Consider the following 57,671-nt stretch of genomic DNA (forward strand, 5'->3'; position numbering starts at 1 on the left):
AGCCATTATGAAATAAAATTTGAAGAGATATTATCTGATAATGGAGCTGAATTTGGAATTAAAACCAGCAAGGTAAAAAATCAGCATCCTTTCGAAAGAATGCTGATGGAGCTCGGGATCGTACACAGATACACCAGACCTTACCGCCCACAGACAAACGGCAAGGTGGAGAGGTTTTGGAGAACTCTGGAAGAGGATTTATTGCGAGATACTGATTTTGATTCTCAAGAAGAGTTAAAAGAGGAATTGCTGCAATATTTATATTATTACAATCATGAAAGACCGCATCAGGGAATTGATGGAAAAAAGCCAATCGAAATGATAAATCCGTTACCGAAATAAGTAACTTTTACAGAAATGACAAAGTGTAAATAAAACAAAAAAACCGAAGCTTATGCTTCGGTTTTTTTGTTTTGAATTTGGTCCCGATAGCTATCGGGATCAAAAGTTGATAATTAATTTTTTAATCCACCCATTTATAATATCTCGCTCCAATTAAAACAGGAATTTCTTTTTCAATTCGGTCTAAAACCCATTCGTTTTTTGGAGTTCTAACACTTTGTTTTTGTTCTTTTTTATGAAGGCTTTCATAAGTGTTGAAATCAATTTCTACGCTTTCGGCTAAATTTTCAAAAAGCTTTACATTTCCTAAAGCCGATTTCCATTCTGGCTGAATAGTCCCTTCAAAAACTTTCGATTTCGATCCGCTTCCGTAAGCTAAGAAACCGAATTTAGCTCCAGCAACTTCTTTATTTGTATCGTAAAAATGGGCCAAAGTCGATAACAATCCCATGAAAATAGAACCTGTATACAGATTTCCAATTAAAGAAGAAGCCAATTCAGCTGGCTGTAATTTCTCAGTTACAAAACTTCTGTAATCATCCGATTTTGCCACTTCTTTAATTTTTGTCTGATAATCTGCAGGTGCGATATCATCAGCAATAATTTTTTCGGCACTGTCTAAAGTATAAATTTCAGAAAGCATTCGTCGCCCTTGGAAAGAATACGGTAAATGCATCACGATACTATGCCAAGTGTTGTATAAAGTTTCGGTTGCGTTTTTTAATTTTTTGAATGAAAAGTAAGCATTGCGCGTACGATCCATATAACATTGGTTTGAATACTGACCGTCAAAAACAGGCTGATCTTTATGGATTTCGATTTCAGCTTCTAAATTGTCAAACCAAGAATCGTTATTGGTGTTTTTTGTAATTTCTTCTTTAGAAATGGTTCTGTATGGTTTAAAGAAATCGAAAACACCTTTTGTACTTGTTGCCCAATTGTCGTCAAAAGCAATGATTTTTGGGTTTGCAGTAATTAACATGGCAACAGCTCCAGCACCTTGAGTATATTCTCCGCCAGAGTTTAAATCGTATTTTGCAAAATCAGAAGTGACTACAATTGCTTTTTTAGTTGGATTTAATTTAACGAAATCTAGACAGTTCTGCATCGCGTCAACTCCGCCGATACAAGCAAAAGTAAAGTCAACTACATCGCATTCTGCTAATGAATCTTCGCCAAATTTCTGCTCCATTAAACTAATTAAATAAGAAGCAATTGGTTTAGAACTGTCAACACCGCTTTCGGTACCAACATAGATTCGGCTTATTTCGTTTAGATTGATTTTATTATCAATGATAAGTTTGGTTAACGCATTAGCTCCAAAAACAACCGCGTCCTGATGAACGTCTGGAAAAGTCATTTTTAGTAATCCAAGACCTTTTTCTAATTTTTCTGGTTCAATATTTCTGGCAATTGCCAAAGTTTTTATGGGTAAATGTATGTTTGCTACATCAAACGAAATAGCATCAATTCCTGTTTTCATTATTAATTTTTTGAGGCGCTAAAGGTAAAACTATGTTGCGGAATGACAATTTTTTACTTAGACAAAATTTCAGACAAAGAACACTTTTAAAGAAAATAAATCAAAACTTTGAATAAAATAACAATATGATAATTTTTGGTAATCTACTTAGTCTGTAAATTTTTCTCCTAAGGCTTAAAAAGCAATGTTTTGAAGTTTTCTATAGTGAATTATTTTTTAGCAGCTTTGGTTTTGTACGTAAAAGTACGTAGAATTGAGCTATTTTAAAATCATTATAAATAACAGCGAAATGGTTGTAGTTCTTTTGTATTTGAATTATTTTTGTCTAATTTTTTAAAACAAACTACTTAACACTTATGGCACAATCTGCACTATTGAATGCTTCCATTTTAAAGAAAGTAGCTATGGCTCTTTCGGGAATATTCTTAATCACGTTTTTAGCGCTGCATGTTTCCTTAAATTTTATCTCTATTATTAGTGAAGACGTTTTTAACGAAGCTTCTCACTTTATGGGATACAATCCGCTGATTCAGTATGTAATGCAGCCAATTTTGGCATTTGGGGTAATTTTCCACTTTGTAATGGGATTTATTCTTACGGCTCAAAACAGCGCGGCACGACCAATCGCATACGCTAAATACAACGGAGCTGCAAACGCTTCTTGGAGTTCTAGAAATATGATTATTTCTGGATTGGTTATTTTGGCTTTCTTAGGATTGCACTTTTATGATTTCTGGTTTCCTGAAGTTACCTACAAATATATTGCAGGTACAGCGCCAGATGCTACAAGGTATTATGGTGAGTTAGTTCACAAATTTCATGACCCAATCCGTACGGCATTGTACTGTGTGTCATTTATCCTTTTAGGATTCCACTTATGGCACGGGTTTGCATCTTCTCTTCAATCAGTGGGGATGTACAACAAATACTCTAGATTTTTAGCGAAAGTAGGTTACTGGTTTGCAGTTGTAGTTCCAGCACTTTTCGTAATTATCGCTTTATTTCATCATTTCAATAATTAATATAAAATTATAATGGCATTAGATTCAAAAATTCCAAATGGTCCTATAGCGGACAAATGGACAAATTATAAAGATCATATTAATTTAGTAAACCCTGCCAACAAACGTAATCTTGATATTATCGTAGTAGGTACAGGTTTGGCTGGAGGTTCGGCTGCGGCTACTCTAGCAGAGTTAGGATATAACGTAAAAGCATTCTGCTTCCAAGATTCTCCACGTCGTGCGCACTCTATTGCTGCACAAGGAGGTATCAACGCGGCAAAAAACTATAAAGGTGACGGTGACTCAGTTTACAGATTGTTCTATGATACTGTAAAGGGAGGTGACTACCGTGCACGTGAAGCAAACGTTTATCGTTTAGCTGAAGTTTCTGCTAATATTATCGATCAATGTGTGGCTCAAGGAGTTCCATTGGCTCGTGAATATGGCGGACTTTTAGATAACCGTTCTTTTGGAGGAACTTTGGTTTCTCGTACATTTTATGCACAAGGACAAACTGGACAACAATTATTGTTAGGAGCTTATTCTGCAATGAACCGTCAGATTGGTCGTGGAAAAATTAAAATGTACAACCGTCACGAAATGCTTGATTTGGTTGTTGTTGACGGAAAAGCGAGAGGTATTATTGCTCGTAATTTAATCACTGGAGAAATAGAAAGACATTCTGCTCACGCGGTAGTAATTGGTTCAGGAGGATACGGAAACGTATTTTTCCTTTCTACAAATGCTATGGGAAGTAACGCAACAGCAGCTTGGAAAATTCATAAAAAAGGAGCGTTTTTCGCAAATCCTTGTTACACGCAAATTCACCCAACATGTATTCCGGTTTCAGGAGATCATCAGTCTAAATTGACTTTGATGTCTGAATCTTTACGTAATGATGGTCGTATTTGGGTGCCTAAAAAATTGGAAGATGCTCAGGCTATCCGTGAAGGTAGAAAAAAAGCAAATGATTTATCTGAAGACGAAAGAGATTACTTCTTAGAAAGAAGATATCCAGCTTTCGGTAACTTAGTGCCTCGTGACGTTGCGTCTCGTGCAGCTAAAGAAAGATGTGATGCTGGGTTTGGAGTTAACAAAACTGGAGAAGCAGTTTACTTAGATTTCGCAGCAGCTATCAAACGTTACGGAACTGAAGAAGCTTACGTAAAAGGTTTAGATGCTAATGATGCTGCTTTAGTTACTAAATTAGGAACTGCAATCGTAAAAAGTAAATACGGAAACTTATTCCAAATGTACTTGAAAATTGTTGATGAAGATCCTTATGTAACGCCAATGATGATCTACCCAGCGGTTCACTACACAATGGGTGGAACTTGGGTTGATTATAACTTAATGACTACAATTCCTGGATGTTTCTCAATTGGAGAATCTAACTTCTCTGACCACGGAGCAAATAGACTTGGAGCTTCTGCTTTAATGCAAGGTTTAGCTGATGGATATTTCGTATTGCCATATACTATTGGAGATTATTTAGCTCCAGATATTAAAATGGGACCAATTTCTACAGACCTGCCAGAATTCGTTGAAGCTGAAAAAGCAGTTGTAGATCAAATCAATAAATTCATCAACAATAACGGTAAACATTCTGTAGATTATTTCCACAAAAAATTAGGAAAAATTATGTGGAATAAAGTAGGTATGGCTCGTAATGCTAAAGGTTTAACTGAGGCAATCGAAGAAATTGCTGCTTTACGTGAAGAGTTTTATAGAGATGTAAAAGTTCCAGGTGGCGCTTATGAATTCAATCAGGAATTAGAAAAAGCGACTCGTGTTGCCGATTTCTTAGAATTAGGAGAATTGTTCGCGAAAGATGCTTTACACCGTAACGAATCTTGTGGAGGTCACTTCCGTGAGGAGTATCAGACAGAAGAAGGGGAAGCACTTCGTGACGACGAAAACTTTGCATACGTTGCAGCTTGGGAATACAAAGGAAAACCAAGTGATGCAGTGTTGCACAAAGAACCTCTTAATTACGAAAACATTAAATTAGTTCAAAGAAGTTATAAATAAGAATTTGGTCGAAAGCCCAAAGTCTTAAAGTCAAAAGGCAAAATGTGCCAAACGACTTTCGACTTTCGACTTATGACTTTCAAACGAAAAAGGTATGAAACTTACATTAAAAATATGGCGTCAAAAAAACGCTCAAGATAAAGGAGGGATTGTAGAATATCCTATCGATGGAATCGAACCAGACATGTCTTTCCTTGAAATGTTAGACGTTCTTAACGAAGGTTTAATCAATAAAGGAGACGAGCCTGTAGCATTTGACCACGATTGCCGCGAGGGAATCTGCGGAATGTGTTCTTTATTCATCAACGGTGAAGCACACGGACCAGATAGAGGTGTTACAACTTGCCAGTTGCACATGCGTATGTTTAAAGATGGTGATACGATTTTTATCGAACCATTTAGAGCAAAAGCTTTCCCGGTAATTAAAGATTTAGTAGTTGATAGAAGTTCTTTTGACAGAATTCAGCACGCTGGAGGATTTATTTCTGTAAACACTTCAGGAAACACAATTGATGCGAATACTATTCCAGTTCCAAAAGCAGATGCAGATAAATCATTTGATGCTGCAGCTTGTATTGGTTGTGGAGCTTGTGTTGCAACTTGTAAAAACTCTTCAGCAATGTTATTCGTTTCTGCAAAAGTTTCTCAATATGCATTATTGCCACAAGGTAAAGTTGAAGCAACAGACCGTGTGTTAAACATGGTTCACCAAATGGATTTAGAAGGTTTCGGTAACTGTACGAATACGGGAGCTTGTGAAATCGAATGTCCAAAAGGAATTTCACTTGAAAATATCGCACGTATGAACCGTGAGTATTTAGCAGCAAGCTTGAAAGGTTAATTAAACCGATTACTATATTAAAAACGCTTCCGATATCGGAAGCGTTTTTTTTATTCATAGTACAATTGGGAAGCGCTTATTTCTTCTTTTTTTTGACCTTCTTTCTGAATAAAACAATTTAAGATTGTACCTCCAGTTAAATCAAAATAGCTAATATTGATTTTGTGAAATCCCTTTTCTAGTGTGACAGCGCCATAAGCTTCATTCATCCAATGAATGCCATCATTGTCTACAACCAATTCGTCGTCAATAAAAAGCTTAGATCCGTCGTCTGAAAGCGTCGAAAAAGTATAATTTCCTGTTTCTGCTATAAAGATGTATCCATTGAATTTTAAGCCGATGTAACGCTCCAATTTCGTTTTCCATTTTTCAGCACTGATTTTGCCTTCTAAAATTCCCGAACCAACAGGTTTTGAAAGTTCTAAATCCTGAACTTGCTTAAATGTCCCAGTGAAATATTCAAATTGAATTCCGTTTTTCTTAGGCTGAATAGCAAACGAAGGTTTTACATCTGGATTGCGGACAATTATTTTATTAATCGAGCTCCTTTTGCCGCTTTCGCTGATTTGAATTGTTTTGATGGTTCTATATTCTCCTTTTGGAATATTTATCGTTACCGGATTTCGGTAAAAGTTTGCTGTTTCATTTGGATTATAGCCGTCAATGGTATAAAATATCTTTCCGTTTTTAATGGTTGGTTTGAGATCCAAAATATATTTTGATGTAATTAAAGCTTTTTCATCTGCGCCAAAAGGAGCTGGAACTTTATATAATCTGTTTTCTAATTCTAATTTTTCTAAATGGTACGGCACTTGATTTTGAATAAAATGATTATAGTTTTTGTTTTGAGGTTCGGTCCAAGCGATTTCTGCCAAAGCGAAAATTCTAGGGTAAAGCATATAATTCAATTTTGCTGGACTTGTTAAATATTCCGACCATAAATTGGCTTGAACTCCAATGATGTATTTTTGTTCTTCCATATTTAGGCTGTCAACAGGAGTTGGATTGTAGTGGTATACTTTTTCTAAGGTGCTTAGTCTACCAACGGTAAGTGGCTCGTTTGGCGAATAACCCTGATTATAATCAAAATAAACAGTGCTTTCAGGAGTCATTACAACAGGATGTTTCAGTTTTGCAGCATGAATTCCACCCGATTCTCCTCTCCAAGACATTACAGCGGCGTTTGGTGCCAATCCGCCTTCTAGAATTTCATCCCAGCCAAAAATCTGCCTTCCGTTGGCATTCAGAAATTTTTCAATTCTTTTTATGAAATAACTCTGCAGTTCGTGCTCATCTTTCAAGCCTAAATCTTTGATTCGCTTTTGACAATTTGGGCAAACTTTCCATCTTGTTTTTGGGCATTCGTCTCCGCCGATATGAATATTTTTACTTGGGAATAATGCCATTACTTCGGTTAAAACATCTTCCAAAAAGGTAAAAGTTTCATCCTTTCCAGCGCAGAAAACATCTTCAAAAACACCCCAAGATTCTACGACTTTATAATTTCGATCTGGAAAACAAGCCAGATTTGGATAAGCCGTAATCGCCGCCGAAGCATGACCTGGCATTTCGATTTCTGGTATAATATTCACGTAATGATCTTCGGCAAATTTTATTACTTCTTTAATTTCTTCTTGAGTATAATATCCGCCGTAAGGATTTCCGTCAAAAAAGAATGGTGATCTTTCAAATTTATTACCGACTAAAGTTTGCGCTCTTTTTGAACCGACTTCTGTCAGCTTTGGATATTTTTTTATCTCGATTCGCCAGCCTTGATCGTCGGTCAAGTGCCAGTGAAAATTATTTAATTTATAGCTAGACATTTGTCTGATAAAATCTTTTATAACACTAACGGAGAAAAAATGACGGCAGACGTCTAAATGCAAGCCTCGGTAAGAATATCGTGGTTGATCTTCGATAAGTAAGCACGGCAATTTAATCACGTTGGAAATTTTGTTTGGAAGGAGCTGTAATAAAGTCTGAACAGCATAGAAAAGGCCTTCTTCTTTTCCTGAAACTAAAATTTTATTCGAAGTAATTTCAATTTTATACCCTTCTTTTGATGTGTAATTTACATCCGAATTAAACTCAATTTTCAGATTTGATTTCTTTGAATTGGATTTAGAATTTAATGCCGCTTCTAAAATTTTTGCTGATTTCGATTCCTTTTCACTATAATTTTTGTTTGTAAAAATCACTTGAACTTTTCCGTTTATGCGAATACTGTCTCCAGTCAATTTATACAAATTGGGAGCGGGAATTATAGAAACGTTTTGTTCTGAATTTTGAGAATTTCCATTTAAAAAAGAAAAAAGGAAAAATAGAAAAAGGATTTTTTTCATAGGAGAAAAACTTTAAATTTTGGTAAAAAGATGTTTTAAAGATATAGAAATGATTTTATTGATAATACCGCTTTTGCTTTCGTTGAATTATTTATCGAAATGTTTATTTTTGTAGGTAGAAAAAACAATTGGCATGAGCACTGAAAATGAAGTTTTAAATTATAGTAAAGAAGAACGTAAAAATCATATTCTAAAAGAGATTAACCTGCATACGCGTGTGAGTTTTGAAACTCTTTCGGCTAAACTTGGTGTTTCCGAAGATACTGTTCGTCGTGATATTAATGAACTTGACGCCGACTCACTTATAATCAAAGTAAAGGGCGGTGCAATGACCAAAGGATATCACTATTCTTCATCTAACCAAACTTATGCTGTCGAAGCTAAACAAGTTATTGCACAGAAAGCTGTAAGTCTTCTTCATGACGGAATGGTTTTAATTGTTGATGGAGGAACCACTATTCGTGAATTCATCCGATTAATTCCAAACGATCTTAATCTAACTGTTTTTACTATTACTGCTTTAACGGCTGTTCAGCTTTTAGATAAACCTAATATTAAAACCATCATGATTGGCGGAAGCATTTCATCATACAGCCAAATGTGTGTTAGCGGAGAAGCTTTTCATCAATTAGCCAACATAAAAGCAGATCTTTTGGTCCTTGGAACAAATGCTCTAGATATCGATGGCGGTTATTCCGATTCTGACTGGGAAACCGTTCAAGTTAAAAAAGCAATGATTCAGGCTTCTAAAAAAACAGCAGTTTTGACCATTACAGAAAAACTAAATACGGTTCTTAAAATGAAAATCGCCAGTGTATCTGAGGTAAATTATGTAATTACCGAAGAAGAGCCTACTCATGAAAAACTAAAGACGTACAAAGAAAATTTTCCAAGTCTTACTGTGATTTAATCCCAATGTTTTACTAGAAAATCAATCCAATTTTGGTGAAATATTTTTATTAGATCTTCATCAGTATAACCATGATTTTTGAATATCAAAACTAATTTTTGCAAATCGGCAATGGTATCTAAATCATAAGGGCATTGTTCTGTTCCGAATGCGCCGTCTAGATCAGAGCCAATTCCGATATGATTTGCATTTCCTGCAATTTGGCAGATATGATCCATGTGCTGAAAAGCCGTTTCTAAACTGCAACTCATTTTCCTTGGATCAGAAATACCCCTTTCCCAATTCGGAACCATCATCCAGGCGTCTAAAGCTCCACCAATAACAGCTCCTCTCGAAATTAAAGCTTTAATCATTTCATCGCTGTATTGACGATTATGATCAACTAATGCTCTGCAGTTATTATGACTTGCCCAAACCGCTCCATTAAAATGGTCCAGCGCCTGCCAAAAAGCATCATCACACAAATGAGTGGCATCCAGAATAATATTAAGGCGTTCCATTTCTTTCAATAAATCAATTCCGTTCTGATTCATTTTCCCAGTTGCATCAGTTCCGTTGGCATATCGCCCAGGGCCGTAATGCGCGGGACCAACAGCTCGTAACCCGTAATTATGTGCTTTTTCCAAATAAGAAAGATCAACAATTGAATCTGCACCTTCCAAGCTTAAAATGTAGCCAATTGGTTTCTTGTCATTAGGCGTTCCATCATTCCATAAATTATAATGTTTTAGGAGTGATTTTTTATCTGTAATCTGTGTCATTTCTCCAGCTTCTTCCATGGATTTGTACCAAGTAAGCTGTCCTTGAGTTTGAGCCCAAGCTTGTTCGGGCGAATTCCATCCCGGAATAATGCTGCCTGGTTTTACAAACCTTGCGATTTGAGTCGCAACGACAATTCCGATATTACCTCGTCGAAGATCAGGAAAAGAAACCGTTGCGCGTTCGCGATCGGGTTTGTCGGTCATTCCTTTTTCTAATCCTCGTAAAGTTGGAACATCGTTTCTCAGATCCCGATTCCATTCCATTGCATTCATGCTTAGATCTAAATGAGCGTCTAGTATAAACATAATTCAAATAAAAAATTAAATAGTATTTTTTCGGCCTCTAGCGCCAACTGGCCATTGCGCATAAATTTGATGTTTTTTATTCACCACCTGAAGATTGTCGTATAAAGCGACAGTTGGACAAACATGATATGGTTCTGCATAGATAATATCTCCAATTTCATATTCATTCTGACCTCTATTTTCTAAAATCAGATGTTCTTCAGAATGAGCGGTTGGAATAAGATTTTCATCATTCAAAACAACTAATCTTTTGTTAATTGGATTTTCAGATGAAACGGCTTTATAACCAATATCGACACAAAAACTATTTTTTGTCGGTTTAGAAATAATAGTCCCAACAATCGCCAATGCAGGTTTAAAATCTTGTTCGGGAAGATGAGTCTGATAATTAGAATCCCAAAAAACAAAAGTTCCTGGACTGCATTCTACATTTTCCTGTTTGGCATAAAAAGGGAAAGTATTAGAACCTCCTGCAACAATTTTCAAATCATAATTGATGTTTTCAACTTGACTGATAATTTGATCAAATGTTTTCGAAGCTTCTACATTTCGTTCTTCTATACTTCCTTTTATATGTCCGTCATAAATATGTATGCCTCTCAAATGAAGATTTTCCAATTTTAAAATCTCCTGAATTAATCCTTGCCAATCTTCAGAAATAGAAAACCCTGTTCGATTCATTCCTGTATTTAAATCCAAATAAACAGAAAGAGTTAGATTATTTCTTTTAGCAATTTCATTTAAATCAGAAGCTGTTTTCAAATTGTCTACAATGGTTGAAAAATTAATTTCAGAGAATTTTTTAATTAGCGAAATCCATCTTTCAGCTTTTAGACCAACAGGCTGATATGCCAAAAGAATATCTTCTACATTTTGATTGGCAGCCAATTCAGCTTCGGCAATTGTCGCACATTTTACTTTTTTGATATTATAAATTTTGAAAAGCTCTAAAATCTCGGCATTTTTATGTGTTTTTATGTGTGGACGCAATCGCTGAGTATCACCTTTGACGTAAGAAATAAGCCGTTCAATATTTTGTCTTACGCGATCTTCGTAAACTGCTAAAAACGGAGTGTCGATAAGTGTTTCGGAATTGATTTTCCACCAGTTCTTTTGCATGGTTCTTGTTCTTTAGCTGGTTGATATTATGGTGAACATAATTTTTTAAACACATAGGGGCATAGATTTTAGATGCTGGTGAAAGGCATTTCACTTTACATTAATAAATATAGTCTATGTGAAAATGACTAGTCATTTGTTTTGACTTTCAATGTGAAATTAAATAAAGCTTATGTTTCTATGTGTTTAAAAAAAAATTAATACAATTCAAAAAGCGCTTCAACTTCAACTGGAATATTATCAGGAAGCGACCCAAATCCGACAGCACTTCTAACGCCGATTCCGTTTTCTTGTCCCCAGACTTCTGCAAATAATTCGCTGCAGCCGTTTATTACATAAGGATGTTTTAAGAAATCAGAAGTACAGTTTACCATTCCTAAAACTTTGATGACTCTTTTTACTTTGCTTAAACTTCCAAAATTGGTTACAATGGTAGAAAGCATAGTCAATCCAACCTGTCTAGCGGCCAGCTTTCCAGCTTCAATATCCATATCTTCTCCAATGCGCCCGATAATTAAAGATTTATCATCTTGAACAGGGCCATGACCAGATAAGTATAAATATTTTCCGTCTACCAAATAGGGCTTGTAAATGCCCAAAGGCTGTGGAGCTGGAGGCAATGACAAACCTAGACTTTCGAATTTTTCTTGTGGATTTAAACTCATGATTTTAATGTATTAAAGCGTTTAAAATAAATATAAATATAATTCCCAAGACAGAAACCAGCGATTCCATTACGGTCCAGGATTTAAAAGTATCTTTTAGACTGATATTAAAATATTCTTTGAACATCCAAAAACTCGGATCGTTAACATGTGAACACATTAAACTTCCGGCTCCTACAGAAAGTACAAAGAGATTAGGGTCTAAATTGTTTGATTGTAGTAAAGGTAACAAAACGCTGGCAGTCATTAGACCTGCAGCGGTTGCAGAACCAACGCAAACACGAATTATTGCAGCCATAATCCACGCTAATAAAAATGGGTGTATATTAACTTGGTTTAAAGTATCAACAATGGTTTCGTTTACACCGCTTACAATCATGACTTCTTTTAAACAGCCCGCACCTCCAACAATTAAAACAATTAGCGCAACATCTTTTATAGCTTGTGTGTAATCGTCCATGACAGATGAAACACTGCGGTTCATCCTAATTCCCAATGTATAAGTGCAAAGAAGCAGTGATAGCAACATAATTATACTTGGATCACCAATAATTTTACAGATAGCAATTAGTTTTTCATTATTTGAAATCAACGGAAGTAAAGAAGTAATTGTTAATCCAAAAACGGGAAATAGTGCAGAAAATAAACTCAGACTAAAAGTTGGCAATTTCCCTTCGTTTGTAATTTCCTCAACATTTAAAATTTCATGATCCGATTCGGTTTTGATGTTTTTAAAGCGTGTTGAAAACCAAAGTCCAGCAATTAAAATAGTCGGAATAGCGATTATGATTCCGTAAATTAAAACCAATCCAATATCAGCTTTCAAAATGCTGCTCAATGCCATTGGGGAAGGATGCGGAGGTAGAAATCCGTGCGCTACAGAAAGTGAAGCCAGCATTGGAATTCCCAAATATACTTTAGATAATTTAAATTGATGTGCAACCGAAAAAATTAGTGGAACTAAAAGAACAAAACCTACGCTGTAGAAAAGCGGAATTCCAATAATAAATCCAGTAATCATTAAACCCAAACGAACATATTTTCTGCCTGTCCAATTCATAACCGTTTTGGCAATCACTTTTGCTGCACCAGATGAAACGGCGAGTTTACCAATGCAGGTTCCAAAAACAATAATTAAAGTAATTGAACCGAGCATTTCGCCAAGGCCTTTTTGCAAAACAGGTGAAATAGTTTCAACAGGTAACCCTAATAAAAGAGCGGCCAATAGAGAGGTGACAATAAATGCTAAAAATGGATTTATTTTAAACCAGGCAATCTGTAAAATCAAAAAAATAATGCACGCAGTGAGTATAAGAATGCTCATGGTTTGTGGTTGTATTTTAGTTAGTTATAATTGTGGTTGTAATTTCAAATATATAAAATATTTTTACACTTCGCATTTTTTTTGCAAAAACTGCGTTTTTTTTGCATTGTATTGTTAAAGTTATTGAGTGATAAATAAGAATGTCTTGTGTTTTCTACCTTTATAGAAAAATAAAATGAGATGAAAATAGCTTTAATCCAAACCGATCTTTTTTGGCAGAATGCCAGTAAAAACCGTGAAAATTTCGATTCAAAAATTAATGAAATTGATTCGGAAGTAAATTTGATTGTACTTCCTGAAATGTTTTCGACCGGATTTACCATGAATGCTTCTGAGGTTGCTGAAACCATGCAAGGTGAAACGATTGGATGGATGAAGTTTAAAGCGAAACAAAAAAATACAGCAATTACTGGAAGTGTAGTTATTGTCGAAAATGGAAAGTATTATAATCGTATGATTTTTGTTTTTCCGTCAGGCGAAATTCAATATTACGATAAAAGGCATTCCTTTTCTCTTGCAGGCGAAGACAAAGTGTATACGCGTGGAAACCGAAAAGTAATTGTAGAGTATTTAGACTGGAAAATATGCCTTCAGGTTTGTTATGATTTGAGATTTCCTGTTTTTGTGCGAAATGCAGAAAACTACGACCTGATTCTGTATGTGGCCAATTGGCCAAAAGTGCGCACTAATGCTTGGGATGCTTTGATAAAGGCCCGGGCAATAGAAAATCTTTCCTATGTAATTGGGGTAAACAGGATAGGGAAGGATGCTCATAATTTTGAACACATTGGTCATTCACAAGCGATAGATTTCTTAGGGAATTATATTTTAGAGCCACAAGAAAAAAATGGTGTCTTTGTCGTAGAATTAGACAAAAACACCATGCATGAAACGCGTAAAAAGTTAGATTTTTTAAGCGATAGAGATCAGTTTGATATCAAGTTTTAAAAAGCTTTCCGTTTCTTTTCTGCGTCTTTTCTCTTTTTATCGTCCTGTTTTTTCTCAACTTCTGGATTAAAAGGAATGCTCAGGTCAATAGTTTCGTTCCGATCCCAATTGGCGCGGACATCAAATTCTTCCTGATTGTAAAAAACTTCTTCGGGATACCTTTTTTCTAAGAAGCTACCGGTATCGTATTGTTTGTTTTTATTGTCATCATAAATAATACGAACCGTGAAAACATCTGGTTGCAATAAATTGAATTCTAATGTAGTTGCACCTTCAGAATATCCTTCAGCCAAAACAACGTCTCCTTTTTTATTGGTCAGTTCAACAATAATAGGAAAACGTTTTACATTTTTCAGGTTCAATATAATATTTCCGTAATCAGCATATTCTTTAGTAGCGAGTTTATACGATAAAGTATCGTTTGTTTTTTCGTAGAAATCGGTCAAAGCACCTGGAAGGAAAGTGAAATTATACTTATCCAAAGGTTCTTTTTTGAAATCTATATACAGTTTCTGGTCAAATTCGTCGTATTCTGTGGTATAAGGAACAGCAACAGAATCTTTATTAACCAATGTGATTTTAGATTTATCAAATTTTACCAAAGGAGTTTCACTTTCCAATGTAAAACGCTCTCTAAAATTAAGCTGGCCATTTTGTATCGCTTTAATATTTAAAGTGTCTTTTTTTAAAGCTTTAATTTTAAAAGAAAATCTTTTCTTATAGTCTCCTTTTTCAACTTCCATAGATAACGAATCGGCTTTAACAGGTTTGTACCAGACTTGAAGCGAATCTTTTTTAGGAAATTGTGTGACAATAGTTTCCAAAACCTCGTTACCATTTTTTAGGGTAATTTTTGGTTTTGAATTCTTGAAATTCTGTTTCCCTTCATACGGAAGATACAAGCGGTTTCCAGAAGCTTGAATAGGTTTGAAAGCTTTTAGAGGAAGCGTTTCTTTAAACAATTCTAACTCATAAACAGTATCCGTCGGAACTGTGATGTAGTTTTTTAAAAACCCGATTTTGTCATCTTTCGGATTAAATTTATTGTTTGATCCTTTATCTTTTAAAGCAACCAGAAGATATTTTCCCTCTTTCAAATTTTCAAATTGAAAAGTACGCATACTATCCAAAGTGTTGGTAATATAGCGTGGAAATTCTTTGTAAATCGTAGAATCTTTAAATTTGTCATTTACTTCATATAGCATTACAGAAACAAAATTGTCAACATATTTTCCGTAAGCATCTTTAATTCTTCCGTTCAATTTAAGCGAATCAATATGTGATCCTGTTGAGAAAATGTATTTAAACTGATTTAAAGCATTCCCCTCGTTATTATCCTGAATTGCTTGTCCAAAATTTAGGCTATAAGTGGTGTTTGGCAACAAAGTATCTCGAAGTTCTATTTTTATAAATTTGCTGACATTGGTAGGCGTAATTAATGGCTCATTTTTTAAAGGGGGAGAAATGATCAGCTGTTTATTGGTGTTTTTAAGTTTGACATATTCGTCAAAATTTAACGTGATCGTATTTCCTTTAAAATCAGTTGTGAAATTTTTTGGAAAGCTAGATGTTAAAACAGGGGGTAACGTATCTTTTAAACCGCCGGTAATGCTGCCTCTTTTGGCGCAGCTTATCATTGATATTAAAATTATAAAAGCAATGTATTTAAGAGTGTTTTTCAACATAACGGTTTTTCAATTTGATTGCACAAAATAACGATTATATTTGCTTTAATTGAAATTTTTTAGCCATTTATTAGGATTTGGAATTTTGCGAATCTTTTAAAAATATGGTCTTTCGAACATTTTAAAATGATATAATTTCTTACTTTTGAATTAAAATGTAATTTTCTAAGTTTTGTTCAAACGATTTTTTCCAGTTTTGTTTCTCTTTTTAATGTTATCATGCACTAAAAACGAAAAACCCTTAATCTCCTTTTACTATTGGAAAACGATGTTCAAATTTTCAAAAATAGAGAAAGAGGCTTTGGATGAGAATGATGTTCAAAAACTTTATGTTAGGTATTTTGATATTGGACTTCATCCAGAATCAAATCTTCCAATTCCCATAAGTCCTGTTCGATTCGAACAAAATCCAAAAGGATATACAATCGTTCCTGTGGTTTTCATTCAAAATAAAATCATGTTGCAACCCAGTCTCGATGTAGAAAATCTGGCTCAAAAAACTTTTGATTTTATAGAACAAATCAATTCCAAAAACAAAATTGATTGTCGGGAAATTCAAATTGACTGCGATTGGACACTGAATAGCAAAGAGAATTATTTGAAGTTTATCGAGGTTTTTAAAAAACTTTCAAAAAAGAAACTTTCAGCGACCATTCGACTGCATCAGGTGAAATACTTCAAAAAAACAAAAATCCCAAATGTAGATTCTGGAGTTCTGATGTATTACAATATGGGTTCGATTGCGCCAGATTCGCTAAATTCTATTTACGATCAGAAAGTGGCAGAGCGATATCTGAAAAGTTTGAAGAAATATCCGCTGCATCTTGATTTTGCATTCTCGATTTATTCTTGGGGAGTTCATATTAGAGACAATAAAGTGATTGGACTTCGTTCTAAAATGAGCATTTCAACATTAGAGAAAGATTCCAATTTTGAAAAAACAAGTCCGGTTTTTTTCAGAGTAAAACATTCCAATTATAAAAATGGTATTTTTTATGAAGAAAATGATCTTTTGAAAATAGAAGAAATTAAAGCAGAAGATTTAAAAGAAATGGCAGAAGATTTGCAAGACAATCTTATCGAAAAGCCAAACGAAATTATATTTTACGATTTAGACGAATTCAATTTAAATAATTATGAAAAGAATATTTTTAAGCAAGTTGTTTCTTGGTTTTAGTGCCGCATTCCTTTTTGCCTGTGGAATAATTTATGCCTGTGCAGATGGAGATTGGGATTATTTTGGTGCTTATAATTCAAACTTTACTCCAGAAACTTTTGCCGACAAATCATACTCTCCTCTGTTTTTATCGGGTGGAATTTTCTACGGAATTGGTTTTGATACCCAGCATAATTCGCGTTTCAATAAAAATATAAAATCAGATTGGGCAGATTATCTTAAAGGAAAAGTCGATACAACAACAGTCAATTATTTTTTAATTGGAGATGAAAAGCCGAGATATTATTCTGATGAAAAAAATACGATTAAAAACAAAGAAGAAATAACGGATCTGCACGTTTTTTATAAAACAAAAAAAGAAAACAAAAGCTCTCAAAAATGGGGCAAAAAGCTGAATTTGAAAGATGAGAAAGTAAAAAACTTTGTTGAATTTTTGTATTTGGCTCAAAAAATAGAAACCGTTTCAATTGGCGAAGATTATTGGAGTTATGATCCTGTTGTGGCAAAAACTTTCAATGATGCCAAAATGATTCAATCAATCGAAAATGTATACAATACTTTGTCTGATCCGTTTTTAAAAAACAGATATTGGTTCCTCACTATGAAGGCGCGTTTTTATAGTAATGACAAACAAAAAGCAATTGACTTTTTTAACAAAACCGAAAGTTCTGTTGCCAAGAATACTTTGTATTATCGTGCTTTGGCGTATGTTGCCGGAATAAATTATAAGCAGAAAAAATACGCGACTTCAAATTATTTATACGCTCAGGTTTTTGACAAATGTCCAGAATTAAGAGTGGTTACGGCTTATAGTTTCAAACCAAAAAGCGAATCTGATTGGACTAAGGCTTTAGCCATGGCAAAAAACAATAAAGAAAAAGCAGCGCTTTGGGCAATTCACGGATATTATAAAGATGAAAAACAGGCGATTGAAAAAATCTACGAGTTAGATCCGAAAAGTGAACATTTAAATTATCTAGGAACGAGATTGGTTAATTCGCTAGAGCAAAAAATAAACAATTCATTTCAGGTGAGCAGCGGAGATTATAGCAAGCCGCCAACACCGCAGACTGTTGCAGAGAATAAAAATGAAAACAAAGCAAAAGTTGACAATAGTGCAGTTGATTTAATTGCAAAAATTTCTGCTGCTGGAAATACCGAAAAACCATACTTATGGGATCTTGCAATTGGATATCTTCAAACGCTAAAAGGCGATTATGCTAATGCGGATAAGAATTATACGAAAGCTGAAAAAACACTTCCAAAAACAGAATTGGCTAAATATCAAATTCGATTATTGCGTTTTGTAAATAATTTGAGCAAAATAGATAAGCTGACTGATAAAAACGAAAAAACAATTCTAGCCGATTTGAATTGGCTGTATTATGAACTTCCTAAAAATTATAAAGGACAAGAATTTCGTTATCAGAATGCTTCATCATGGAGCAGAAGTTATTTGTCAAATCTTTGTAAAGAAAGCGGCAATTTGGTTATGGCTGAAATTTTTGGTGAATCTCGTTATAGTTATTGGAATGATGGAAATTCGTTTTATGATGATGAGAAGAAATTATTGGGAATTAAAACATTTTTGGCAAAACCAAATAAAACTGAAATAGAAAATATTGGCGCAGGAATTTATAGTTTGAAACTAAAAGATATAAATAATTTTCAAGCAGTTCAGGCGACATTTAAAAACAAAATTCCAGAAGCAATCGAGTTTATGAAACAAACTGATTCGGTTCAATATTATAAATTCTTAGGAAATCCGTTTAACGGAAGTATAAAAGACTGTCATGATTGTGATCACGCGGCGTATCAGAAAAGAAAATATATTTTTATGGATTTCTTGACTACAATAAAAGAAATGCAGGATAAATTGGCGCAGAAAGAAGATGTTTACACGAATAGTCTTTTGCTAGGAAATGCGTTTTATAATATTTCTCATTTTGGAAACGGAAGAACTTTTTATGAAAACAACATTGTAGGTTATGGTTCTAGTCCATATTCATTTAGAAATACAATGAAAGAAATGATTACAAATAATTCGGTTTCGAAAATGTATTATCAAAAAGCTTTTGAAGCAGCATCAAACAAAGAGCAAAAAGCAAAATGTTTGTATCTGATTTCAAAATGTGAAAGAAATGAATATTACAATAAAAAATACAATAACGTAAACAGCTATTGGGAAATTCAAGATGATAAAGTTAATTTTATTGCCTGGAATTCATTCAAAGCTTTAAGAAAAGATTATTCTGACACCAAATACTATCAGGATGTAATTGCAGAATGCGGTTATTTTAATACATATATAAATCAATAATTGAAGTAATGGTAAACAAAATAGAACATATCGGGATTGCTGTAAAAAACATGGATGATGCGAATGTTTTGTTCGAAAAAATGCTTGGCGTTCCGTCTTATAAAATGGAAGCAGTAGAAAGCGAAGGCGTATTAACTTCTTTTTTTCAAACCGGAAATAATAAAATCGAACTCTTGGTAGCAACAAATACTGAAAGTCCGATTGCTAAATTTCTGGAGAAAAAAGGAGAAGGCATTCATCATATTGCATTTGATGTTGATGATATCGAAGCTGAAATTGCACGTTTAAAAAACGAAGGTTTTGTCTTGATTAACGAAGTTCCGAAGCAAGGAGCCGACAATAAATTGGTTGTTTTTCTGCATCCAAAGAACACAAATGGAGTTTTGGTGGAGCTTTGCCAAGAAATTAAATAAAAAAATGTCATTTTAATTTTTAAATAAGATGTTGAAAATCAATTTCGTTTTTGAGATTCAAAAAAAGATTTAAAATAAAATTCAAATGATGTCTTAAAATATTTGGAGTGAATGAAAAATAGTAGTAATATTGCATCCTCTAAACCGGTCCTATAGCTCAGCTGGTTAGAGCACCTGACTCATAATCAGGTGGTCCCTGGTTCGAGCCCAGGTGGGACCACTAATAAAATCAAGCCTTTACAGTGATGTAAAGGCTTTTTTATTTTCATATGACGAGCATTTGACGAACATCAATTGTTTTATAATCAATTAGTTTTGTTTACTTTTATATAACTTAATTAATTATAATATGACCATTTATATCTACATCTTGTCATTTATTCTGATTTTTGCGAGAATTGTTGTTCCTGTATATCTGCTTTTTAGATTGTTTTTCATAGTTAAACCTCTATTTGTAAATTTATATTTTGAAGAGAAATTTAGATATTATGTAGGAATTAATAAAAGTAGGTTGTTGATCTTGCTTCTAATTTTCCTTTTATCATTTTTATTAGGAGTCATTCTTGGTAAAGAAGTTTTGAGTGTTTCAGAAACTTACAAAATCTTATTAAACCTCTTTTTACTTGTTTTTACCCAGTTTCTATTGTTTTATATGTTTGAAATAAAAACACCTAGGAGTATTTTTAAAATAGTAAAAGATTGTCTTGAAAACCCAAGCGAAATATTTAAACAAAAGGAAGTTGTTTTTGAAGAAAGTGATGTAATTGGATCAATGAATCAGAATGGTGTGAATTTTAAAGATGCCATAAATTTGACCAATGGAGATATTATTAAGCAGATTCATCAAAGAGAGTTTGATCTAATAATAGAGAAGTATATTAATATTTTTCGAGATAGTTCTTCAATTGAAAATCTTTATAAGTTATGCAATGGAATGGAAATAAAAGAAGGATCAATTTCAATAAGAATAAATAATAAAAGAAATTCAAAACAGAACATAATTGAAATATTGACATCACTTTTCAATATTCAAAAAAATTGGAATTCACATATTAAAGATAAAACAAACACCAAAATTATTGATTTTTTTAATAAATATATTAGAATAAATGATGGAGATAAAATTTTACACCTTAATGATTTTACACGATTATTTGAAAAATTGCCTTGATCGCTATGTAAAATTTGATTACTCAAATATGTTTTTTAAAGATAAAATAAGCTAAAGTGATTTGTTCTGTTTGAGAATTTATTATTATTAGTTATTTTAAATATGTAAATTGTTTTTACACGATTTTTTACATAGCCAAACCTGCGTAAACTTGTTTCATAATTTAAAAATTAGAAATATGGATGCAAGTAATTTTACTTCCAAAATTGATCGATTGGAATTGATCGTAATGGAACTAGCAAAGAAACAAGATGCGTTTATTAAAAAGGCATTAATGAAACTATCTTTAAATAGTAAAGATGTTTATTCCTCTGAAGAAGCTGCCGAGTTTTTATCAATAGAGGTCAAATACATTTATCAGCTTACCCACCAACGAAAGATTAGATATTCCAAGAAAAAAGGTCAGAAGAAAATCTATTTTAGAAAAGCAGATCTTCTTGATTATTTAAACGGAGAGATCATTAGTACTACTGAAGATCTTGAAAACACAAATGCTGCTTTGTGGAGAAAATAAGGCGTTCAACTTCTGCAAAATGAACGCATAAAAATCTTTTATTTTTTAATCAAATTCTTATGACAAGATTGTAAGGATGATAATTTGAATCTTATGGACTTAGATATTCCTTATATCAGAGTAGGAACTTCCTATTTCAAAATTATAGATAAACCTTTAATATCTGGCGATAAAGTAAAAGTAATGGTGCGCTGGAATCGTGAAACAATCATTTCAGATCACGGAAAATCGTTTTTAAACGATATATCCAAACTAGATGGATTTTGCTGTATTCCTAATCATTTTGGTTATGAGCAAATTGTAGATGATTTCTATAATACCTATAATGAACTGCCTAACCAACCAATAGCTAAGGATTTTTCAATTCATGAACTCGAAAAATTGATTCCAAATTCATTGCAATTTATTCAACATGTTTTTGGAGACCAAAGAGAGTTAGGCTTAGACTATATAAAACTTTTATATGAAAAGCCTACTCAAACATTGCCAATTCTTTGCTTAGTAAGCAAAGAACGATCGACAGGAAAAAGCTCTTTTATAAAGTGGTTGAAGGCAATTTTTGGAATGAATATGACTTACATAAAAGGCGATTCGTTTGGTTCACAGTTTAATTCTGATTGGGCAAGTATGTTACTTGTAGCTATTGATGAAGTGTTTTTTGATAAAAAAGAAATTACAGAACGTTTAAAATACCTTTCTACAACTGACAAAGATAAAATAGAAGCAAAAGGAAAGGATCGACAAGAAATTGAATTCTTTGCAAAATTTATTCTTTGTTCTAATAATGAAGATAATTTTATTCAAATAGATGAAGAAGAAATCCGTTTTTGGATTCGTAAAATACGTACTATAAATACAGAAGATGTATTTTTTCTTAAAAAACTGAACAAAGAAATTCCGTATTTCTTAAAGTACCTGCAAATGAGAAATTTTTTTTCCGAGCAAAAAACAAGAATGTGGTTTAAACCCGAGCAGATTATGACAGCCTCCTTATTAAAGCTTGTAAATCGAAATAAAGAAGAAATACTTATTCTTGAATTGATACATGAATGTTTTGAGAAAATGGAAGAGGATGAGTTGAAATTAGCTCCTAATGATATTTTTATTCTACTGAGGAAGCAAAATAACAGAATAAATATTTCTGCTAATGAAATAAGAAATATTCTCAAACGATGGGGTTTTACACCAGAAGATAATACAAAGTCTTATTGCGGAGTTGAATTATTGTCGCATGGTGAATTTGTAAAAGTAGATCGAAGAGGACGTTTCTATACAATTAAAAAGATTTTGTTTTATAAAATATTTGATGCTTTGATGCAAAATTAGTATAAAGTCTTGTAATTGAGCTAAACAGATCTGCATCAAAGCTTGCATCAAACTAAAAAACAATCTTTTTTGATGCAAAACTGATGCAGGACAAAAATAAAGTGATGCACTGATGCAACTATTGATGCAGTTCAATCTTAAGGTAATCAATGGGTTACGTGGTATTTACATCAAAACATCAAAAAAAGAAAAAATTATAGTTCTTTCTTTTTCATTAGCAAATGAACAGCTTGTTCAAAATCAAATAGAAGATTTATTAAAAAAACAATTATGGAAAAGTTCAATTGTAAAAGTGCAAATCAAATTGATTTGGTCAATTATCTGGAAACATTAGGACATGAGCCATCAAAAATAAAAAATCAGGATTATTGGTATCTATCGCCATTTCGAAATGAAAACACACCTTCTTTTAAAGTGAATCAGAAATTAAATTGTTGGTATGACCATGGATTAGGCAAGGGAGGAAATGTAGTTGATTTTGGGATTGAATATTTTAGATGTAGTGTTTCTGAATTTTTACAACTTTTAAAAGGTAATAGCATTTCCTCCGGTATAAGTTTATCACTTAAAAATGATAATCAACAGTCTTCAAATCTAAGAATTGCAAATGAAAAGAAAGATAATCCCCCTGATAAAATTATCATTGGTGATGTACGGACATTGGAAAATAAGTTGTTGATGGCTTATTTAGATAAACGAAGCATTTCACAAGAGATCGCAAGACAACATTGTAAAGAGGTTGATTTTTGTTTAAATAATCGAAAGCATACTGCTATTGGATTTCTGAATATTTCAGGAGGATATGAATTACGTAGTGAAAATTTTAAAGGTAGCAGCTCACCAAAAGATATCACTTTCATAGATGCCCAAGCAAAATCAGTAGTCGTTTTTGAAGGCTTTTTTGACTACCTCTCTTATATAATGATGAATCAAAAATCAGTTAACCTACAAACAAATTTCCTGATACTAAATTCCCTGTCTTTTTTTAAGAAGTCTCTACAATTAATGGAAAGACACGAGAGAGTCGATCTTTATTTAGACAGAGATACAGGGGGCATAAAATGTACTAGTGAAGCTCTACAAAGTGATACTGCAAAATATACCGACCAAAGTTTTTTATATGAGCAAAAGAAAGATTTAAACGAATGGTTAAACCAGGAACCGCAAGTTAAACGAGGTCATAGTTTTAGGAGATCTATATGACGTCCGAGTGGTAGCCAGCTATGTTTTGGTAAAACCAAAACGCTGGCTCCCCTCATGCTGCCGCATTCGTTGAGAGGGATTTTTTTCATGCATCTGCATTCAAAAAATAAATGATAAGAGACAATGGAAGAGAAAGAAATAAAAAAGAACAGAGGAGGAAGACCCAAAAAGGCTGTAAAAAGAGATCAGCTGATGGCAATGAAATGTACGCTCTATGAGCGTAAAATAATTGAATCCAAAGCTAAAAAATCGAATCTTAGCGTTTCCGAATACCTTCGTGAAATTGGACTCAAAGCAAAGATTGATTATAGGAATAAAGCCCTTCCGAAAGAAATTCTAAGCTTTACCGGAGTGCTTAATCACCTGGCAGCCAACCTTAATCAGATAGCCAAAAAGAGAAATAGCAACGATGAATTAAGTCCGCTTGAACGAGCAGAATTAAAAGTACAGTCAGGTCGGGTTAAAGATCTTGCTGTTCAAATTAAAAACTTTATGTCATGATAGGTCGTGTAAGTATAGGCAGCTCTTTTTATCATTGTATTAGCTACTGTTTGGAAGATAAAATAGAATTGTCTGAAGAGAAAAAACTTGCACTTGCACTGCAAGACCGTTTGCAGCATAAAGACCGAGCAGAAGTATTAGAATATAATAAATGCTTCGGTAACAAGTATGAGCTTACACAGCAGTTTAAAGATGTTCGAAGATTAAGCAGGCGTGTTGAAAAACCAATGTTGCATCTGACCTTACGTTTAGCTCCGGAAGATACATTAACCAAAGAACAATTGAGAGAAGTTGGAAGAGAATGTGCCAAGGAGTTTGGTATAGCAGACAACCAGTACATTTGTGTGCTACATAGGGATACCAAAGAGCAGCATATACATATTGCAGCCAATCGAGTTGGCTTTGATGGTAAGGTTGCCAATGATAGTAATAGCTATAAACGCATGGCTGAACTTTGTCGTTGTCTTGAAAAGAAATATGGTCTTCAAGAAGTATTAAGCCCAAGAGCATTTCTATTTGCTAAAGACAGGTTACTGCCTCGCCACGATAGTAGAAAAGAAAAACTAAAAGTAGATATCCGACAGACATTAAAGTATGCCAACTCTTATCTAGGATTTGAAAGACAAATGAAGGAGTTGGGATATAAAGTTCTTAAAGGCAGGGGGATTTCTTTTATAGATGATAAAAAAGTAAAAATAAAGGGGAGCGAAGTTGGTTTTTCTTTGACAAAAATTGAAAAGATATTACATCAGAAACAACAGTATGCCATGAAAAATATTGGTGAAGAAAAAAATCATGACAGAGATAGTCAGTCAATATCTAATTCTTTTAACACTGAAAAACAAAACGAAGAAAATCAAGGCTATAGTTTAGATAGATCAGTAGTTGTTAAAGAAGTTTTAGGAGTTATAGGACAATTAATGAATTCTGAATATGAGCCGGATTATATTGATCCTGAATTACAAAGAATTCCACAAAAGAAAAAGAAGAAATCAGCATTAAGGAGATGATATAAAAATATAAAAATATGGAAACAAATTCAAATACAGAAAAAAAGGGTCATATAGAAAGTGAGACATTGCATTTAGTACTGGAGGAATTTGCACTGGAACAGAAAACAAACAATCACCAAATTCAGGTGCTTATTACTGCAGTTAAAAACATAGAGAATAAAATCGATGTGTTTAAAAAGGAACATAGAACAGAAAAAAATGTTTCAGAACAATTGGATATTAAACCAATGGAGGCTATCCTGCGAAAAGGCTTTCTAGATATTAAATTTATGATTGGAAGGCAGCCGAAAAGTATCATAAGGAAATTTCAGATTTTGTTATTTCCGGAACATGATGCAAAACTGTTTTATAAAATTGTTTTTGGAAGATGGTTTTTATGGCTTGCTATAATGATAGCCTTAAACAGTCTTTACAGCTGGGGCATACATTATAGTGATAATAGCAAAGAAATTGAAATGCGACAAATTCAAAATGATAGGATAAGAAAAGCTTGGGAGTATATGTATATTAATAGTGATAAAGAAACTAAAAAACTTATGAAAAAAGCGTATGAAACTCGGTAGAATGTAAATGATAATGAAAAATCGAAATAAAGTTTTTTTTATTCGGTACTATAGAGGTGGTTCATTTAGTAGAATTAACCTTTCACACCATATTTTCTGCAAAGCCGCAAATTAAAAGATTAAAAAAACATCTACTATCTCAAAGCTTAAGGATGTTTTTTAACATTCATCTAATTATCAAATATTTCATTTTTAATTTTGAAAACGTTAAAATTGCTATTAAGTGTTTGATCGCTGTACCTGACACTCCAAAGAAGGACAAAATAAGCCATTGGAAGAAAAATAATGATTATCTCACTCTAAAATAATAATTAACCAAAATTGTAATCAAATATCATTGAAGTTATTTATAATTTTAATGTAAGCAGAAGGTGTCTGCCCTAATACTTTTTTAAATGCAATAGTAAATGTATTTCTATTGTTAAAACCACTTTCATTTGCAATTGCTTCAAGTGTTTGATTTCGATGATCATTTTTATTTAATAACTCCAAACAATATTTTATTCTATAGGTATTGATGAAATCGTTAAAATTTACTTTTTTACATTCATTTATAACAGCGGAAAGATATTGTGCCGGAATATTAAGTTCTGCTGCTAATTGTTGTAATGTATATTGTCTGTCTAAAAATGATTGCTGCAGGGTAATATGTGTTTGAATTCTCAATGAAATTTCTTCCATTTTTGATTGAGATAAATAACGATAAACAGCAGATTGCTGTTGATTCGCTTCTAATGAAAGAGAGGATGAATTATCTGTGATTTTAGGAATTGAAAGTTCTTTATCTATAAGCACAATTCCTTTAATGCCATACAATATTTGAGGAAATAAAAAGAGAAAAACAGCTGTTAATCCGGTAAAACCTCCAATAAATAAAAATACTGTAAGTTCATCATCTCCGTATCCGGGTTTTAAAATTTTCATTGAAGGCAGAAATAGAAAAACTTGTGAAAGAACAAAGATAGTAAGCCACTTCAGCCAGACTCCGTTTTCTTTTTTAAAGTCGGAGTTCTTTACTCGAAACAATCGTATGAGAAGCACACATTGGTATATCCAATAAATAAAAGCTAAAAGATACTTAAAGACAATATAAAAGCCAGGAATAAAAAATCTGCTTTCATAAAAAAATAAAACCATTTTACTCAATTGGCTGGAATGCATAAAAGCTATCTTTTCAGATCCCGGGAGCCAAAAAAAAGGGAAATAGTCAATAACATAAATCAAAGCCGGAATAAGATGGATGAAATCCATTTTGTTTAATCCTTTATTGGTCACAACAGATCTAATGTAAAGATAAGAGGCAGGCATATATAGAAGGTGTGCTATAATACCAGTTCTGTAAACATGTGGTAAATACTTAAGAAAGCCTGTGTTGATTAAAAATAATATAAAACACGGATAGGATAATAAGAGAAAAAACAGAGAAAGTAGAATATTATATTTCTTTGTTTTTTGGGAATATCCAATTAGTAAAATGGAGACTAAAAAGCAAATGATAATTACTACCGCTACACAGGCTGAAAATATTGAAATCATATGAATCTGTTATGAGAAGTTTGATCTGCAAAAATGGTACTTTCTCAAATTTAGTGAAAAAATAATAATCAGCACCTTTATTAGATTTGCCAATAATGATAAATATTGGCAACAATCTGAGGCGAAAAAAATATCTGAAATAAGGTTTGTTTTACTTTTATGGTTGTAAAATTTATCTGTAGTAAAATTTTTATGTTTGTTTTGTAAAATGCAACATATTAATGTTTTGTATATTAATTTTAATCGTACATTTATTATTTTTTTTTTTACAATCCCCACCTGCAAGACTTGTTTTCCAAATTAATATAATCAAAACTAAATCCTTATGAAAGTACATATCAAAATTTTTCTATTATTGTTTTCTTTCAATGTTTTTATTGTTAATGCTCAAGAGGTTTTACCTTTTCCGCTAACGCCCACAGCAAGTCAGGCCGGACGAACAATTGATGAATCTGTTTACAAAAATAGGATAGTGCAATCGCATCTTGCTAAAGATGCACCTAATATTTTAATTATATTAATTGATGATGCAGGTCCGGGTCTGCCAGATACATATGGAGGAGAAGTACATACGCCAAACCTTACTAAGATAGCAAACAATGGAGTGTCGTACAATAGATTTCATTCTACTGCTATGTGTTCACCAACACGTTCATCATTACTTACAGGGCGAAATCACACTAGAATTGGAAACGGTCAAATTACGGAACTGGCCAATGACTGGGACGGATTTAGTGGTGTTATTCCTAAAACATCAGCTACAGTTGCTGAAGTTTTAAAACAATACGGTTACAGTACTTCTGCATTTGGGAAATGGCACAATACCCCAGGAGCCCAAACAAGTCAGGCCGGCCCTTTTGATTACTGGCCAACAGGATATGGTTTTGAATACTTTTACGGATTTTTGAGTGGAGAAACCTCTCAGTATGAACCTACACTGGTTAAAAATACAACTTTTGTAAAAACACCTAAAACGGCAGAAGAAGGATACAGTCTTTCAGATGATTTGGCTGATAATGCAATTGAATGGATTCAGAATCATCAGGCAATTCATCCCGAAAAGCCTTTCCTTATGTATTGGGCACCCGGAGCGGCTCACGGTCCTCATCAGGTACCAAAGCAATGGATTGATAAATACAAAGGTAAATTTGATGACGGGTGGGATAAGTACAGAGAAAGAGTTTTTGAAAAGCAAAAGAAGTTAGGGTATATTCCTGCTAATACAAAGCTTACTCCACGTCCATCAAATTTGGCAGCCTGGAATGATATTCCTGAAAGTGAGAAACCTTTTCAAAGAAAATTAATGGAAGTTTTTGCCGGATTTGCAGAGCAGGCAGATTATGATGCCGGCCGTGTAATTGATGAACTAGAAAAAATGGGCATCAGAGAAAATACGCTGGTATTTTATATTTGGGGTGATAATGGTTCAAGTGCAGAAGGAATTAACGGTTCCATCAGCGAGCTTTTAACTCAAAACCAAATTCCGTCTAGAATAGAAGATCATATCAAAACAGCAAATGAGCTTGGAGGTTTAGATGTGCTGGGAACACCAAAAGCAGATAATATGTATCATGCAGGCTGGGCATGGGCAGGGTCGACTCCCTTTAAGGGAACAAAACTTTTAGGAGCTTATTTTGGAGGAACCAGACAGCCGCTGGCAGTTTCATGGCCAAAAAAAATAAAAACAGATAAAACGCCTCACGCACAGTTTCATCATGTCAATGATGTTGTGCCAACTATTTATGAAGTAGTTGGAATCAAAGCACCTTCAGTTGTGAATGGTTTTACACAGGATCCATTTGACGGTATCAGTATGGTGTATTCTTTTAATGACGGTAAAGTAAAAGACCAAAAACATACACAGTTTTTCGATATTATGGGAAGCCGCGCGATTTATCACGATGGCTGGATGGCTTCAACGTTTGGACCTAGAACTCCATGGCTTACTATAACACCAGGTTTGGCTGCCTGGACTCCGGATAAAGACAAATGGGAGCTTTATAATTTGGATGAAGATTTCTCTCAGGCAACAGATTTAGCTTCCAAAAATCCAGAGAAATTAAATGCCCTGAAAGAACTTTTTCTGATTGAATCAGCTAAAAATAATAATCTGCCAATTGGAGGCGGTTTGTATTTGGCACTTCACCCTGAAGCCCTTCCAATCAATCCTGCAACCGAATTTAATTATACGGGAACAATGACAAGGCTTCCTGAAGTGGTGGCGCCAAAAATTGCAACTATAGCCAATACCATCACAATTGATGCTGATGTACCTAAAGATGCAAATGGTGTATTATTGGCATTGGGTGGATATTCTGGAGGTTTAAGTATTTATATAAAAGATGGGATTTTATATTATGAGTTTAATATGATGGAAATCAAAAGAACTATTATTAGCGGTAAAACAAAAATCCAGGAAGGAAAAAATAAAATTGTAATTGATTTGACTACTATTAAACATAAAGATTATGCCCATTTAAATTCGGCAGATGTAAAAATCACTGTTAATGGTAAAGAATATGCATCCGGAAATGTTCCTATTCTTGTCAATCTTGGTTTTACAGTTTATGAATGTTTGGATATAGGAACCGATTTGGGTTCGCCGGTTTCTGAAGCTTATTTTGATAAAGCACCTTTTGCTTTTAATGGAAAAATTAGCGGAGTAAACATCAAATATAAAAAGAAATAATGCATCGATATATAAACTTAAACGCTACTTTATGAAATACTTTACAAATTTAAGAGGCATAATATTATTGCTGATTCTAATGTTATTTAATAGCGTTAATGCACAGGAAATACTTCCGTTTCCAGCAACACCTTCGGCAAGTAAAGCCGGACCAAGTATGGCAGAATCTTTCCATACACGACGAGTTGAGAAATCACATCTTTCCGCAGATGCACCAAATATTATAATTATCTTAATTGATGACGCCGGGCCAGGATTGGCTAATACTTTTGGAGGGGAGGTTAATACTCCAAATCTTACCAAACTGGCAAATCATGGGATTGCATATAATAGATTTCATTCAACTGCCATGTGTTCTCCAACGCGCGCCTCTTTGCTGACTGGTCGTAATCATACTAGGGTAGGATCGGGACAGATTACAGAATGGGCTAATGATTGGGACGGATTTAGTGGACTTATTCCTAAAACATCTGCCACTGTAGCCGAAGTTTTAAAAGATTATGGATACAGTACATCAGCTTTTGGTAAATGGCATAATTCACCTCCATTAGAAACCACTAAAGTCGGACCATTTGATTTTTGGCCAACGGGCTATGGTTTTGAATACTTTTACGGGTTTTTAGCAGGAGAAACATCCCAATATGAACCTACGCTGATTAAGAATACAACTTTTGTTGCTGCTCCAAAAACTCCGGAGGAAGGATATCATCTTACCGATGATTTGGCTGATAATGCCATTCAATGGATACATGATCAAAAAGCGATAGATCCAAAAAAGCCATTTTTTATGTATTGGGCACCCGGAGCAGTCCATGGACCACATCAGGTACACAGCAAATGGGCTGATAAATATAAAGGTAAATTTGATGATGGATGGGATGAGTATAGAAAACGCGTTTTTAAAAGAGAAAAAGAATTGGGCTGGATTCCGAAAAACACAAAACTTACAGAACGTCCCACAAATATGGCAGCCTGGAGTGATATTCCGGACAGTGAAAAACCTTTTCAAAGAAGGTTGATGGAAGTGTATGCCGGATTTGCTGAACATACAGATTACAATGCAGGACGAATCATTGATGAACTGGAGAAAATGGGTATTGCCGATAATACACTTATTTTCTATATCTGGGGAGATAATGGTTCAAGTTCAGAAGGTCAAAATGGAACAATTAGTGAATTACTGGCTCAAAACCAGATCCCTACAAAAATAGAAGATCATTTGAGAGTTTTGAATGACGAGCTTGGAGGTTTAAATGCTTTAGGCAGCCCTAAAACCGATAATATGTATCATGCAGGCTGGGCTTGGGCTGGATCCACACCATTTAAAGGAACAAAATTATTGGCAAGTTATTTTGGAGGTACCCGCCAGCCTATGGTAATCTCCTGGCCTAAGAAGATTAAAACGAATAAAACACCCCATGCGCAATTTCATCATGTAAATGATATTGTACCCACTATTTATGAAGCGTTGAATATACAAGCACCAAAAAAAGTAAACGGTTATGATCAGGATCCGATCGACGGGGTTAGCATGGTTTACACTTTTAATGATGCTAAAGCAAAAGACCAGAAGCATACTCAGTTTTTTGATGTTATGGCCAGCCGTGGGATTTACCACGATGGTTGGTTCGCCAGCACATTTGGCCCTCGTGTTCCTTGGATGACAGTAACTCCCGGTATTGATAAATGGACTCCTGAGAAGGATGTTTGGGAATTGTATAATATCGATGAAGACTTTAGTCAGGCTAACGATTTGGCAAAGAAAAATCCTGAGAAACTTAAAGAATTAAAGACTTTATTTATGGAAGAATCTGTAGCCAACAAAAACATGCCTATTGGAGGCGGGTTATATGTTTTATTGCATCCTGAAGCCATAAAGTCAAATCCGGCAACTGAATTCAGTTATTCCGGAGATATGACCCGTTTGCCAGAATTTGCGTCCCCGAGAATAGGATATAATTCAAATCAATCGACCATTGTTTTAGATGCGAATGAAAAATCTAATGGAGTTCTGTTTGCAATGGCAGGTTATGCCGGAGGAGTTACACTATATGTTGAAAATGGTATTTTAAATTATGAATATAATTTGTTCGAAATACAACGAACTAAATTGAAAGCAAAATCTAAATTGCCAAAAGGAAAATCAACCGTGGAGGTTGTATTTAAAAGAATCCCACATAAAGACAGCCCTAAATTAAGTGCAGCAGAAGTTACAATCCTAGTAAATGGAAAAGAAGAAATAAAAGGGGTAGTGCCTACAATTATTAATTCAGGATTTTCAGCTAATGAATGTTTTGATATTGGTACCGATTTAGGGTCTCCGGTATCACAAGCGTATTATGATAAAGCTCCATTTAAATTTGACGGGACTATTGAAAGTGTAAAAATTAAATATCTGAAATGATAAATTAAATAAAAGTATTAATAATGGAGTGGTCATTTGATTACTCCATTATTATTTAACTGACGGCTGATTTCAATATAAATTGGGTGGTTTATGAAATGGAATAAAGGATTTAAATATCTATATATTTATTTGGTAATACTATTGAGTCTTCTTTCTAATTATGCATTCTCACAAAATGACACATTAATTTTAAACAACGAAGACCGAATAGTAGGGGAAATCAAAAATATGATTAAAGGTGTGTTAACAGTTAAAACACCATATAGCGATAAAGATTTTAAGATAGAATGGCTAAACACAAAGCTTTTAAAAAGTGACAGGAATTTTTTAGTAGTATTATCAAACGGAAAAAGGATAAAATCAGCAAAGATATTACCCGGTAAAAATCAGGAACAATTACTAATTAAAGAAAAAGATAAGGAAATCATAGCTACAGTAAAAGAAATTGTGTTTATAGAATCAATTGATGATCACTTCTTATCTCGATTTACAGTTTCTTTATCTGTAGGATATAATTTTACAAAAAGTAATAATCTCAGCCAGTTTACAATAAGAAGTAATGTAAATTACACCTCTGATGATATAGGATTTACAGGCGCATTTAATTCTGTTCTGAGCAGTCAGGATAATGTTGGATATACACGCAGGACGGATGCTAATGCAGGATTCCGATATTATATCAAGAACAAAAAGTTTATAATTCTGTCTTCGGATTTTCTTTCAAATGAAGATCAATTACTTAACCTCAGAGCCACTATAGGATCTGGACTGGGAAAATATTTAATTTTAAATAATAAAGAATATCTCACAGGGGGTCTTGGGTTGGCTTGGAACAATGAAAAGTTCCGGGATACACTCCAGACAAATAATAATAGTCTGGAAACTTTTGCAAGTTTTGAATTGAATTTATTTAAGCATAAAAACATCAGTTTACTAACAAAGTTAACAACTTACTTAAGTGTAACAGAATGGAAAAGGGTTCGTGCAGACTTTAATATGGATCTTAAATATGAATTACCTCTAGACCTTTTTATTAAACTTGGATTTACCAACAATTTTGACAACGAGCCAATTTCAGGTGCAGTAAAAAATGATTTTATTTTTCAGACCGTTTTTGGTTGGGAGTTTAAATAGTAAAAAAAGCGACATTTGAAAAATAAAAAAGCTTAAAATTTATAGAAACTGTAAGAATTGTATTTGTTTGTGGTATTATACTACAAATCATTAGTGATTTTGGCAGTAAAATCCAAGTCTATACAAAAAATACAAATTCTTTAGCTTAATCAAAGTAGTCAGTTGTAATTCTCCAAAACAAAAACTTACTCCCGAATTTCAAAAAATAGTCATAAACCCAGGGCTGGACTTTGTCGGATTTATTATTTGTAATGTGTTCCTTTGAAATTTGATTCTCTGTTTTCATTTGATGCTGTCTCGCATTAAAAAGTTGTTATTTCTGTTGCAAAATCTTTAGCTTTTAGTAAAATAGTTGGCATAAAGTCAGCTAACGGCTTAGCATTTGGTATATAAGGGCGAAATTTGATTGCCACCGGTTTGCTCAAAAATTACTTGAGATAATTCTTTTTCAGTTTCTTAAGTTTATTTCTAGCTTGCACATGTTCATATTCAAGCATTTTTTGTTCAATTAGTTCTGCTTTTCTAGTCTGAATGGCGAATAATGTCTTGGATCTCTTTTTGCGGACCAGAAGCAATAGAAACCATTTTCCCGACGTCGGCAAAATGGTTGTCAATGCTTTCTCCAGAAATTTCACATGCAGTTTTGGCTTTGGAAATTACACCTACAAAATTATCCCATTTGGTATAATCTAGTAGATGTTGGAGGTCTCTTGCTAGCCAAAATTCAATTCCTTCTTCAGTTTGATTTGATTGTGATTCAAAATTAGCTGTAAGTGTGTAAATGATTTCTTTTTTCATGGTGTTTTACTTTTCTTTTAATTCCCTTTAGTTTCTGTGGGAATTCAATATTTTTTAAATAATTTGTGTTTAAAAAGGAAATTCAAATCAACAAATTAAAGAATTGAGTTTAATGTCAAATATAAATAAATTATGATACTGTTTAGGTTAGATTTAGCGTTGAGTTAATCTGATTTAAAAAATAATATCATCAATCATTTTGTCTAAAGTATTGCTTGGAAGTGTGTTTAAATAAGACATAGTTGATTTAATATCTTTATGACCTAAAGCTTCCTTTATAATATCTAGTGATATATTATTAAATTTCAGAATGGTTGCAAACGAATGTCTTGCGCAGTAGTAGGTGATTTTCTTTTGAATGCCTAAATCAGTTGTAATTGTTTTAAGAGGTGTGTTTATATAAATTTTGAGATATTTTCTTTTTCTGTTATTTATATAAATTTTTGAGTTCTGATTATTATGAATAATATTGAATAAATAGATCGAATCGTCTGGTGAAGTATATTCTTCAATTTTCTGTTTCCAGAAATCATTTATTTTAAAGTTTACTATTACCTCAGTTTTACTTCTCTTATAGGTAATTGTTTCTTTATATAGATCTGTTTTTTTTAATTGCATTAAATCAATAAAATTAATTCCTCTTCCGTAAAAACTTAGTAAAAACATATCTCTTGCAATAATGTCATTTTTTTTCAGAAATTGTGCATTTTTAAATAATTCAAGTTCTTTTTCAGATAAATATTCTTTTTTACCGCTTTCTTTAATTTTTGATACCTTAAACTTATCAAAAGGATATATTGTTGCGGGAATGATTTCACGTTTTATAGCTTTGTTGAAAACGGCTCTTAAAGTACGAATTCTTATGCCAATTGTGCTTTGGCTGTTGTTCTTGCTATTTAAAAAGGATTGATATTTATAGATCGAGTCTACGGATAAATCTCTAAAAGTGATTTCTGTTCTATCGAAAAACAATTGAATAGATTTTAAGGTTTCCTTTTCAATATTGCTGGTTGATAGTTTTCCTGCATTTTTAATTTCTTCGATTAAACTTTCGTGAAAAGTAGTATAGCTTACCGGTTGCTGTTTTCCTGAATCTTTTTTGAATTTTGTTACAATGTCCTGTAGGGTGAATGGAGTATCATCTAATTCAAATTCATGAATAATATTGTTGATACGACCCGAATATTTTTCAATCAGATCGTTAATTTGTTTGTATTCTTTGTGCGATTTTTTAATGCGTTCTGTTTCAAATGACCAATCTTCATGCTTACATTTTTTTTTGATTGATAAACTAGTATTTATTCTGTCTTTAATTAATACAAGATTAATAAAATAGTCGCCTTGTGCATTTGGCGTTGCTTTGAGTGTAAATTTGTATGATACCATTATTGAAAATATTAGTAATAATTTTGACGAACATTTGACGAACAAAACTACAATTAAAATAAGAAATAATGATTTATTATTCATTTTTAATTTTGTAACTTATTGATAGTTAGGTATTATAATAAAAAATAAGTTATAATAAAACTAATTAAACCTGACTCATAATCAGGTGGTCCCTGGTTCGAGCCCAGGTGGGACCACTTATTTAGAAAATAGAAAGCCTTTACAGAAATGTAGAGGCTTTTTTTGTTTTTGGCGCTTTTGAGATGTGAAAATTGAAATTTTTGACACTTAATAATTAAATTCCTGTTTCTGTAAAATCCCTTAACTTTATCCATCCAAAACAAATTTAATCTTCAGATGGATAGATTAACTCCCGAACAGAGGAGGAAAACTATGCAGGCTATAAAAAGTACTGCTACAAAGAGCGAAGTAAGGCTTGCAAAAGCATTATGGAAATTGGGCTACAGATATCGAAAGAACAATAAAAAGATATTTGGAAGGCCTGATCTTACTTTTGCCAAATATAAAATCGCCATTTTTGTGGATAGTGAATTTTTTCACGGAAAAGATTGGAAAACTGAACAGTTAAGAATTAAAACGAATCGAGAGTATTGGATTCCGAAAATTGAAAGAAATATACAGCGAGATGAAGAAGTCAATTCTTTTCTAATTGATAAAAATTGGACCGTTCTTAGATTTTGGAGTAAGGATATTGAGAAAAATCTCGAAGTCTGTGTGGCAAAAATTGAAGGAACGATTATGCTTTTGAGTATTTAAACCTTTTCTGCTTTGAGTTGTTTGGCTTCGATTTTTTCAATGCATTTGAATATTTCTGAAGCTAGTCTCTCTATGACCGGCATACTTACCGAATTTCCTGCTTGTTTGTAAAGGCTCGAATTAGAAATTTTGGGTAATTTATAGCTATCAGGAAAACCTTGAAAGCGAAAGCATTCTCTTGGAGTTAATTTTCTAAAGCCGAATTCTGTTGTAATAATGGGAACGTTGTGTCCTCCAGTTCCCATATTGGCAGTTAGAGTAGGGCAGACTTCTTTTTTGTTTTCTCGTACGTAATGTCTTCTGAACTGATAAATTCTATCTTCTCTTACAACCGCTTCTTTGAGCGTGTTATACATGTATTTGTCTTCTGTATAATAGAATTTTTTATCAACTTTTTCTTTTATAATTAAATCGGTAACTTTTTGGGTTAATTCTTCTTTTTCAGGAAAATTAAATTTAAAACCTTTTTTAACGAAATCCTTATCAAACGCGATCATGAAAATTCGTTCGCGGTTATGCGGAATGTTTCCAAAATCTTTAGTATTTAAGATGGCGCTGTCAAAAGTGTAATTGCGTTTTTTGATTTCACGTTGAATTACTTTCATGGTATTTCCTTTGTCGTGTCCTTTAAGATTTTTGACGTTTTCGAGAAATACTACTTTAGGTCTCATTTCATCAATAAAATCTAATATTTTGAAGAAATGATTTCCTCTGCTGTCTTTAAAGCCTTTTCTGTGACCCGCAAGAGAAAAAGGCTGGCAAGGAAAGCCGGCAGTAAGAATATCTATTTTGTTGAGTTTTTTTACATCGAGCTGCATTACGTCGCCTTCAATAAGTTTATGCTCGAAATTGTTTCGATAAGTGACACAGGCTTTCTTGTCAAATTCATTTGCCCATTCTAATTTGAAACCTGCATTTTCAAAGCCCAAACAAATACCGCCCACGCCTGCATATAAACTTCCGACTGTATATTTGTTTTTCATTTTGATTACGATTGAGATGCGTCTGAATTGGATTGTACAAATATATTAATTTGACAATATTCTTATTCTAGAAGGAATGAACTTGAACTGTTTTTTAGAAGTGAGTTGATTTAGAAATTTTTTCGAAGAGAAGTCTTTTTTTGAAATCAGTAAATTCTTATAGGCCTATGGTTCTTGTGAATAATAATAATTGCCCTTCTAGAGCCTTTTATAAAAGGATTAGCAGAATTGGGAAAAAGAAAATGTTAAAATTTGTTTCTCCTTTTTTAATTTAAAAGTTGCTTTTCTGTAAAAAACTTATACTTTTGTTCAAGATTTTAGAGATAGAAATGCATTGTGCGAAATTTCTACCAAAGAATATTTATCAATAATTATCTAGACTTGCATATTGCAATAGCTTGAATTTATGAAAAATCTAAAAGCCCCATTTTTAGTAATCGCCTTATTGTTGTTGAATGTTTCATTAGTTGTGGCAAATGAGCCACTTCCTGAACCCGGTAATACAGATGGTATGAATCAAAAAAGTAGTGAGGATTGTGCAGCTTGTCCTGAAGGCTTTCCAATAGATCAAAATGTTAATATTCTCCTTGTAGGCGGTTTGGCTTTAGGAGCTATTATGATATATAAAAACCGAACAAAAAAAGCTTCAATTTAATTGAAGCTTTTTTTATAAAAAAAAATAATTAGGGTTATTTGTTTATAGAATAAAGTCTAGAAATATATTTTCCGACTACATCAAATTCAAGGTTGATTTTTGTTCCAACTTTGAAATCTTTAAAATTAGTGTTTTCATATGTGTATGGAATAATTGAAACACTAAATTCATTTGTTTTAGAATTTACAACTGTAAGGCTAACACCATTTACTGTAATCGAACCTTTTTCGATTGTGATATTGTTTTGAGTTTTGTCGTACTCAAAAGTGTAATTCCAGCTTCCGTTTGCTTCTTCAATTTTAATGCAAGTTCCAGTTTGGTCTACGTGTCCTTGTACAATATGCCCGTCAAGACGATCTCCGAGTTTCATTCCTCTTTCTAAATTAACGATATCGCCAACCTGCCAATCGCCGATATTGGTTTTTAAAATAGTTTCGTCAATCGCAGTTACTGTATATAGAGAATCTTTAATGGCTACAACTGTGAGGCATATTCCGTTGTGCGAAACGCTCTGATCTATTTTTAATTCGTGAGTTATGGATGAATCAACTGTTATATGAAGATTGCTTTGGTCTTTTTTGATTTCGTGAACTTTGCCGAGTGTTTCTATAATTCCTGTGAACATTGTGGTTTTATTTTACTAAATTTGCACATCAAAATTAGTAATAAATAAACTGAGCTCATGAATAAAAAAGCAGAAAATATAATTGTTGGAATTTCAGTTGGAGATTTAAACGGTATTGGAAGCGAAGTTATACTGAAAACATTCGAAGATTCTCGTATGTTAGAATTGTGTACGCCGGTTATTTTTGCAAATGCTAAAATTCTTTCTTTCGTTAGAAAAAGCTTTACATCTACAGTTCAGTTTCACGGAGTTGATAAATTGGATCAGATTATACCAGGAAAGGTAAATGTTTTGAATCTTTGGAAAGAAGGGGTTGATATTAACTTTGGAGTCAATGATCCAAAAATAGGAGAATATGCTATAAAATCTTTTACAGCTGGAACAAAAGCGTTGAAAGAAGGGGAAATAGATGTTTTGGTAACAGCTCCGATTAATAAATACAATATACAGTCTGAAGATTTTAAATTTCCGGGACATACGGATTATCTGAATCAAGAATTAGAAGGAGATGCTTTAATGATGATGGTGCAGGATAATTTAAGGGTAGGTTTAATTACAGATCACGTGCCTTTAAATGAAGTGGCTTCTCATTTGACTGAGGAGCTAATTACTAAAAAAATTGAAACTATTAGAAAATCTCTAGTTCAGGATTTTAGTATAGTGAAGCCAAAAATTGCAGTTTTAGGATTGAATCCGCATGCTGGTGATGGTGGTGTAATTGGGAAAGAAGATGATTTGATTTTAAAACCAGTTCTGAAAAAAATATTCGATTCAGGGACAATGGTTTTTGGTCCATTTCCTGCGGATGGTTTTTTTGGAAGCTCTCAATATGAAAAATATGATGCTATTGTGGCAATGTATCACGATCAAGGATTGATTCCATTTAAGACGCTTTCTTTTGGGAAAGGAGTGAATTATACAGCAGGTTTAAATAAAGTAAGAACCTCTCCAGATCACGGCACAGCTTATGATATAGCGGGGAAAGACATGGCAGATTACAATTCGTTTAAAGAAGCAGTCTATCTTGCAATCGATATTTTTCGCTCGCGTAATCAGTATGAGGAGATTAGCCAAAAACCTCTTAAAATAAAAGAAAAACAGTTATAAACAAAAAAAGGTCAATAAGATTATTAGATTTATAATAATTTTATATCTTTGCACCCCAATTCAGATATCTAGTTTTAGAATTGAATTGATCAAATTGATGTTGAAATGAGCAAAACAAAAGAATTTTTAATTCCTTTCGTAGGATTAAAACTAGGAAAACACCATTTTGAGTATCAAATAAATAACACGTTCTTTAAGGACTTTGATTACGATGAGTTTCAAAGTTCAGATATTAAAGTCAATTTACTTTTCGAAAAGAAAAGTAATATGTTAGAGTTAGAATTCAAACATAAAGGAACCGTAAATGTCCCTTGTGATCTGACAGGCGAAGATTTTGATTTACCTATAAAGGGAAAAATGAAACTGATTGTTCGCTTTGGAGAAGAATTTAATGATGATAATGAAGAGTTGTTGATTTTACCACATGGTGAACATGAAATAGATATAGCACAATATATTTATGAAATGATCGCACTTTCTGTTCCGCAGAAAAGAGTTCATCCAGGTGTTAAAGATGGAAGTCTGCAAACAGAAGCTTTAACAAAACTGAATGAATTAAGTGTAAAAGAACAAAAGGAAGAGAGTAACAAAGAAGAAGATATTGACCCGCGTTGGGAAAAATTAAAGAAACTATTAACGGATAAATAATATAGTAAAATGGCACATCCTAAGAGAAAAACCTCGAAAACAAGAAGAGATAAGAGAAGAACACATTACAAAGCTACTGTAGCTCAAATCGCTACATGTCCTATTACAGGTGAGGCACATTTATACCACAGAGCTTACTGGCATGAAGGTAAAATGTACTACAGAGGGCAAGTTGTTATCGATAAATCTGAAGCGGTTGCTTAATACGTTTTTGTAAATTATACTAGAACTCTCACATAGTGAGAGTTTTTTTTGTTGGTTATAATTTTCGTTTTTTAGGAAAATATAGACAAATTCGTTACGTTTTTTTTTGTAATTTTCAAGCCTTTTAAAAATTTTTCAAATTAATGATAATTTGAAAGGAAAATAATAGAATATAATGAATACAATCACAGCCGCAATTACCGCTGTTGGAGCTTATGTTCCTGACTTCGTTCTTTCGAACCAAGTGCTAGAAACAATGGTTGATACCAATGATGAGTGGATTACCGCTCGAACAGGAATTAAAGAAAGAAGAATTCTTAAAGATGCTGATAAAGGTACATCTTATCTTGCCATTCAAGCAGCAAAGGATTTAATTGCAAAAGCAAATATAGATCCGCTTGAGATTGATATGATTATAATGGCAACTGCAACACCAGATATGATGGTGGCTTCTACAGGAGTTTATGTTGCGACAGAAATTGGAGCTACAAATGCATTTTCATACGATTTGCAGGCTGCATGTTCAAGCTTTTTATACGGAATGTCGACAGCTGCAGCTTATGTTCAGTCTGGACGTTACAAAAAAGTGCTTTTAATTGGTGCCGATAAAATGTCATCAATTGTAGACTATACAGACAGAGCAACTTGTATTATTTTTGGAGATGGAGCTGGTGCAGTTCTTTTCGAACCAAATTATGAAGGTTTAGGTTTGCAGGATGAGTATTTAAGAAGTGATGGTGTTGGAAGAGATTTCCTTAAAATCCCAGCAGGAGGTTCTTTGATTCCGCCTTCAGAAGAAACTATAAAAAATAGACAGCACAATATTATGCAAGACGGTAAAACTGTTTTCAAATATGCTGTGACTAATATGGCCGATGCCAGCGAATTGATTTTACAAAGAAATAATTTGACAAATCAGGACGTTGATTGGTTGGTGCCACACCAAGCAAACAAACGTATTATCGATGCTACAGCAGGAAGATTAGAATTAGACGAGTCTAAAGTGCTGGTAAACATCGAGAGATATGGTAATACTACTTCTGGAACTTTACCATTAGTATTAGCTGACTTTGAAAATAAGCTTAAAAAAGGAGATAATGTTATCTTTGCCGCTTTTGGTGGTGGATTCACTTGGGGATCTATCTATTTGAAATGGGCTTACGATAAAAAATAAATTAAAACTAAAAACGAATCATTATGGATTTAAAAGAAATTCAAAACCTAATTAAATTTGTTGCAAATTCGGGCGTTGCAGAAGTGAAGTTAGAAATGGATGATGTAAAAATCACAATCAGAACAACTTTAGAAACAAATGTAACTGAAGCAACTTACGTACAGCAATTACCTGCTCAAGCAGCTTTACCTCAAGCGGCAGTTCCGCAAGTTACAGCTCCAACAGTTGTAAGTGTAACTCCAGAGAAACCTGCTTCTGACGATTCTAAATATGTTACTATAAAATCTCCAATCATTGGAACATTCTATAGAAAACCATCTCCAGACAAACCAGTTTTCACAGAAGTTGGAAGCACTGTATCTAAAGGTGATGTTCTTTGCGTAATTGAAGCAATGAAATTATTCAACGAAATCGAATCTGAAGTTTCTGGTAAAATTGTAAAAATTCTTGTAGATGATATGTCTCCAGTTGAATTTGACCAACCTTTATTCTTAGTAGATCCATCATAAATAAATTTAGATTTTAGATTTTAGATTTTAGATTGATCTGGCAGAATTAATACAGACATCTAAAATTATCTAATTATCAAATTGTCTAATTATCTAATTAAAATAAGATGTTTAAAAAAATATTAATTGCGAATAGAGGAGAAATTGCACTTCGTGTAATTCGTACATGTAAGGAAATGGGAATCAAAACTGTTGCAGTTTACTCTACAGCCGATGCAGAAAGTTTGCATGTTAAATTTGCAGACGAAGCGGTTTGTATAGGCCCTCCTCCGAGTAACTTATCGTATTTGAAAATGTCAAATATTATTGCAGCTGCAGAAATTACAAACGCAGATGCAATTCATCCAGGTTATGGATTTCTTTCTGAGAATGCTAAATTCTCTAAAATCTGTCAAGAGCACGGAATTAAGTTTATCGGTGCTGCTCCAGAAATGATCGACCGAATGGGAGATAAAGCTACTGCAAAAGAGACAATGAAAGCTGCAGGAGTTCCTTGTGTACCAGGTTCAGACGGTTTATTAGAATCATACGAACATGCAAAAAAAGTAGCTAAAGAAATTGGCTACCCAGTAATGATGAAAGCTACTGCTGGTGGTGGTGGAAAAGGTATGCGTGCCATCTGGAAAGAAGAAGACCTTCAGAAAGCATGGGAAAGCGCACGTCAAGAAGCTGCTGCAGCGTTTGGAAATGACGGAATGTACATGGAAAAACTTATTGAAGAGCCACGTCATATCGAAATTCAAGTTGTTGGAGATGCATACGGAAAAGCATGTCATCTTTCTGAAAGAGACTGTTCTGTACAGCGTCGTCACCAAAAACTTACTGAAGAAACCCCTTCACCTTTCATGACAGACGAACTTCGTACAAGAATGGGAGAAGCTGCTGTAAAAGCTGCTGAATTCATTAAATATGAAGGAGCTGGAACTGTAGAATTTTTAGTGGATAAACACAGAAACTTCTACTTTATGGAAATGAATACTCGTATTCAGGTGGAGCACCCAATCACAGAACAAGTTATTGATTATGATTTGATCCGTGAGCAGATTATGGTTGCTGCCGGAATTCCGATTTCTGGTAAAAACTACCTTCCGCAATTACACGCTATTGAAGTTCGTATTAATGCTGAAGATCCTTATAACGATTTTCGTCCTTCTCCAGGAAAAATTACTACACTTCATATGCCAGGAGGACATGGAGTTCGTTTAGATACTCACGTATACTCAGGATATAGTATTCCGCCAAACTATGATTCTATGATTGCTAAGTTGATTACAACTGCACAATCTCGTGAAGAAGCTATTAGCAAAATGCGAAGAGCTTTGGATGAGTTCGTAATAGAAGGTGTGAAAACTACAATCCCTTTCCACAGACAATTAATGGATGATCCAAAATATATTGCAGGAGATTATACAACTGCATTTATGGATACATTTAAAATGAATAGTCCAGAATAATTATAAAGGCTTCCAAATTTGGAAGCCTTTTTCTTTTATAGGCATTTATAAAATCCAATATTCAAATTCCAATATTGGAAACCTAAACTTTAAATTAAGAGCTTAAAACTTCATCATAAACTTTGGAATTTGGAATTTACAAAAATTGGAATTTCTTTCAAGGTTACACTTTAAGTGTTTACTTATTACACACCTTTTTTCTCTTTTACACACCTTTTTAATTTTCTCATTTTTTGCTATATTTGATATAAAACCTTTAAATACAGGTTTTTATGGTATTTGGCACGGCTCTTTTCTTTTACGGCATAATAATTTCATTACTTAAAGCGTAAACAACTATTAATTTAAATATATACGTTATGAAAAAATTATTTTTATCAGCCGCAATTGTTTTAGGAAGTTTAACGTCATTCGCTTCAACTACACAAGCACCCAATACAATCGTAAAAACGATTTCTATTGAAGACGAATACACAGAAATTAAATTAGAAGAATTACCAGCTGCTATCACTGAAGCTTTGAAAAAAGCATACCCTGAAGCAGTAATTACTAAAGCATACAAAAACGAAAAAGCACAGTATAAACTTGATGTGACTGTTGGCGACAAAGTTGGAAATCTTTTCGCAAATGCAGACGGAACTTGGATTAAACAATAATCTTAAAATGAGGTCTTGTGAAAATCCGGATCAAGAATACTAAGATCAAATTAACTATATTAAAAAACAACTATCATGAAAAATTTATTTTTATCAGCCGCAATCGTTTTGGGAGGTTTAACATCATTTGCTTCAACTTCGCCAATTTCAAATTCAATCGTAAAAACAATCTCTATCCAAGATGATTATACAGAAATCAAATTGGAAGAAGTTCCAACCGCTGTAACAGACGCTTTGAAAAAAGCATATCCAGACGCTGTGCTTTCTAAAGCATTTAAAAACACAAAATCTGAATACAAACTTGAAGTAACTGTTGGAGATAAAACAGGAAATCTTTTTGCTAACGCAGACGGAACTTGGATTAAAAAATAATAAAGTCTAACCCTTAAACTATAACTATGAAAAAGTTAATCTTATCGGCAGCAATTGTCTTAGGCAGTTTGTCGATGCATGCAGAAACCACTGCTGTAACTAACCCAATAGTACAGACAGTTAATGATCAGGATGGATATAAAGAAGTAGACGGAGTTCCGGCAGCTGTTAAGAAAGGCTTAGATGAAGCTTATCCTGGTGTAGTGCTTGAAAAAGCTTGGGTAAATGATAAAAAGGAGTACAAAATTGAGATAACGGTTCGAGGTGAAAAATCGATCGTTTATACAGATGCTTCTGGTAACATTCTTAAAAAATAATTTAAACCACAAATATTATGAAAAAGTTAGTTTTATCAGCAGCGATTGTTTTAGGAAGTCTTTCAGTAAATGCTGCAGTTCTTCCAGCAATCTCAATTACTCAATCAGTAATTTTTCAAGATGCATATACTGAGGTGGCTGCAGACCAAGTGCCGGCAGCAGTAAAATCTACAGTTGAAAAATCGTTTCCAAACACTAAGCTGGAAAAAGCTTATAAAAACGATAAGAACGAGTACAAACTTGAAATTTCAAGTGGAGATAAGAAGTATACTATTTTTACAGATGCTTCTGGTAATATCATCAAGAAATAATTAAAAATCAGCATCATGAAAAAATTAATCTTATCCGCAATAGTTGTTTTAGGAATAATGTCAATTCATGCAAATGTATTGCCTGCTTCTAAAGTTACTAAAGCAACTGTAACCATTCAGTCAGAATATACAGAAGTTACAGTAGATGCTGTGCCTGCAGCTGTAAAAACAGCCTTGCAGACCGCTTATCCGGGTGCAAAACTGGAAAAAGCATTTGTAAACGAAAAAAAAGAGTACAAGCTCGAAATATCAGTTGGAGACCAGAAGGCTACTGTTTACTCAGATGTCAATGGTAACTGGTTGAAGATATAATTAGGTGAATTTAGATTTATGTTTTTGGTGAAAAAGAGATTGCGTCGTGCAATCTCTTTTTTTTTACATATTTTACATAATTTTATGAAATAACAAGTATAATAATATTATTTTAGCAAAAAGTCCCTAAAAGCAGATGCCGAAGATATTAATAATAGAAGATGATATTGCGTTTTGTAAATTATTAGAAAAATTTCTAATCAAAAAAGCGTACGATGTAACGATAGCGTTCTCTGCCTCAGAAGCACGTGAAGCAGTTAAAAATGAATCCTTTGATTTGATTTTGACAGACCTTCGCTTGCCTGATTCTGATGGTATTGGATTGATGTCTGAATTTAAAAATTCGCATCCTCATATTCCGGTTATTTTGATGACAGGTTATTCTGATGTAAACACTGCAGTTAAAGCCATTAAAAATGGAGCGGCAGATTATATTTCTAAGCCGTTTAATCCAGATGAAGTTCTTTTGGTTATTACCAATGCATTGCAAGCTCCAAAAGCTGAAGAAGAACAATCTGAAATTCCAGAGAAAAAGAAAAAAGGATCTAAAAAGCCAGTTTCAACAGAAAATGAATTTGTTAGAGGAATTTCTGTTGCCTCTAAAAAGCTTTTAGATCATATTCAATTGGTAAGCCCGACAGATATGTCTGTTTTGATTATTGGTGAAAGTGGAACAGGAAAGGAAATCATAGCAAAAAGCATTCACCAGCAGAGCAGACGGAAAGACAATAATTTTATTGCAGTAGATTGCGGAGCAATTCCGAAAGAATTGGCAGCGAGCGAATTTTTCGGTCACTTGAAAGGTTCTTTTACCGGAGCAATCAATGATAAAAAAGGATATTTTGAAGCGGCTAATGGCGGAACTTTGTTCTTGGACGAAATTGGAAATCTTTCATACGAGAATCAAATTCAATTGTTGAGGGCGCTTCAGGAAAGAAAAATTAAACCCGTTGGCAGCAATAAAGAAATAAACGTCGATATACGCATTATTACGGCGACCAATGAAGATTTGCGTGAAGCAGTAAAAAACGGCGATTTTAGAGAAGATTTATACCATAGAATCAATGAATTTTCTATTCAGTCACCGTCTTTAAAAGACCGTGGAGAAGATTTAATGGTTTTTGCCGATTATTTCCTTGAAAAAGCCAATCAGCAGTTAGATAAAGATGTTATCGGATTTTCTCCAGAAGTAGTTTCTATTTTTCAAAATTACAACTGGCCAGGAAATTTACGAGAATTGCAAAATTGCGTAAAACGTGCCACTCTTTTAACCCGTGGAGATTTTATAGAAAGCGATGTGCTTCCGGCAGAGTTTTTTCAGATTCAAAAACAACCTTCATCAAATGAGGTTTTTTCATTATCTGAAAACGAAAAAGAAACTATTATTCATGCGTTATCAAAAACACAAAATAATAAATCGGAAGCGGCGAAATTGCTTAAAATTACCAGAAAGACACTTTACAATAAATTGAAACAGTACAATATTGAGTAAAAAATTACTTTAAAAAGAGTTTTTTAAATCTCGTGTTTTAATTCTTCAAAAAGAACTTTTATTTTCTCATGTAAATCTGAGTAAGTTGCTTTTATATCAATCGTATCTAAATCTTCTTTTTCGAGATCTTTTAAAAGCTCACCAATTTCATTCGCCTGAATTTGTTTGAACATCGGAGCAATACGATGCGCGATAGATTTTATTTCATCATAATTTTTTTCTTGAACCGCGATTTTCAAAAAGCCTAAATTTTCTACTGTCGTGTCAATAAAAGATTTTAAAACTTCTTTTAACGCCAATTCGTCTTGTCCCAAAAAATCTTTCAAAGTTTCGAGAGAATAGATTTGAGAAGCATTAGTTGTGCTCTCAATATATTCATTCACAGGAATTTCTTCATGATCCAAAATATGCTGAATCGTTTCCAATAAAATTTTTGGCGAATAAGGTTTCTTTATAACCGTAGTAAAACCAGCATTTTTATATACCGAAAGATCCAAATCTGTACGTCCTGTAAGTGCAATGACAGGCTGATTTTTAAATACAGTTTCGGGAAGCTCGCGAAGTTTCTCTAAAAACAAAAATCCGTCGATTTCTGGCATTTGAATATCAGTAATGACAAAATCAAAATGCGTATTTCGAAGCGCTTCTAGAGCTTTAGCAGGATTGGTAAACGATAAAACCTGATGCTGTTCCTGTTTTAAAACACCGCTGGTCAAATTCAAGAGATTTATATCGTCATCTACAACAATAAAAGTTTGTTTTTTGATTTTTTTTGAAAGTTTGCTTTTGGTTTCGTTTAAAATAATATTCCCCTGGCTGCTATCAAATAATAATGGCAACTGAATAGTAAATGTGCTTCCTTTTCCAAAAATACTTTCTAAACTTAAGCTTCCGCCCAAAATAGAAATGATCTTCTGGCAAATTGACAAACCTAAACCAGTTCCTCCATATTTCTTTTCAATGCCTTCATTGGCTTGTGCAAATTCTTCAAAAACCAACTTCTGATTCGCTTTTTCAATTCCAATTCCAGTATCTTGAATCGAAATTGTAAAAAACTGATCGTCATTCGCGTAAGCGGCAATTCGAATATGACCTTCTTCGGTAAATTTATAAGCATTTCCAATAATGTTGGTCAGAATCTGTTTTAAACGAAAAGGATCGCCAACAATGCGTTTCTGAAACTGCTCGTCTACGTTGATGATCAGATCGATGTCTTTCTGTTTGTAAACCGTCTGAATGTTTCTAGCAACATCTTCAATAATTTCGGGTAATGAAAATGGAACTTTTTCTATAGAAATTTTTCCTGCTTCAATCTGCGAAAAATCCAATAAATCCTGAACAAGCTGAGTTATATATTCAGACGAATTTTTAATGTTTTTAATGAAATAGGATTGCTTGGTATTGACATCTGAATTGCCTAAAAGTTCAGAATAACCGACAATGGTACTCAAAGGAGTTTTTAAATCGTGGCTTACAGTTGAAATTAATTGCTCGCGGCTTTTCAACAGATTTTTGGTTTTAAAATTCGCGATTTCAAGCTGTTTTTTGTACAACTGAGATTTCGAATAATCGCTGACAATCAAAATTGAGAAAAAGACTGTCAGCAACAAACCAATAACAGCAGAAGCCGTAACAATTTCGTTGACTCTTTTTAATGATTTTTCTTTTAATGAATTGTTCTTTATCGAATTGATGATAATCTCTCGCTCAATAATTCGAAGTATTTTTCTTAGCTGATCTGAAATGGCGATTTCATTTTGAAGCAATTTGTTTTCTTCAAAATTCAAAGATTCTTTCTTTTTTTCGGCTTTTATTTTTACAGAACTCAAAAGCTTTTTAGAATTGGCCAAAATAGAATCTGAAGCTTTTTTGCTCAGCGTGTTAGTGCTGTCATCAGGAATGTTTGAATTTAAATAATCGACATAACGCTGCAGAACACTTCGCTGGTAACTTCCTAATTGATTAGGGTTTTTAGTGAAATCCTGAAGTTCGAGTTTTCTAAGATTAAACTCCATTTTCGTGATTTCATCAATCGCATTATTTACAGAAGTTTCATCGTCTGCTTTATTCTTGATTTCTCTTAATTGCTTGATGTTTTCTGTCTTTTCTGCCAAGAAATAAGTGACACTATCCAAAAGTGTTTTCTGGTATTCTGTCGTAACAATCTGTTTTAAAGTATCGATACGTTTGCGAAGCGAATCGGTTTCGATTAGATAATTTTTAAAATCTTTTTCAGAATTATTCTGAATTGTCTGTCTGGCTAAGCTCTCAGTTTTATAGACATTCGAATAAAGTCGGCTGACTCTAAGGATTTTGGTTTTTTCTAAAGCGATCTTATCTTCAAGCTTGTTATAAACCACATTTTCAGAATACAGAAACCACCCAACTGTAACAACCAAAGCCAATAATGCAACATAGCTGAATAAAACTTTGATTGCGGTGTAACTTCTTTTGGTCTCCATATTTTGCTTGAAAGATTTGGGATTCGGTTCGATTTTCGGGGATTAAAAACATTGCAATTTATCTAAAAAAATCTGTTTACGGAATAGTAAATCGGTCAATATCTTACATAATTCTAATGTCTAAAAACAGAAACAGCCGTAGATTATGTAAATCTACGGCTGTCAGATATAATTTTTAGGTTTTACAAAGTCTCATCCAACCATTTGAAGAATTCACCTTGCCAAACTTGAGCATTTTGCGGTTTTAAAACCCAATGGTTTTCGTCTGGGAAATACACAAATCGGCTTTTAATTCCTCTTAATTGAGCTGCTTGAAAAGCTTCTTGTCCTTGCCCGATTGGAACACGGAAATCTTTACCTCCTTGGAAAATTAAAATTGGCTTATTCCAATTCTGAACCAAAGTTGCAGGGTTGAAAGTAGTATACGCTTTTTGTGCTACAGCGTTATCTTTTTCCCAATATGGTCCTCCAAAATCCCAGTTATTAAAGAAAACTTCCTCAGTTGTTCCTAACATTGAAACGGTATTGAAAACACCATCGTGAGCAATGAAAGTTTTGAAACGGTTTTTGTGAATTCCAGCTAAATAAAATACGGAATATCCTCCGTAACTAGCTCCAACGCAACCCAAACGGCTTTTGTCAACATAGCTTTCTTTTGCCACATCATCAATGGCAGAAAGGTAATCGTCCATAACTTGACCGCCCCAATCTTTACTGATTTGTTCATTCCACTCAACACCATGTCCTGGCATTCCGCGGCGGTTTGGCGCTACCACTACATAACCTTTTGCGGCCATCAAAGAGAAATTCCAACGGAAAGAGTACGATTGTGTCAATGGACTTTGTGGTCCTCCTTGACAGAATAATAAAGTTGGATATTTTTTAGTAGCATCAAAATTTGGAGGTAAGATTACCCAAACTAGCATTTTTTTGCCGTCGGTTGTAGTAACATAACGTCTTTCGGTTTTGCTTAAAGCTAAAGTTTTATACGTTTCTGTATTGATGTTTGATAATTGTTTCCAAGTATTTTTTTTCAAATTGAAAGAATATATTTCTCCAGCGTGATTCATGTCTGTTCTAGTAACAATAATATCATCTCCAGAGAAACCAATTAAATCATTCACATCAAAATCTCCGTTTGTCAATTGGCGAACATTGATTGCGATTTTAGTCAAACCAGGAAAATTAACTGAGAAAAGTTGTTTTGTACCATCAATTGGCGCCACAAAAAATACTGTTTTCCCGTCTTTACTCCAGATAAAATTATCTACAGTTCCGTCCCAGTTTGCTGTCAAGTTAGTTTTGATGCCTTTAAATTCAACAATAATATCGTTTTTATCAGACTCGTAACCGTCACGTTTCATTTGCAGCCAAGATAAATTTCCTGTTGGAGAAAATTGCGGTGCAGTATCATAACCTAAATTACCTTCGGTTTTATTAATTGTTTTTTGAGTTTCTAAATTGTACTCATAAATGTCTGTGTTGGTAGAAATAGCATAAGCAGTTCCCGCTTTTTTCTTGCACACATAAAAAATGCTTTTGCTGTCTGGCGACCAGATATAATCTTCGTCACCGCCAAAAGGTTTTTGCGGAGAATCGAAATTTTCACCTTTCATGACGTCGGTTCCTTTTGCTCCGTCTTTGTTTTCTTTATAAAAAACGTGATTAAACTTTCCTTCGTTCCAAGTATCCCAGTGACGATAATCTAATCCGTCATAAATTTGAGCATCAGATTTTGTTAGACTTGGATAAAAATCTTTACCTAAAACACTTTCAAGTTTTACTTCTTCATTGTAAACGACAAATTTTCCGTCAGGCGAAATATTTTTATCAGCTAAAATTTCTTTAGTGTCTTTAATCTCAGTTGCAGTTCCTCCGTTTACAGGAATCGTGTAGATTTTAGAAGTCGATTTGTTATCGGCCACAGAAGGCGTTGAAACTTTAAAAACGACATTTTTTGCATCTTTAGAAATGCCAAGAGGCGTCACTCTCCCTAATTTCCATAACAATTCTGGTGACATTACATTCTGTCCGATAGCATTTAAACTCATCATTATTAAGGTTGTTAATACTACTTTTTTCATAATTAATTATTCTATTTTTTGTGCGCTAAAAATACAACATTTAAATTCCAAGTTGTTAAATTCCAAATCCCAATTATTGTTAAAATTCTGAGATAAATTTTTTCGCCACGAATTCACGAATTTTTATTCTCAAAGATTATCAAAAAATAATTCGTGAATTTGTAGCTATCAAAAAATCAGTATTTTTATAAAAAACTCTTAAAATGGAACTAAGCTATTGGGAACTTAAAAATTGGTTCACGAATGTAGATTACACAATTGTGGGTAGCGGAATTGTAGGTCTTCATACTGCATTACGCTTGCGCGAAAGATTTCCTGCTGCTAAAATTCTGGTTCTCGAACGCGGAATGTTGCCACAAGGCGCCAGTACAAAAAATGCCGGTTTTGCCTGTTTCGGAAGTCTTTCTGAAATTATGGATGACTTAAAAACGCATTCAGAAGAAGATGTTGTGGCACTTATTGAGAAACGCTGGAAAGGACTTCAGTTGCTTCGAAAAAGATTAGGTGATCAGGCTATTGATTTTAAACCTCATGGCGGATATGAATTGTTTTTGAAAGAAGATGAATTTGGATTTAATGAATGCATTTCTAAAATTCCGTTTATCAATGAAGTTTTAAAACCACTTTTCAAGACCGATGTTTTTTCGAAAGAAGTAGACCGATTCGGATTTCAAAATATTCAGGATTATTTAATTTTTAATCCGTTTGAAGCGCAGATTGATACTGGAAATATGATGCAGGAATTGCTAAGGCAAGCTGTTTCTTCAACTATTTTAATTCTAAATCAGCAGACAGTTACTTCCTATCTTGATGCAGGAAATCATGTCGAAGTGGTTTTAAATGATTTTAGCTTTAAAACACAAAAACTGCTTTTTGCAACCAATGGTTTTGCAAGCTCTTTGACAAACGGAGCAGTAAAGCCAGCCAGAGCGCAAGTGCTTATTACAGAACCAATTCACAATTTAGACATCAAAGGTACGTTTCATTTAGACCGAGGTTATTATTATTTCAGAAATATTGGCGATCGAATTTTATTAGGCGGAGGAAGAAACCTTGATTTTGAGGGAGAAACAACTGCCGAATTTGGACAGACGAAAATTATTCAAAATAAATTGGAAGATTTGCTGAAAAATGTAATTTTACCAAATCAGGATTTTCAGATTTCGCATCGTTGGAGCGGTATTATGGGAGTCGGAAATAGTAAGAATCCTGTTGTGACCCAGCTTTCTGAAAATGTGTTCTGCGGAGTGCGTCTAGGCGGAATGGGAGTGGCAATAGGAAGTTTAATAGGAACAGAATTAGCAGATTTAATATAATGGCAGCAACCAAAAAACCAGCACCAAAAAAAACAACAGCAAGTAAACCAAAACCTAAAACGTCTTCCAAAAAATCGAATCGTTCTTTTGGCGAAAAAGTAAAATGGTTTTTTATTAAAGCGGCTTTATGGTTTTTTGGATTATCAATTGGGTCGGTTATATTTTTTAAATACGTTCCAGTGCCATTTACGCCATTAATGCTCATTCGTGCCATCGAAAATAAAATGGCTGGTAAAGAAGTTTATTTTGACCACGATTGGGAACCGATTGATAAAATATCAATGAATTTGCAAAAAGCTGTAATTGCAAGTGAAGATGGAACTTTTTTAACCCACAATGGTTTTGATTTTAAAGCACTTCAAAAAGCGTATAAAAGTAACGAACGCGGACGCCGAATTAGAGGCGGAAGCACCATTTCGCAACAGACGGCCAAAAATGTCTTTTTATGGCAAGGAAAAAGTTATTTCCGTAAAGGTCTCGAAGCTTATTTTACGATTCTAATAGAATTGATCTGGGGCAAAGAACGCATTATGGAAGTGTATTTGAACAGTATTGAAATGGGTGATGGTGTTTACGGCGCCTATGCAGCTACAGAACATTGGTACCGAAGAGACGCTTCGAGTTTGACTCCAATGCAAGCAGCTGGAATTGCGGCGATATTGCCAAACCCAAGAAAATTTAAAGCTACAGGTTCTTCAAGCTACATTAATAGAAGAAAGGAAAGAATTGTGCGCGAGATGCGTTATGTTGGAAAAATCAATTACAATGGAAAAGAAGAAAAGAAAAAGTAAAAAAGCGCTTTTTGCTTTTCTGATTTTGACTGTAACGTTAACTTTTGGGCAAGGAAAAACAACAGAAATAGGTTTTATATCTGACAACGATTTGTACACATCGTCTAAATACGATATGTATTATACCAATGGCTTGGAACTCTTTTATCGATTTTTATCTAAAAACAACAGTGAGAAAATCAATAAGGAAATTACCGAATTTAGAATTGGGCAATATCTTTATAATCCACGTTTTCTAAACAAAGAGGCCGTTACGATAAACGATCGTCCTTTTGCGGGTTATCTTTTTGCAGAAGTTGGAAAAAGCTTTTTTTATCAAAGCGAATCAGTTTTAAAGACCGATTTTCAAATTGGCTTTCTTGGGCCAAATGCATTTGGAGAGGAATTGCAAGAGGGTTTTCATAAATTGATCGGCTACAAAAAAGTATATGGTTGGGAAAACCAGATTCATAATGCTTTAGGATTGCAGGCGCATGTTATTTATTCAAAAAAAATGTTTCCTTCAAAACATAATGATTTTGTAGATTTTCATTGGCAGTCAGAAGGCAATCTGGGAACTATTTTCTCAGGAGTTTCTACAGGATTTATGGCGAGATTTGGATTTAAAAAACTCCTTCCAATTTACGATTCTAATATGCATAATGCTTCGGTAAGCGCAAATGAACAGCTAAATATTAGAGAGTTTTATTTCTACGCAGCGCCAAGCGTCAATTATCAGTTTTATGATGCGACGATTGAAGGCAGTATGTTTAATGATACAAGTCCAATCACTTTCGATTTGGAACCGCTTCGTTTTAACGCCGAAGCTGGTTTGAAATACCGACACAACAACTTCAACATATCTTATTCTTTCCTCTATCGCGGAAGAGAATTGAATGATTCTGGAATTGATACGAATTCGGGATATTTTTATGGGTCGATAAGGATGGGGTTTTTGCTTAGATAGGCTAAGCTATACATTCTACAGTGTCTCTAGTTCTCTAGTGCTACATAGTGCTCATAGTGCGTTGCACTATCTTGATGCTGATAGGCTTTCAGTCTATAATAAAGATAGCTCTGAAAGAGCGCAACCACTAGCATAACGCAACTCGTTATGAATATGAATATGAATACGAATGCAAATTAATACAGTTAATCCAGCCCTGAAAGGGCGAAAGCCTAATCCCAAAGATAGCGTTCGTCATATTCAACCTTATATTTGTTTAGAAAGGCTAGAAGTTCTTTTTTGAATGTCTTTTTTCTATGATGTTCTTCTTGGTTTTTAATGTACTTTATAACGATATCTAATTGTGAAGGATTAACAGAAAAAATGCCATAACCATCCTGCCAATAAAAGTTAGAGTAACGCGTATCTACCGTTTTTACCCATTTTGATGATCGTTTTTTTACTTCTTCAACCAATTTCATTTGTGTAATCTTTTTAGATAACAGACATAGAATATGAACATGGTCATTATATCCTCCTATTTGAATGGGATTGCATTCTAAACCTTTGCAAATTCCTCCAAGATAAGCCCATAATTTCTCTTTTAAATTGTCGTCAATAAACGGATAACGCTTTTTTGTGCTAAACACTAGATGCACATATACTTTGTATAACGATTGTGGCATATTTTTCTCTTTTATAATTGCATTGATGAATTTTAAGCAGAAAGATTTGTGTCAAATGCTGATGATTTGAAATGCAAATATTGTATATGCAAATACAGAATTTGGACTCCAAAAGTTTTATTTATGACATAATAAGTCACAATATAATTCAAAAAAAAAGCCACTTCTGTTTTTTTTAGAAATGGCTTTTCGTTATAAAGAATTGAAAGTTTTTTTCTTCGAAAATTTAAGATTTAGAAGATTGATCTTAATCCCAACGGCTTAAATTTCCTTCGGCGCGTTCAAACAACTCTTCCAGAACATTTTCTAGAGATCTTCCTGGAAGACCAGATTCTAAAAGTCCTAATAATTGATTTACCGTAGATTTAATTTTGTCCTGATGGCAGTAGATGTTTGCGAAGTTTCCGTTTTTATCGAAAATAACATATTCGCCGCTTTCGTTAATGTCTTCCTCAGACATCATCCAGCCAATACACGGAAAAGCTTCGTTTATTTTTTGAGTTTGTTCTTCGGTAAGAAATTTATATTCTTGAAATTCTGGTCGATCATTTCCCCAAAAAGCAATAATCATATCGATAATTCCGGTAGAATTGTGTTTTAAGTTTGTTCTTTCTTGAATTTGATTAAGAAGATTTTCTACAGAAAAAATGCTGAAGGTTTCGTCAGATTCAATTCCTCCAATAGTTTTATAGAAAGTGATTAATTCTTTTGGCAAAGGTTGTGTGAAATAAGAAGCCAGTTCCTGTATTTCTTCATCTGAAGCTAAAGTTGATTCTTGGATTTCATCATATTCGAGTTCGCATAGGGCAATACGGTTTTTAATTTCTTGCATAGTTATATTAGATTTTTTCTATTTAGAATTTGGAATTTGGAATTTGGAATTTGGAATTTTTAGCTCTTAATGACGATTGTCGCACTGAATACTAATTTCTTCGTTTGATTTATCAATTACCGAAATACTCGGACAGCCGAAAGAAACATATTCGAAACCAAAAACTACTTCAGGTTTATTTTTAAAAAGTTTTCCTGTCCATTGGTCAACAGAATTTTCTCCATTTTCATAATTTAGTGGAGAAGGAGATGTGCCTTCGCTTTGACTGAAAAGTTTTTCGATTATGACATTTTTACTTTTAGAATCGACAACCAAAAGGCGTCTGCCATAAATTATTTTATTACTATCTAGGTAGTCTTGTAAAAAATATTCATAACTGTCTGTTTTGTAAAAATACGTATTGCCTGTTACTGTGTTTTTTAGCAAAGCACGGTCGTCATTTTTCAATGCTTTTGACGGATAATCCTTTTTTGCAATTTTTTTCCACACAATGGGTTTCAAACGTTCTTTAGAAAACGGATTTTCTTTACCAACATATACCAAAGCATCTCTGTAATATTCGCTGAAACCGTTTAAATATTTTTTATTGATTTCAAAACCAATCATAAAATCATAATTATGATAAGGCCAATCTTCTTCCGAAGAATATCCGTTTAACATTGCAGCCGTTTTCAAGTTTTTTACTGCAAAAGAAACTTGTTTGTTTTTGGCATAATCGTAAATAAACATTGAATCGGTTTCTGAGATATTGGTTTTAGACAAAAATCTTTTTCTGTAATTTTTATCGAATGTAAAATATTGCGCATCGTATTTTCCCATTTTTTCTATGTTGGGCAAAACGAGCGTATCTTTTTCGTCGCTAACAGGATAAATATCCGAAAGCGAAACAAAAGCAATATCATTGCTGTCTTTTGCAGTAACATTAAATAGATATATGCTTTCTTTTTTTGAAGTTTCCTCCGTTTGAAGAGTATCAGTTTCAATTTCTGCGTGTTCTGCTACTTCTGGAAGTGTAGCCGTTGAGGTATTTTCTTTTTTGTTACAGGCAGATAATAGAATTAAAA

53 protein-coding genes and 1 tRNA gene (1 of these 54 running past the window's edge) are annotated in these 57,671 nt (G+C 33.5%); 37 read left to right on the forward strand and 17 right to left on the reverse strand.

All coding sequences use genetic code 11. The features are described 5' to 3' along the window. Positions 1 to 342, forward strand: a 342-nt coding sequence (locus BLP44_RS19265) for an integrase core domain-containing protein (RefSeq protein ID WP_139159199.1), incomplete at its 5' end; no start/stop codon positions are given. Positions 343 to 463: 121 nt separating this feature from the next. Here the strand turns inward: BLP44_RS19265 and BLP44_RS19270 are convergent. Next, positions 464 to 1,825: a hydroxymethylglutaryl-CoA synthase family protein gene (locus BLP44_RS19270; protein ID WP_091135323.1), complete on the reverse strand. Its 1,362-nt coding sequence runs from the start codon at positions 1,823 to 1,825 to the stop codon at positions 464 to 466. A 356-nt stretch (positions 1,826 to 2,181) separates the two neighbouring features. Between BLP44_RS19270 and BLP44_RS19275 the strand changes: the two genes are divergently transcribed. The 3 genes from BLP44_RS19275 (at position 2,182) to BLP44_RS19285 (ending at position 5,701) form a co-directional block, all read left to right on the forward strand. After that, complete coding sequence (locus BLP44_RS19275; RefSeq protein ID WP_008465261.1) at positions 2,182 to 2,847, forward strand: succinate dehydrogenase cytochrome b subunit; 666 nt, start codon at positions 2,182 to 2,184, stop codon at positions 2,845 to 2,847. A gap of 12 nt (positions 2,848 to 2,859) precedes the next feature. Beyond that, a complete protein-coding gene (locus BLP44_RS19280) occupies positions 2,860 to 4,860 on the forward strand; it encodes a fumarate reductase/succinate dehydrogenase flavoprotein subunit (protein WP_008465260.1) in 2,001 nt (666 codons plus the stop codon). Between the two features lie 94 nt (positions 4,861 to 4,954). Next, the gene (locus BLP44_RS19285) at positions 4,955 to 5,701 is read left to right on the forward strand and encodes a succinate dehydrogenase/fumarate reductase iron-sulfur subunit (protein ID WP_091135325.1); all 747 of its coding nucleotides are present in this window, start codon (positions 4,955 to 4,957) and stop codon (positions 5,699 to 5,701) included. 50 nt (positions 5,702 to 5,751) lie between these two features. On the opposite strand, the gene BLP44_RS19290 is transcribed toward BLP44_RS19285, so the two are convergent. Then, complete coding sequence (locus BLP44_RS19290; RefSeq protein ID WP_091135328.1) at positions 5,752 to 8,043, reverse strand: family 20 glycosylhydrolase; 2,292 nt, start codon at positions 8,041 to 8,043, stop codon at positions 5,752 to 5,754. 133 nt (positions 8,044 to 8,176) lie between these two features. On the opposite strand from BLP44_RS19290, the gene BLP44_RS19295 reads away from it, so the two are divergent. Further along, positions 8,177 to 8,953 (forward strand): DeoR/GlpR family DNA-binding transcription regulator, encoded by a 777-nt coding sequence (locus tag BLP44_RS19295; RefSeq protein ID WP_091135330.1) that lies wholly within the window; start codon positions 8,177 to 8,179, stop codon positions 8,951 to 8,953. Here BLP44_RS19295 and BLP44_RS19300 read toward each other — a convergent pair. From BLP44_RS19300 to BLP44_RS19315, 4 genes are all read right to left on the reverse strand, one after another. After that, positions 8,950 to 10,020: a dipeptidase gene (locus BLP44_RS19300; RefSeq protein ID WP_091135332.1), complete on the reverse strand. Its 1,071-nt coding sequence runs from the start codon at positions 10,018 to 10,020 to the stop codon at positions 8,950 to 8,952. The two genes, BLP44_RS19295 and BLP44_RS19300, sit on opposite strands and share 4 nt — an antisense overlap. A gap of 15 nt (positions 10,021 to 10,035) precedes the next feature. Then, positions 10,036 to 11,139, reverse strand: a complete 1,104-nt coding sequence (locus BLP44_RS19305) for a D-TA family PLP-dependent enzyme (RefSeq protein WP_091135335.1) — start codon at positions 11,137 to 11,139, stop codon at positions 10,036 to 10,038. Positions 11,140 to 11,336: 197 nt separating this feature from the next. Next, positions 11,337 to 11,804 carry a RidA family protein gene (locus tag BLP44_RS19310; protein ID WP_091135337.1) on the reverse strand — a complete coding sequence of 156 codons (468 nt, stop codon included), beginning with the start codon at positions 11,802 to 11,804 and terminating at the stop codon, positions 11,337 to 11,339. Between the two features lie 4 nt (positions 11,805 to 11,808). Then, positions 11,809 to 13,128, reverse strand: a complete 1,320-nt coding sequence (locus tag BLP44_RS19315; protein ID WP_091135339.1) for a GntP family permease — start codon at positions 13,126 to 13,128, stop codon at positions 11,809 to 11,811. Between the two features lie 180 nt (positions 13,129 to 13,308). Here BLP44_RS19315 and BLP44_RS19320 point away from each other — a divergent pair, with 180 nt between their 5' ends. Continuing rightward, on the forward strand, positions 13,309 to 14,076 hold the full coding sequence (locus BLP44_RS19320) for a nitrilase family protein (RefSeq protein WP_091135341.1): 768 nt from the start codon (positions 13,309 to 13,311) through the stop codon (positions 14,074 to 14,076). Here BLP44_RS19320 and BLP44_RS19325 read toward each other — a convergent pair. Beyond that, the gene (locus BLP44_RS19325) at positions 14,073 to 15,761 is read right to left on the reverse strand and encodes an Ig-like domain-containing domain (RefSeq protein ID WP_091135343.1); all 1,689 of its coding nucleotides are present in this window, start codon (positions 15,759 to 15,761) and stop codon (positions 14,073 to 14,075) included. The two genes, BLP44_RS19320 and BLP44_RS19325, sit on opposite strands and share 4 nt — an antisense overlap. Positions 15,762 to 16,029: 268 nt before the next feature. Here BLP44_RS19325 and BLP44_RS19330 point away from each other — a divergent pair, with 268 nt between their 5' ends. From BLP44_RS19330 to BLP44_RS19380, 11 genes are all read left to right on the forward strand, one after another. Further along, the gene (locus tag BLP44_RS19330) at positions 16,030 to 16,938 is read left to right on the forward strand and encodes a hypothetical protein (RefSeq protein WP_091135344.1); all 909 of its coding nucleotides are present in this window, start codon (positions 16,030 to 16,032) and stop codon (positions 16,936 to 16,938) included. Beyond that, positions 16,898 to 19,258: a hypothetical protein gene (locus BLP44_RS19335; protein WP_091135345.1), complete on the forward strand. Its 2,361-nt coding sequence runs from the start codon at positions 16,898 to 16,900 to the stop codon at positions 19,256 to 19,258. Before BLP44_RS19330 ends, BLP44_RS19335 begins: the two co-directional genes overlap by 41 nt. Before the next feature lie 8 nt (positions 19,259 to 19,266). Continuing rightward, complete coding sequence (mce, locus tag BLP44_RS19340) at positions 19,267 to 19,671, forward strand: methylmalonyl-CoA epimerase (protein ID WP_091135347.1); 405 nt, start codon at positions 19,267 to 19,269, stop codon at positions 19,669 to 19,671. A gap of 146 nt (positions 19,672 to 19,817) precedes the next feature. Then, positions 19,818 to 19,891, forward strand: a tRNA-Ile gene (locus tag BLP44_RS19345). 129 nt (positions 19,892 to 20,020) lie between these two features. Beyond that, positions 20,021 to 20,842 carry a hypothetical protein gene (locus tag BLP44_RS19350; RefSeq protein WP_091135348.1) on the forward strand — a complete coding sequence of 274 codons (822 nt, stop codon included), beginning with the start codon at positions 20,021 to 20,023 and terminating at the stop codon, positions 20,840 to 20,842. 178 nt (positions 20,843 to 21,020) lie between these two features. Then, a complete protein-coding gene (locus BLP44_RS19355) occupies positions 21,021 to 21,356 on the forward strand; it encodes a helix-turn-helix domain-containing protein (RefSeq protein ID WP_091135351.1) in 336 nt (111 codons plus the stop codon). 93 nt (positions 21,357 to 21,449) lie between these two features. Then, positions 21,450 to 22,682 (forward strand): primase-helicase family protein, encoded by a 1,233-nt coding sequence (locus BLP44_RS19360; RefSeq protein ID WP_091135353.1) that lies wholly within the window; start codon positions 21,450 to 21,452, stop codon positions 22,680 to 22,682. Positions 22,683 to 22,952: 270 nt separating this feature from the next. Then, positions 22,953 to 23,885 carry a toprim domain-containing protein gene (locus tag BLP44_RS19365; RefSeq protein ID WP_091135355.1) on the forward strand — a complete coding sequence of 311 codons (933 nt, stop codon included), beginning with the start codon at positions 22,953 to 22,955 and terminating at the stop codon, positions 23,883 to 23,885. Between the two features lie 123 nt (positions 23,886 to 24,008). Continuing rightward, entirely contained in the window at positions 24,009 to 24,386 is a 378-nt protein-coding gene (locus BLP44_RS19370) for a plasmid mobilization protein (protein WP_091135357.1), read from the forward strand. Further along, a complete protein-coding gene (locus BLP44_RS19375) occupies positions 24,383 to 25,396 on the forward strand; it encodes a relaxase/mobilization nuclease domain-containing protein (protein ID WP_091135359.1) in 1,014 nt (337 codons plus the stop codon). Before BLP44_RS19370 ends, BLP44_RS19375 begins: the two co-directional genes overlap by 4 nt. 17 nt (positions 25,397 to 25,413) lie before the next feature. After that, positions 25,414 to 25,962 (forward strand): hypothetical protein, encoded by a 549-nt coding sequence (locus tag BLP44_RS19380; RefSeq protein ID WP_091135362.1) that lies wholly within the window; start codon positions 25,414 to 25,416, stop codon positions 25,960 to 25,962. A 327-nt stretch (positions 25,963 to 26,289) separates the two neighbouring features. On the opposite strand, the gene BLP44_RS19385 is transcribed toward BLP44_RS19380, so the two are convergent. Beyond that, entirely contained in the window at positions 26,290 to 27,498 is a 1,209-nt protein-coding gene (locus BLP44_RS19385; RefSeq protein ID WP_091135364.1) for a helix-turn-helix domain-containing protein, read from the reverse strand. Positions 27,499 to 27,823: 325 nt separating this feature from the next. On the opposite strand from BLP44_RS19385, the gene BLP44_RS19390 reads away from it, so the two are divergent. The 3 genes from BLP44_RS19390 to BLP44_RS19400 all read left to right on the forward strand — a co-directional run bounded on the left by BLP44_RS19390 (position 27,824) and on the right by BLP44_RS19400 (position 33,728). Then, positions 27,824 to 30,187 carry an arylsulfatase gene (locus BLP44_RS19390; RefSeq protein ID WP_091135366.1) on the forward strand — a complete coding sequence of 788 codons (2,364 nt, stop codon included), beginning with the start codon at positions 27,824 to 27,826 and terminating at the stop codon, positions 30,185 to 30,187. Positions 30,188 to 30,218: 31 nt separating this feature from the next. Next, positions 30,219 to 32,591, forward strand: coding sequence for an arylsulfatase (locus BLP44_RS19395; RefSeq protein WP_211516896.1), 2,373 nt, complete (start codon positions 30,219 to 30,221; stop codon positions 32,589 to 32,591). 93 nt (positions 32,592 to 32,684) lie between these two features. Next, entirely contained in the window at positions 32,685 to 33,728 is a 1,044-nt protein-coding gene (locus BLP44_RS19400; RefSeq protein ID WP_091135370.1) for a DUF481 domain-containing protein, read from the forward strand. A 522-nt stretch (positions 33,729 to 34,250) separates the two neighbouring features. Here BLP44_RS19400 and BLP44_RS23185 read toward each other — a convergent pair. Further along, positions 34,251 to 34,526 carry a hypothetical protein gene (locus tag BLP44_RS23185; RefSeq protein WP_244511821.1) on the reverse strand — a complete coding sequence of 92 codons (276 nt, stop codon included), beginning with the start codon at positions 34,524 to 34,526 and terminating at the stop codon, positions 34,251 to 34,253. A 174-nt stretch (positions 34,527 to 34,700) separates the two neighbouring features. Further along, entirely contained in the window at positions 34,701 to 35,912 is a 1,212-nt protein-coding gene (locus tag BLP44_RS19410; RefSeq protein ID WP_170830258.1) for a tyrosine-type recombinase/integrase, read from the reverse strand. A gap of 360 nt (positions 35,913 to 36,272) precedes the next feature. Between BLP44_RS19410 and BLP44_RS19415 the strand changes: the two genes are divergently transcribed. Then, the gene (locus tag BLP44_RS19415) at positions 36,273 to 36,692 is read left to right on the forward strand and encodes a very short patch repair endonuclease (protein WP_066033387.1); all 420 of its coding nucleotides are present in this window, start codon (positions 36,273 to 36,275) and stop codon (positions 36,690 to 36,692) included. Here BLP44_RS19415 and BLP44_RS19420 read toward each other — a convergent pair. Next, positions 36,689 to 37,675: a DNA cytosine methyltransferase gene (locus tag BLP44_RS19420; RefSeq protein WP_091135374.1), complete on the reverse strand. Its 987-nt coding sequence runs from the start codon at positions 37,673 to 37,675 to the stop codon at positions 36,689 to 36,691. The genes BLP44_RS19415 and BLP44_RS19420 overlap by 4 nt on opposite strands. Positions 37,676 to 38,081: 406 nt before the next feature. On the opposite strand from BLP44_RS19420, the gene BLP44_RS19425 reads away from it, so the two are divergent. Then, positions 38,082 to 38,330: a hypothetical protein gene (locus BLP44_RS19425; RefSeq protein ID WP_066033389.1), complete on the forward strand. Its 249-nt coding sequence runs from the start codon at positions 38,082 to 38,084 to the stop codon at positions 38,328 to 38,330. Positions 38,331 to 38,364: 34 nt separating this feature from the next. Here the strand turns inward: BLP44_RS19425 and BLP44_RS19430 are convergent, their stop codons facing one another. Beyond that, complete coding sequence (locus tag BLP44_RS19430; RefSeq protein WP_008465221.1) at positions 38,365 to 38,955, reverse strand: riboflavin synthase; 591 nt, start codon at positions 38,953 to 38,955, stop codon at positions 38,365 to 38,367. 57 nt (positions 38,956 to 39,012) lie between these two features. Between BLP44_RS19430 and pdxA the strand changes: the two genes are divergently transcribed. From pdxA to BLP44_RS19490, 12 genes are all read left to right on the forward strand, one after another. Continuing rightward, on the forward strand, positions 39,013 to 40,062 hold the full coding sequence (pdxA, locus tag BLP44_RS19435) for a 4-hydroxythreonine-4-phosphate dehydrogenase PdxA (RefSeq protein WP_091135376.1): 1,050 nt from the start codon (positions 39,013 to 39,015) through the stop codon (positions 40,060 to 40,062). Positions 40,063 to 40,167: 105 nt separating this feature from the next. Beyond that, positions 40,168 to 40,710: a YceD family protein gene (locus tag BLP44_RS19440; protein WP_091135378.1), complete on the forward strand. Its 543-nt coding sequence runs from the start codon at positions 40,168 to 40,170 to the stop codon at positions 40,708 to 40,710. Between the two features lie 9 nt (positions 40,711 to 40,719). Then, on the forward strand, positions 40,720 to 40,914 hold the full coding sequence (gene rpmF, locus BLP44_RS19445; RefSeq protein WP_008465217.1) for a 50S ribosomal protein L32: 195 nt from the start codon (positions 40,720 to 40,722) through the stop codon (positions 40,912 to 40,914). Positions 40,915 to 41,089: 175 nt separating this feature from the next. Then, entirely contained in the window at positions 41,090 to 42,088 is a 999-nt protein-coding gene (locus tag BLP44_RS19450) for a beta-ketoacyl-ACP synthase III (RefSeq protein ID WP_091135379.1), read from the forward strand. 23 nt (positions 42,089 to 42,111) lie between these two features. Next, on the forward strand, positions 42,112 to 42,597 hold the full coding sequence (gene accB / locus BLP44_RS19455) for an acetyl-CoA carboxylase biotin carboxyl carrier protein (protein ID WP_008465215.1): 486 nt from the start codon (positions 42,112 to 42,114) through the stop codon (positions 42,595 to 42,597). A 107-nt stretch (positions 42,598 to 42,704) separates the two neighbouring features. After that, positions 42,705 to 44,051, forward strand: coding sequence for an acetyl-CoA carboxylase biotin carboxylase subunit (gene accC / locus BLP44_RS19460; protein ID WP_008465214.1), 1,347 nt, complete (start codon positions 42,705 to 42,707; stop codon positions 44,049 to 44,051). Positions 44,052 to 44,410: 359 nt separating this feature from the next. After that, a complete protein-coding gene (locus BLP44_RS19465; protein WP_008465212.1) occupies positions 44,411 to 44,707 on the forward strand; it encodes a hypothetical protein in 297 nt (98 codons plus the stop codon). Between the two features lie 75 nt (positions 44,708 to 44,782). Further along, positions 44,783 to 45,079 (forward strand): hypothetical protein, encoded by a 297-nt coding sequence (locus BLP44_RS19470; RefSeq protein WP_008465211.1) that lies wholly within the window; start codon positions 44,783 to 44,785, stop codon positions 45,077 to 45,079. A gap of 26 nt (positions 45,080 to 45,105) precedes the next feature. Further along, positions 45,106 to 45,396 carry a hypothetical protein gene (locus tag BLP44_RS19475; RefSeq protein WP_008465209.1) on the forward strand — a complete coding sequence of 97 codons (291 nt, stop codon included), beginning with the start codon at positions 45,106 to 45,108 and terminating at the stop codon, positions 45,394 to 45,396. Positions 45,397 to 45,413: 17 nt separating this feature from the next. Further along, the gene (locus BLP44_RS19480; RefSeq protein ID WP_008465208.1) at positions 45,414 to 45,707 is read left to right on the forward strand and encodes a PepSY-like domain-containing protein; all 294 of its coding nucleotides are present in this window, start codon (positions 45,414 to 45,416) and stop codon (positions 45,705 to 45,707) included. Positions 45,708 to 45,722: 15 nt separating this feature from the next. Next, a complete protein-coding gene (locus BLP44_RS19485; RefSeq protein WP_008465206.1) occupies positions 45,723 to 46,019 on the forward strand; it encodes a PepSY-like domain-containing protein in 297 nt (98 codons plus the stop codon). A 136-nt stretch (positions 46,020 to 46,155) separates the two neighbouring features. Beyond that, the gene (locus tag BLP44_RS19490; protein ID WP_008465205.1) at positions 46,156 to 47,511 is read left to right on the forward strand and encodes a sigma-54-dependent transcriptional regulator; all 1,356 of its coding nucleotides are present in this window, start codon (positions 46,156 to 46,158) and stop codon (positions 47,509 to 47,511) included. Between the two features lie 23 nt (positions 47,512 to 47,534). Here BLP44_RS19490 and BLP44_RS19495 read toward each other — a convergent pair whose 3' ends face one another. Together BLP44_RS19495 and BLP44_RS19500 are read right to left on the reverse strand one after the other, a co-directional pair. Continuing rightward, positions 47,535 to 49,973 (reverse strand): hybrid sensor histidine kinase/response regulator, encoded by a 2,439-nt coding sequence (locus BLP44_RS19495; RefSeq protein WP_091135381.1) that lies wholly within the window; start codon positions 49,971 to 49,973, stop codon positions 47,535 to 47,537. Between the two features lie 182 nt (positions 49,974 to 50,155). Continuing rightward, positions 50,156 to 52,057, reverse strand: a complete 1,902-nt coding sequence (locus tag BLP44_RS19500; protein WP_091135383.1) for a S9 family peptidase — start codon at positions 52,055 to 52,057, stop codon at positions 50,156 to 50,158. 203 nt (positions 52,058 to 52,260) lie between these two features. On the opposite strand from BLP44_RS19500, the gene BLP44_RS19505 reads away from it, so the two are divergent. The 3 genes from BLP44_RS19505 to BLP44_RS19515 are packed head-to-tail and all read left to right on the forward strand — an operon-like array spanning position 52,261 to position 55,110. Continuing rightward, the gene (locus BLP44_RS19505; RefSeq protein WP_091135385.1) at positions 52,261 to 53,373 is read left to right on the forward strand and encodes an NAD(P)/FAD-dependent oxidoreductase; all 1,113 of its coding nucleotides are present in this window, start codon (positions 52,261 to 52,263) and stop codon (positions 53,371 to 53,373) included. Beyond that, a complete protein-coding gene (mtgA, locus tag BLP44_RS19510; RefSeq protein ID WP_008465200.1) occupies positions 53,373 to 54,164 on the forward strand; it encodes a monofunctional biosynthetic peptidoglycan transglycosylase in 792 nt (263 codons plus the stop codon). The genes BLP44_RS19505 and mtgA overlap by 1 nt, the downstream gene beginning before the upstream one ends. Next, positions 54,139 to 55,110: a lipid A deacylase LpxR family protein gene (locus tag BLP44_RS19515; RefSeq protein ID WP_244511822.1), complete on the forward strand. Its 972-nt coding sequence runs from the start codon at positions 54,139 to 54,141 to the stop codon at positions 55,108 to 55,110. Before mtgA ends, BLP44_RS19515 begins: the two co-directional genes overlap by 26 nt. 212 nt (positions 55,111 to 55,322) lie before the next feature. Here BLP44_RS19515 and tnpA read toward each other — a convergent pair whose 3' ends face one another. The 3 genes from tnpA to BLP44_RS19530 all read right to left on the reverse strand — a co-directional run. Further along, on the reverse strand, positions 55,323 to 55,775 hold the full coding sequence (gene tnpA / locus BLP44_RS19520) for an IS200/IS605 family transposase (protein ID WP_091135389.1): 453 nt from the start codon (positions 55,773 to 55,775) through the stop codon (positions 55,323 to 55,325). A gap of 247 nt (positions 55,776 to 56,022) precedes the next feature. After that, positions 56,023 to 56,607 carry an SMI1/KNR4 family protein gene (locus tag BLP44_RS19525; protein WP_091135391.1) on the reverse strand — a complete coding sequence of 195 codons (585 nt, stop codon included), beginning with the start codon at positions 56,605 to 56,607 and terminating at the stop codon, positions 56,023 to 56,025. 66 nt (positions 56,608 to 56,673) lie between these two features. Further along, on the reverse strand, positions 56,674 to 57,671 hold the 3' portion of the coding sequence (locus BLP44_RS19530) for an oxidoreductase (protein WP_091135393.1). 34 nt of this gene lie beyond the right edge of the window; 998 of the gene's 1,032 nt are visible here — the last part of the coding sequence; its start codon lies beyond the right edge, outside the window; it ends in the stop codon at positions 56,674 to 56,676.

The organism is Flavobacterium anhuiense, assembly GCF_900101855.1.
Taxonomy (GTDB): domain Bacteria; phylum Bacteroidota; class Bacteroidia; order Flavobacteriales; family Flavobacteriaceae; genus Flavobacterium; species Flavobacterium anhuiense.

Coding starts and splice junctions, on each gene's coding strand:
- BLP44_RS19385 (WP_091135364.1), bottom strand. CDS start 27,498: ATGATTTCAATATTTTCAGCCTGTGTAGCGGTAGTAATTATCATTTGC.
- BLP44_RS19280 (WP_008465260.1), top strand. CDS start 2,860: ATGGCATTAGATTCAAAAATTCCAAATGGTCCTATAGCGGACAAATGG.
- BLP44_RS19450 (WP_091135379.1), top strand. CDS start 41,090: ATGAATACAATCACAGCCGCAATTACCGCTGTTGGAGCTTATGTTCCT.
- BLP44_RS19420 (WP_091135374.1), bottom strand. CDS start 37,675: ATGAAAAACAAATATACAGTCGGAAGTTTATATGCAGGCGTGGGCGGT.
- BLP44_RS19290 (WP_091135328.1), bottom strand. CDS start 8,043: ATGAAAAAAATCCTTTTTCTATTTTTCCTTTTTTCTTTTTTAAATGGA.
- BLP44_RS19285 (WP_091135325.1), top strand. CDS start 4,955: ATGAAACTTACATTAAAAATATGGCGTCAAAAAAACGCTCAAGATAAA.
- BLP44_RS19515 (WP_244511822.1), top strand. CDS start 54,139: ATGGAAAAGAAGAAAAGAAAAAGTAAAAAAGCGCTTTTTGCTTTTCTG.
- BLP44_RS19275 (WP_008465261.1), top strand. CDS start 2,182: ATGGCACAATCTGCACTATTGAATGCTTCCATTTTAAAGAAAGTAGCT.
- BLP44_RS19475 (WP_008465209.1), top strand. CDS start 45,106: ATGAAAAAGTTAATCTTATCGGCAGCAATTGTCTTAGGCAGTTTGTCG.
- BLP44_RS19500 (WP_091135383.1), bottom strand. CDS start 52,057: ATGAAAAAAGTAGTATTAACAACCTTAATAATGATGAGTTTAAATGCT.
- rpmF (WP_008465217.1), top strand. CDS start 40,720: ATGGCACATCCTAAGAGAAAAACCTCGAAAACAAGAAGAGATAAGAGA.
- BLP44_RS19495 (WP_091135381.1), bottom strand. CDS start 49,973: ATGGAGACCAAAAGAAGTTACACCGCAATCAAAGTTTTATTCAGCTAT.
- BLP44_RS19330 (WP_091135344.1), top strand. CDS start 16,030: ATGTTCAAATTTTCAAAAATAGAGAAAGAGGCTTTGGATGAGAATGAT.
- BLP44_RS19425 (WP_066033389.1), top strand. CDS start 38,082: ATGAAAAATCTAAAAGCCCCATTTTTAGTAATCGCCTTATTGTTGTTG.
- mtgA (WP_008465200.1), top strand. CDS start 53,373: ATGGCAGCAACCAAAAAACCAGCACCAAAAAAAACAACAGCAAGTAAA.
- BLP44_RS23185 (WP_244511821.1), bottom strand. CDS start 34,526: ATGAAAAAAGAAATCATTTACACACTTACAGCTAATTTTGAATCACAA.
- BLP44_RS19355 (WP_091135351.1), top strand. CDS start 21,021: ATGGATGCAAGTAATTTTACTTCCAAAATTGATCGATTGGAATTGATC.
- tnpA (WP_091135389.1), bottom strand. CDS start 55,775: ATGCCACAATCGTTATACAAAGTATATGTGCATCTAGTGTTTAGCACA.
- BLP44_RS19410 (WP_170830258.1), bottom strand. CDS start 35,912: ATGGTATCATACAAATTTACACTCAAAGCAACGCCAAATGCACAAGGC.
- BLP44_RS19350 (WP_091135348.1), top strand. CDS start 20,021: ATGACCATTTATATCTACATCTTGTCATTTATTCTGATTTTTGCGAGA.
- BLP44_RS19295 (WP_091135330.1), top strand. CDS start 8,177: ATGAGCACTGAAAATGAAGTTTTAAATTATAGTAAAGAAGAACGTAAA.
- BLP44_RS19305 (WP_091135335.1), bottom strand. CDS start 11,139: ATGCAAAAGAACTGGTGGAAAATCAATTCCGAAACACTTATCGACACT.
- BLP44_RS19470 (WP_008465211.1), top strand. CDS start 44,783: ATGAAAAATTTATTTTTATCAGCCGCAATCGTTTTGGGAGGTTTAACA.
- BLP44_RS19270 (WP_091135323.1), bottom strand. CDS start 1,825: ATGAAAACAGGAATTGATGCTATTTCGTTTGATGTAGCAAACATACAT.
- BLP44_RS19490 (WP_008465205.1), top strand. CDS start 46,156: ATGCCGAAGATATTAATAATAGAAGATGATATTGCGTTTTGTAAATTA.
- BLP44_RS19395 (WP_211516896.1), top strand. CDS start 30,219: ATGAAATACTTTACAAATTTAAGAGGCATAATATTATTGCTGATTCTA.
- BLP44_RS19465 (WP_008465212.1), top strand. CDS start 44,411: ATGAAAAAATTATTTTTATCAGCCGCAATTGTTTTAGGAAGTTTAACG.
- BLP44_RS19440 (WP_091135378.1), top strand. CDS start 40,168: ATGAGCAAAACAAAAGAATTTTTAATTCCTTTCGTAGGATTAAAACTA.
- pdxA (WP_091135376.1), top strand. CDS start 39,013: ATGAATAAAAAAGCAGAAAATATAATTGTTGGAATTTCAGTTGGAGAT.
- mce (WP_091135347.1), top strand. CDS start 19,267: ATGGTAAACAAAATAGAACATATCGGGATTGCTGTAAAAAACATGGAT.
- BLP44_RS19325 (WP_091135343.1), bottom strand. CDS start 15,761: ATGTTGAAAAACACTCTTAAATACATTGCTTTTATAATTTTAATATCA.
- BLP44_RS19335 (WP_091135345.1), top strand. CDS start 16,898: ATGAAAAGAATATTTTTAAGCAAGTTGTTTCTTGGTTTTAGTGCCGCA.
- BLP44_RS19430 (WP_008465221.1), bottom strand. CDS start 38,955: ATGTTCACAGGAATTATAGAAACACTCGGCAAAGTTCACGAAATCAAA.
- BLP44_RS19370 (WP_091135357.1), top strand. CDS start 24,009: ATGGAAGAGAAAGAAATAAAAAAGAACAGAGGAGGAAGACCCAAAAAG.
- BLP44_RS19525 (WP_091135391.1), bottom strand. CDS start 56,607: ATGCAAGAAATTAAAAACCGTATTGCCCTATGCGAACTCGAATATGAT.
- BLP44_RS19310 (WP_091135337.1), bottom strand. CDS start 11,804: ATGAGTTTAAATCCACAAGAAAAATTCGAAAGTCTAGGTTTGTCATTG.
- BLP44_RS19480 (WP_008465208.1), top strand. CDS start 45,414: ATGAAAAAGTTAGTTTTATCAGCAGCGATTGTTTTAGGAAGTCTTTCA.
- accC (WP_008465214.1), top strand. CDS start 42,705: ATGTTTAAAAAAATATTAATTGCGAATAGAGGAGAAATTGCACTTCGT.
- BLP44_RS19485 (WP_008465206.1), top strand. CDS start 45,723: ATGAAAAAATTAATCTTATCCGCAATAGTTGTTTTAGGAATAATGTCA.
- BLP44_RS19505 (WP_091135385.1), top strand. CDS start 52,261: ATGGAACTAAGCTATTGGGAACTTAAAAATTGGTTCACGAATGTAGAT.
- BLP44_RS19375 (WP_091135359.1), top strand. CDS start 24,383: ATGATAGGTCGTGTAAGTATAGGCAGCTCTTTTTATCATTGTATTAGC.
- BLP44_RS19390 (WP_091135366.1), top strand. CDS start 27,824: ATGAAAGTACATATCAAAATTTTTCTATTATTGTTTTCTTTCAATGTT.
- accB (WP_008465215.1), top strand. CDS start 42,112: ATGGATTTAAAAGAAATTCAAAACCTAATTAAATTTGTTGCAAATTCG.
- BLP44_RS19320 (WP_091135341.1), top strand. CDS start 13,309: ATGAAAATAGCTTTAATCCAAACCGATCTTTTTTGGCAGAATGCCAGT.
- BLP44_RS19400 (WP_091135370.1), top strand. CDS start 32,685: ATGAAATGGAATAAAGGATTTAAATATCTATATATTTATTTGGTAATA.
- BLP44_RS19365 (WP_091135355.1), top strand. CDS start 22,953: ATGGAAAAGTTCAATTGTAAAAGTGCAAATCAAATTGATTTGGTCAAT.
- BLP44_RS19360 (WP_091135353.1), top strand. CDS start 21,450: ATGGACTTAGATATTCCTTATATCAGAGTAGGAACTTCCTATTTCAAA.
- BLP44_RS19415 (WP_066033387.1), top strand. CDS start 36,273: ATGGATAGATTAACTCCCGAACAGAGGAGGAAAACTATGCAGGCTATA.
- BLP44_RS19380 (WP_091135362.1), top strand. CDS start 25,414: ATGGAAACAAATTCAAATACAGAAAAAAAGGGTCATATAGAAAGTGAG.
- BLP44_RS19315 (WP_091135339.1), bottom strand. CDS start 13,128: ATGAGCATTCTTATACTCACTGCGTGCATTATTTTTTTGATTTTACAG.
- BLP44_RS19300 (WP_091135332.1), bottom strand. CDS start 10,020: ATGTTTATACTAGACGCTCATTTAGATCTAAGCATGAATGCAATGGAA.